Genomic DNA, 57,671 nt, shown 5'->3' with positions numbered 1-57,671 from the left:
TTACCAGCTCTCTTCCTTTGCCGGTAGAAAACTGAGCCGTGATTTTATAGGCTGCAGCTGCATTAAAATTTAAAACTTCTCTTTCTCTGTCAACAATTAAACGTACGGCTACTGATTGTACACGGCCTGCAGATAGTGATGGTTTTACTTTTTTCCATAACACCGGAGAAAGTTCGAAACCCACCAAACGATCTAATACACGGCGTGCCTGTTGGGCATTTACCAGATTATAATCGATGCCACGCGGACTTTCTATAGCTTTTAAAATGGCTGGTTTGGTGATTTCATGAAAAACGATGCGTTTTGTTTTCTCCACTTTTAGGCCTAAAGTTTCGAATAAGTGCCAGGAAATAGCTTCCCCCTCGCGGTCCTCATCGGATGCCAGCCATACCATTTCGGCTTCCTTGGCTAGTTTTTTTAATTCGGCGACCACATTTTTCTTGTCGGCAGGTACCTCGTAGGTTTGGGCAAAATTATTCTTGATATCAATCGCCATATCGCCTTTAACTAAATCCCGGATATGGCCATAGCTAGATTTCACCAGGAAATCTTTACCTAAATAGCCTTCTATAGTTTTAGCTTTTGCGGGTGACTCGACGATTAATAAATTTTTGGCCATGAAATACGTTTTTGTGCAAATAAAGCTATAATTAAAGCATAAATCCAAACCTGAGGAGAATTTAATACAATTTTTTTCTGAAAGGTTGTCGAAATATGTTGATTTCCTGGGGGATTTTAATGTGGTTTTAATATTTTTTTGTTTTTGAAAAGCAATAACAATGCTATTGGGCTAAGGTTGTTCCCGCCCCCGTTTCTGCCGATGAAAAACCGGCATCTCACTTCGGTCGGGTTTAGGTGGCTAGGCTAATGCTGCTATTTAGGTTTTAATAGCGTTGTGCCAGGCATCAAACTTGGTTCATTAAACCCGATAAAGCGCAATAGCCCACAGCGCAGTGAGGACTATGAGCGATAGCGGGACTGTAAATGCCAAGAACCACTGCCTTCAATTTCCTGATCAAAAAAAAGACGCTTGTTTGCGTGCTGAAATAACCTGCTTTCGTTTTCAACCTTAAACGCTTTAATTATCCATATCACATAATTTACAACAACATTACGTTAACGAAACCTATTTGTAACTATATTCGTATATAAAATAAAACAACGATGATCAGCACAATTTTAATTCTATTAAACTTATTGGTGTCGCCACCAAAAAATGTTTACGATTTCAGCTTTAAAACCATTGATGGTAAAGAAATTAAGCTATCGCAATTTAAAGGCAAAAAAATCTTAATTGTTAACACGGCTTCTAAATGTGGTTTCACTCCACAGTATGAGGATTTAGAAAAACTTCAAAAGCAATACGGTAAAAAAGTAGTACTAATTGGCTTCCCTGCCGGTAATTTTGGTGGACAGGAGTTTTCTACCAACGCAGAAATTAAAGAATTTTGTACCGGAAAGTATAACGTTTCCTTTTTGCTTGCAGAGAAAAGCAGTGTTAAGGGTGATGATATCAGTCCTTTATTCAAGTATTTAACTTCTCAGACCAATACCGAAGAGCAGGGTGATATTAAATGGAACTTTGAGAAATTTTTGATCAACGAAAAAGGAGAATTGGTACACCGTTTCCGTTCAAAAACAAAACCAACAGACGAAGCGATTGTAAAGAACTTATAAAGAGTAGGGTTTAGGGGTTAGTGTTTAAGCGCTAAACCCTAAACGCTAACCCTTAAACAATTCCATTTAGCCTAGCTTTTCTCCAGTACCGTTTTCCAAATTAAAGCACTAAGTGCTGCACCAATAACCGGTGCTACAATAAAGAGCCAAACCTGGCTTAATGCCTGTCCGCCAACCAATAGGGCAGGGCCGATACTTCTGGCAGGATTTACCGATACTCCTGTTACCGGGATCCCAACAATATGAATGAGTGTTAAACTTAAGCCAATTGCCAATCCCGCAAAGCCTCCGTTGATGTTTTTAGTAGATGTGGAGCCGAAAATAACCAATAAGAAAATAAAGGTGAGTACAATTTCAGCAATGAAACCAGCCTGTAGGCTATAATGTTGTGGAGATAGTGCGGCAAAACCATTTTGCCCTAATCCATTTGCTGTTAAAGAATATTCTGGTTTTCCTGAGGCAATTTGCAGCAAAATAAATGCTCCTACAATACCGCCCAGTATCTGCGCCACAATATAATAGGCTGCTTCTCCAATTTTCATGCGGCCTGCTATTACCATTCCGATTGAAATGGCCGGATTAATGTGACAGCCTGAAATGTGGCCTATGGCATAAGCCATTGCGGTAACGGATAAGCCAAAGGCAAAAGATATGCCCAATAAGCCTACGCCTGTGGTTCCGTTTGCTCCTGCTATAACTGCACTACCACAACCCATCAAAACCAACACGAGCGTGCCCAGGAACTCGGCACTGAATTTAGAAAGTTTACTTGTCTCCATATCATTTAATATTTAAAGGTTTAAATGTGGTATCAGGATGATTGTCAATCGAATATAACTAAAAAATTAGAATATCAAATGGATAAAGTATTGTTGGTTTGACCTTAGTTGTTGTGAAATTTTAGGCAAGAGAAAGGGGCTTAAATCCATAAGCCCCAATAAACCAAACAAACTATTTATGAAGTTTATATATAACTCCTGTTTAAATAAAATGTTTTTGTAAAAAGTAAATTATTTGTGCTTCATTCTGGATTTACTGGTTTAATTGCAGTTTACTGCCCAAAATGTATATGAATGTAACTGAATTGATAGAAAACAGCGATTTGTTTTAGGTTTAATACCCTAAAACAGGTTAAGTTGTTCCGGTTGGTATAAGTTAGGGTCGAAACTGTAAGCTTCAGGTATATTTTGAGTATTAGATATGTAAAAAAGCTCAGTTTCTTCATATCTCGAAGCAACTTTAACAAAGGTATTGCCGGCAACATTTTTAAAAAGATTTTCAACCAACTGTGGGTCGTTGTTATCCTTTGATAAGTGGCTCAATAATAAATGACTCATGTATGGGGCTTTATGGTTGGTGAAAAGCTCTAAAGCCTGTGCATTACTCAAGTGACCATGCCCACTCATAATTCTTCTTTTCAAAAAATAGGGGTATCTGCCATTTTCCAGCATCTGCGTATCGTAGTTTGCTTCTAAGAAAGCAGCATGGCAGTTTTTGAAATGTGAGATTAAACGGTCGCATACAGAGCCTATATCAGTAAAAACACCAACTCTTACGTTATTGCATTCAACGGTAAAGCTGTAAGGATCTGCTGCATCGTGGAATTTAGAAAAGGCAGAAATCTTTAAACCGCCAATCTGAATGTGCTGTAAATGATTTAATGAAAAGGTATTGTTTGCATCCAATAATAACCGGCTGCTTTTTAAGGTCGCAGTACTAATGTAAACCGGGAGTTTATGTTTTTTAGCAAAAACGGAAAGTCCCTTAATGTGGTCACTATGTTCGTGTGAGATAAAAATGGCTTTTACTTTACTGATCGGTAAACCCAAACGGTTCATCCGGGTTTCAACTTCTTTGCAGGTTAGGCCAACATCAACCAAAACAGCTTCATTATCATTACCTACATAGTAACAATTGCCATTACTGCCCGAATTAATTGATGTAAAATATAGTGCCATTTTCAGCCTGCAAGATAAGGCTTATTTGGCGAAGGAAAAAGGAAAACTATACTCTTGTTCCATTGTATTCTACCAGGCGTGAAAGAAGGGGCAGGAAGGCCTGAATCAGGTTGATTTCTTCCGAAGAAAAGATTTTTTCCATGGTTTGTACCAGCCATTCTTCTTTTATTTTTCTGCTGGCAATAATGTGTTTTTCGCCCAGTTTGGTTAAGCCGATAAAAACCTTTCGTTTATCCGCTTCGCTTGGAAAGCGCTCTACACATTTGGCATCGAACAGGCGGTTAATGATTTGCGAAATAGCTTGTTTTGATACCCTTTCCATATCTGCCAGCTCGGTAGATAACATTTTGCCGTGTTGTTCGAGCAGCGACATGGTTAATAGTTCAGCGTTGCTAAAGTCTGAACTTACATTCTGCTTGCGTAACTGTCGGGTTAAGCGAGTAACGGTGCTTCTGAGCTTTGCGGCAATCTCTTGTGTTTGAGTAGGCATCTTAATGGTAAATAAACTTTACAAATATAAGCTTTTAATTTTGTGGATGAACTAATATTGTTTTTTGTTTTGTGTGAATTATGATTATATCGTGATAAAACTGCTTATTTTTTGTTTTATAGTTCGATTATAATTTTTTACTTTTGTAAAGTTACTTTACTATTTTAAACATGAGTATTTTTCGTTCATTAAGGCATTACAATTACAGGTTATTTTTTACAGGTCAGGCTATTTCATTAATTGGTACATGGATGCAGCGTGTAGCCATTAGCTGGCTGGTTTACCGTTTAACCGGATCAGCTTTTTTGTTGGGATTGATTACTTTTTTAAGTTTAATTCCTTCGCTGGTGCTGGCGCCATATGCCGGGAGTTATGTAGACAGGCATAATAAATATAAAATATTGGTGATCACTCAGGTAATCCTGATGTTGCAGGCCGGTGCCCTGGCTTTGATGATCTGGTTTAAGGTGTACGATATGGTCTGGATTGCAGCCCTTTCGCTGGTTCAGGGTTTGGTAAATGCTTTTGATGTTACTGCCCGCCAATCGTTAATGGTAAATTTAATTGATGATAAAGAAGATTTACCAAATGCCATTGCACTCAACTCTTCCATGTTTAATGCGGCCAGGCTAATCGGGCCGGCCTTGGCAGGGGTAATTTTGAGTACCCTGGGTGAAGATATCTGTTTCCTGATCAATTTTGTAAGCTTTATTGCGGTATTGGGTTGTATGGTCATGATGAAACTTAAACTCACTGCACATCAAAAATCGAAGGAAAATATCTGGATCGACCTGAAAAAAGGTTATGATTATCTTAAATCATCTCCAGATTTGGCATCGATGGTACTAATGATGGCTGCATCGAGTTTATTGGTAATTCCTTTTACTACTTTATTACCTGTATTTGCCAAAGATATTTTTAATGGAAATGCCACCACATTTGGCTGGTTTGAAAGTGCCGCAGGATTTGGGGCCTTCTTTGGTGCCATTTATATGGCTACTTTAAAGGTGAACCAGAATCTGCAAAAGATTGTGATGATGTCGGGTATTTTGCTGGCCATTTCGGTTGTCGCGCTGGCTATATCACCATCACTTATCCTGGCTTTAATTTGTACTGGTTTAGCTGCTCTGGGTTTAATGGCGCAAACCTCGTCAATCAATACTTATTTGCAAACGCATGCCGATGATGTAATGAGGGGCAGAACCTTAAGTTACTATATCATGGCCTACCAGGGTGTATTGCCAATAGGGAGTTTATTAATGGGTTATTTGGCACATCTTTTTGGGACGCAGGTAGTCGTTGCTTTTGAAGGTATAGCTGGTTTGTTGATTGTTGCGGCCTTCGTATACAACGAAAATCATCGTAATCAATTGAAGAATAAGTTTTCTCTTTTTGGAAGTTAGCTCATCATATTCTCTTAACTACCTTAACTTCTTAATGGTGTGCGCTATAGAGAAGGTTTTTTACCATTAAGGAATTAAGAACATTAAGGTTTGGAGCAAAGGTTTCCCGCAGATTAAACAGATAAGGGCCGCAGATTTTAGAATGGGTTAAAACGCCAAACGCCTCTCGCCAAACGCTTACCCCTGTACAATTTGTATATCACGAAAACCATCGTAACCAGTTAAAGAATAAGTTTTCTCTTTTTGGAAGTTAGCTCATCATATTCTCTTAATTACCTTAACTTCTTAATGGTGCGCTATAGTGAAGGTTTTACCATTAAGGAATTAAAAACATTAAGGTTTGGAGCAAAGGGTTTCCCGCAGATTAAACATATAAGGGTTGTAGAATTTAGAATAGGTTAAAACGCCAAACGCCTTTCGCCAAATGCTTACCCCTGTCCAATTTGTATATAACAAAAACCATCGTAACCAGTTAAGAATAAGTTTTCTCTTTTTGGAAGGTAGATCATCATATTCCCTTAGCTACCTTAACTTCTTAATGGTGTGCGCTATAGTGAAGGTTTTTAACATTTAGGAATTAAGAACATTAAGGTTTGTAGCAAAGGGTTTCCTGCAGATTAAACAGATAAGGCCGCAGATTTTAGAATTGGTTAAAACGCCAAACGCCTCTCGCCAAACGCTTACCCGTGTAAAATTTGTATATCACGAAATTCATCGTAACCGATTAAAGAATAAGTTTTCTCTTTTTGGAAGGTAGCTCATCATATTCTCTTACTACCTTAACTTCTTAATGGTGTGCACTATAGTGAAGGTTTTACCATTAAGGAATTAAGAACATTAAGGTTTGGAGCAAAGGTTTCCCGCAGATTAAACAGATAAGGGCCGCAGATTTTAGAATAGGTTAAAACGCCAAACGCCTCTCGCCAAACGCTTACGCCTGTACAATTTGTATATAACATTGGTTAAAACCCCAAACGCCTACTCGTGTACAATCAACTTACAATCGACCATTATTTTTTGGTAATGTTGGATATCGATTTCTTTGTTGATTAATTGTATCAATAGTTTAATTGCATTTTCTCCTACCGATTCAGGATTTTCTTCAATAGAGGCAATAGGTGGTGAATCGAGATAACCGATGAAAGAAGTGTTCCCAAATCCTATACACTCAATTTCGTCAAATTTGGGGTGGTTTATCGACCTCAGGTATTTTATCGCATCGAATAGGATCGGTTCTTTAAAAGCCACCAGTGCAGTAGGCATATTATCTGGATTGGCAAATAAGTTCTTAATTGCTGAAATTGTATTTTCTTTATCAAAATCGGTATAAGCAACCAAATCTGATGAAAAAGGTACTTGATTGTCTTTTAAAGCATTGATGTAACCATTAAAACGATCGTGCGTAAAATTAATCATTTTTGGGCCGCCTAAATAAGCAATCTTTTGATGCCCCCTGTCTATTAAAAACTTTGTAGCCTGATAACAGCCCTGAAAGGTATTGCCCAGTACTTTATGGCAGTTTAAGTTAAAACTCGGGTTTCGGGTATAATATACCACCGGAATGCCCATGTTTTCGAACTGGTCTAAATGCCCAAAATCTTGTGTATGTTTTGAAATAGCTACAATTAAACCATCAACCCGGCTCCGCAACAACATATTAGCAGATTGGATCTCTTTCTCCAGTTCATCGTGAGATTGACTAATGATCACATTGTATCCGTTTTGCGTAGCAAACTGTTCCACACCATAAATACTTCTGGTGAAAAAGTGATCTAAAAGATTGGGTAAGATAATACCAATAATGTGCGATTTCTTTTCCTTTAAATTAATGGCTGATTTATTGGGCGTAAAATGCAAATCGCGAGCCATTTCCTGAACACGCTGTTTGGTGTATTCGTTTATGGTTGGGTAGTTGTTAAGGGCTTTTGATACTGTTGATACTGACATCTTTAACTTTTCAGCCAAGAATTTTAGTGTAACAGGGGTATTGTTCATCATCTTTTCCAATCTCAATGCATAGTTAAGAAAAAAAACGCAATTATTTCAAACGTTTGAAATGTAGTTTCAGTGGATTTTATTGCGTTTTGGCCTATTTTAAAACGTTTTAATCTTTTAAGCTTTTCTAAATTCGTTATCACTAAACACAAACTAACCAAATAAACATGATGAAATCATCCCGTACTTACTTCAGTTTTAAAAGGGCATTTACTGAAGGATCAAGTTTAGTTGTTAAAACTAACTACATTTTGTCGCAAAGATATTACGAATTAAAGACAAAATCATACAATTCCCAAGACGCTTAACCGCAAAATTCAAACATTTTCCTGATCGCTTCTCTTGCAGCTGCTGAGCGACATTTTAAATTAAATTAATTGGATCTGTACAGTTACAAATCTACTTAATATGGGCTAGCTACGCATTAAATTTCAACAAAATAAATTTAGTATTTATTATAATTATGGATAGACTTTACAATTTTAGAAGCATTTTACCATCTGTTGGGTTTGAGAAAATCCACTGGCTTAAGGTGCTCCATACTTTGGCTTTTATTTTACTCACTTCCTTTACTGCATTTGCGCAGGGAACGGTAACCGGTACGGTAAAAGATAACAAAGGAGTTACCTTGCCAGGTGTTAGTGTTAGGGTAAAGGGTACCACCGTAGGGGCGGTAACTGATAACGATGGTAAATTTTCGATTAAAGCGGCTGACAATGCGACTTTGACCTTTACTTATATTGGCTATATCAACAAAGAGGTTACTGTAAACAGCAAAAGCAGTATAACCATTGTATTGGAAGACAATTCTCAGGGTTTGGATGAAGTGGTTGTGATTGGTTACGGTGCGCAGAAAAAATCTACCTTAACCGGAGCCATTGCCCAAATCAGTTCTGAAGAGATCATGAAATCCCCAACGCCAAACCCCACCAATAGTTTAATTGGTCGTTTGCCAGGCTTATTGGCCGTACAAACGAGTGGCCAGCCAGGTGCAGACGGTGCTCAACTAAAGGTGAGAGGTGTGGCGACATATGGCGCCAATAATGCCGCTATTGTGGTGGTTGATGGGGTAGAACGTCCGAGTTTCTCAGATGTTGATGCAAATGAAATCGAAACCATTACCGTGTTAAAGGATGCTGCTTCAACCGCTATTTATGGTATCCGCGGGGCGAACGGTATCATTGTAATTACAACAAAACAGGGTAAAATTGGCGCGCCAAAGGTTACTTATACCGGAAATTATGCCTTACAAACTTATACAGGATTAGCGGTGGGGCTTCCTGCATTCGAGAATGCTTCTTTGTTGAATCAGGCTTATAAAAATGATAGTTATGGCTTATCAGTGCCGTTAACGCCGCCATTTTCTGATGCTGCGCTGCAAAAATTCAAAGATGGGTCTGATCCAATTGGTTATCCTGACGTACAATGGTTCGACTATTTAACCAAAAAGTATTATTCTCAAACGCAGCATAATATTAATATTAATGGCGGAACAAAAGTTGCCAAATACTTTGTATCAGCTGGTTATGCTTTTCAGGATGGTATTTTCAAAAAGTTCGATTCACCATATGGAATCAACACGGTGCCAAATTATAACCGTTACAATTTCCGGTCAAATGTAGATTTAACTTTAAATAAGGATTTTACTGTAGGTATTAAATTAGGCGGCCGTTTTGCCGACCGGTACCAGCCTGCCGGTTTAAGGTCTTCATCTGCTTTTTCATATGATACGATTGAGGGGATGATCTCCCGTATTTTACAGGTACCTGCTTATGCTTATCCGGTTACCTTACCCGACGGAAGAATAACCGCCAACCCGAATGTGGGTACAAACATCTGGAATCCTTATGCCGTTTTAACCCGTTTTGGAACACGTAATGATGATAACAACACGATCGAAAGCACATTCAATCTAAATTACAAACTCGGTTTCATCACCAAAGGCCTGGGTTTTAAAACAGTATTTGGCTACGACTCGTACTACAACAATATCGAAAGAAGAAACGCAAACTGGGCAGCCTATGTGTATAATCCCATTACTAAGGAGGTTACCTTATCAACCGATACCCGTAACCGCGATGAGCCTTTAGGTGCTGTACAAGACGGTGGTGTTACTGAAGGAAGTACAAACATGAACATACAGTCGGGTTTTGATTATAACCGCGATTTTGGTAAACACAGTATTGGCGCTTTATTGCTGGGAACAAGGCAGTTAATTAAATCAACAGGTAGTACCGCATTTACTGCGCCTCCAAGAGCATCACAGGGTATTGCCAGCCGCGTTACCTATAACTATGATGAGCGTTATTTTGCTGAATTTAATGCTTCATACAACGGATCAGAGAATTTTGCTCAAGGCTTACGTTATGGTTTCTTCCCGGCAGTATCAGCAGGATGGACATTAACGAACGAGTCATTCTGGAAAAAGAACGATATTTTAACTTATTTAAAAATTAGAGGTAGTTATGGTTTAGTGGGTAACGACCGCATTTCGGATAGCCGCTTCCTGTTTTTAACCAGCTATTCTACTTATACTACAACTACAGCTGGTGGCCAGGTAGCGCCATTTGGAAACCCGAACTCGATTACCAATTATCCAACTATTCTGATCAGGGATCCTCAGTTTTTCGGTGCTACGGGAAATGATTTAGGGAATGAGCTGGTTACCTGGGAAACGGGTACAAAACGTAATATTGGTTTTGAAGCCCGTATGTTAAAAGATAATTTAAAAGTCACTGTTGATTTATTTGATGAAACCAGAAGAGACATCCTTACACCATCCTTGAGTGGATCAGCGCTTTTTGGGCACACTTATCCAAACTTCAACCGGGGGATTGTGTACAATAAAGGTTACGAAGTTGAACTCGATTATCAGAAGCAGATCGGAGCAATAACGCTTGGATTAAATGCGCAGATCAGCTACGCTAAAAATAGAATCATAGAAAACGACGAACCAGATGGCTTGCCTTTTTCAGTAGCCAGAAAGGGAACAAGTGTTGGACAATTTTTTGGCTATAGAACGGATGGTTTCTTTCAGTCAGCAGCAGATATTGCCGCCTCACCAAAATTACAGGGTTATTCGCCAATTCCAGGAGATTTAAAATTTAAAGATTTAGATAGAGATGGTATCATCACCAGTTTAGATCAGGACAAAATCGGGTATACCAATACACCTGAATATGTGTATAGTTTTAGTCCCCGCATTTTATACAAAGGATTTTCACTTTCCGCCTTATTCCAGGGGGTTGCGCATGTAAGCTCAAATGTTATTTTGAACGAGCAGAATAATGGCCAGCAGATGTATCCGTTCATGCTCGATGCCTGGACACCCGAAAATGCAGCTAGCGCAACATGGCCGGCTTTACATGCCAGGGGAACAGCATCGCTCAATTACGCTTTAAACGATTTTACTTTGCAGAATTCGGCTTATTTAAAAATCAGGAATATAGAATTTGCGTGGAATTTACCAAAGGAATGGGCTACCGCTTTAAAACTAAGCAATGTAAGGCTTTTCTTACAAGGGCAGAATCTATATACCTGGACGAAGTACAGGTTTTACGTAGATCCTGAAAATGTGAACACCATCAATACGGCTTTTCCTTTACAAGCGCTTTATCCAACATCTAAGGTTTACAATTTTGGTTTAAACGTTCAATTCTAAAGAAAATGAAAAATTATAAAATATTTACGGCAGTTCTTTTATTTACACTCTTCTCCATTTCTTGTAAAAAAGACTATTTAGAGCGTACACCGGGTGTTGCCATCAGTGAGGATGATATTTTTGCCGATCCGGCATTGGCTGCAAGATTTGCTGATAACGCCTATAATTATCTGATTACCAAATATGTTCGTTTTAACGATCACCGTGGTTGTACAGCACAAGCTTCCGATGAGGCCGTTTCTGGTAACTCAGAGGGCTCGGTAACCTCTTTAAACAGAGGTTTATATCACGATCATTCAAACGGACCATCTTTAAATGATATTTACGGCGTTTGGAAATTGATGTACGCGGGTATTGCTGTCCAGAATAAAATGCTGGCGAGGATAGGTGAGGTGCCACTTCCACCAAATGCTTCAGTTCCGGTTTTTGATGCTAAACGTGTAGAAGGTGAAATGCGTTTCTTACGCGCCTTATCTTATTTCGAACTAACTAAAAGATTTGGTGGTGTACCCATTGTAGATAAAGTTTATGGGGTTTATGATGATATCAATTTGCCGCGTAGCACCTTCGCTCAGGTAACCGCTTTTATTCTTAAAGATTTAGAGGTAGCCATTACTAAATTAGGTACCGACACCGAATATGGACCTTCCAATTATGGTCGCCCAACGATTGGCGCCGCATTGGCTTTAAAGGCAAGGGTTTTATTATATGCCGCTAGTCCGCTAAACAATCCCGGTAACGACAAAAGCAAATGGCAGGCTGCTGCCGATGCGGCTGCTGAAGTAATGAAAGGCGCAAACGGATTGGCCAGGCAAACTTATGCATTGCAGGCTACTTATGGAGATCTGTTAAATCTTCCCAATTCAACAGAATACATCATGATCAGGATAAAAGGCCCAACGCCTCTGGCTGGTGAAATGATGCAGGATTTTTCGATGTCGCCAGCTTCTGGCGGTGCACAAGGCCAAATGAATCCTACACAAAACCACGTAGATATGTATGAAATGGCCAATGGTAAATCCATTACCGATCCAACATCTGGTTACGATCCGCAAAAGCCTTATTTAAACCGTGAGCCACGCTTTTACAATAACATTATCTATAACGACTTGGCCTGGCAAGGTCGAAAAATCGAAATGTGGACCACCAAGGATGCCGACAACAATACCATATTCGGTAGGGATTACAGTACCACCATTACCTATACGGCCACACGTTACTATTGCAAAAAATACTGGCCTGAGGTTTATAGGACTGTGGGTGGAAGTACCACCTTATTAAACTACATCTATTTCCGTTATGCAGAAATGATGTTAAACTATGCTGAGGCACAGAATGAAGCAAACTATACGGTTAATGATGCTTCGGTTTACAATGTACTGGTTGATATCCGCAAACGCGCCGGTATTGCTAAGGGGACAGGTACTTATGGCTATGGCCTTAAGGATAACATGACGCAAGATGAAATGCGCACCGTAATCAGGCACGAACGCGCCATCGAACTGGCCTTTGAAGATCACCGCTGGTACGATATTATGCGTTGGAAAATTGGTGCACAAACCATTGCCGTTCCAATGAAGGGTATGGATGTAGTTAAAAACAGCAATGGAACTTTTACCTATACGCCAATTGTGTTAGGCCCAACCTTCCAAAAAACCTGGACAGAGGCACAAAATCTTTATCCAATTCCCAGAGCAGAAGTTTATAAAAGTAAAGGGGTATTGACCCAAAATCCGGGTTGGGAATAGTAGGTTAATTAATATAACGCTAAAAAGATTTTTCAATATGAAATTTATACAATCAAAATATATCATTTGTCTCTTATTCATGATGGCGGGAATGCTGAATGTTTACGGGCAAAAACCTGATGAGAAATTAACCGTAACCGGAAAGGTTGTAGATCAGGATAAAAAACCGCTGCCTGGCGTAACCATTTCCATTCAGGAAGATAAAAGCAATAAAGCGGTTTCTACCGGAACAGACGGTAGCTTTTCTATGGAGGTAAGCAGCAGCGATGTGCTGGTATTTAAATATCTTGGATTTGGTACCATTTTAAAACCGGCAGGCGAAGTGAACAAGGGAGATGTAATCTTAACCAGGTCTTTAATTGATGCCGGTGATGATGACAATGTATATATCCCTTTTGGGGTAAGAAAGAGAAGAGCGGTTACGGCAACCATTAGTACCATTCGTGCGGAAGACCTTCCTCAGATCCCTTCATCTTCATTAACCAATGTTTTTACGGGCAGATTAGCGGGGCTGGCCGTGTATCCGAGTGGCTCGCAGCAGCCGGGCTACGATGCCTCCAGTTTTCTGGTAAGGGGACGCTCATCTTACAATAGTAACCAGGAACCTTTGGTTTTGGTTGATGGTATTGAAAGAGATTTTACTTCAATGGACTTAAGTGAAATTGAAAGTGTAAGTGTATTAAAAGATGCAGCAACTTTGGCCTGGTATGGTATGTATGGCGGTAATGGCGTAATTTATGTAAAAACCCGTCGCGGTAGTGCCACTTCAACAAAAGTAAGTTTCGACGCACAGGCCGGGCTTCAGGCTCCGCTGCAGATCACCGCTCCTTTAGATGCCTACTCATATGCTACACTCTATAACGAGGCATCCATCAACAGTGGAGGTGCCAGTGTTTATGGTCCCGCGGCGTTACAGGCCTATCAGGATGGCTCAGATCCTATAAAATACCCGAATAATAATTTTGTAAGGGATTTTACCAAAAGAGTAGCGCCAACACAACGTTATGTAGCTTCGGTAACAGGTGGTAATGCTTTTATCAAATACTACACAGTTTTAAGTGCTTACCAGCAAGGTGGTTTTTACAAAGGTGGCAATAACGAAACTTATGACGCCAATACCGATTTTAACCGTTATAACCTGCGCACCAATTTAGATCTGCATGTGAACAAAAACTTAGATGTTGCATTGGATATTGGTGGCAGGATCACCAATCTTACTTTCCCGAATGCAGGGACCGGTGCTTTTTTAACTACAGTATATTCCACACCGGCAAATGCCTTTCCGATTTTAAATCCTAACGGATCTTATGGCGGTACATCAGTTTATCAGCAAAGTAACCCATTGGCGATGATGCAGGCCAGGGGAGCCAGTACCGATTTAATGCGGAATATGATTGCAACCATTAGTGCCCGTCAGAAAATGGATGGTATTTTAAAAGGATTATCGGCCGAAGTGTTTTATGCTTATGATATTGCGGGTTTATACCGCTCTGGCTTTGCCGAAACCTATGCAACAGCCGTACTTAATGCCGATGGCTCTTATTCGCCATTTGGCACGGCCAGTAAAGTGAATTATCAGGGCAATGTGTTCTCTGGCAACGTGAAAAAGAGTGAGTTTTGGGCTGGTTTAGATTACAATAGAACATTTGGTAAACATGATATTAAATTTTCTACCAGGGTTTCGAGAGCAAATTTATCTTCTTTCGGGAATTTAGATGTACGCAGAGAAGGCTGGTCTAACCGTTTATCATACAATTTTATCCAGCGTTATTTTGTAGACGTAACAGCCAATTATTCTGGCTCTGAAAATTTTGCGCCTGGTAAAAGATATGGTTTTTTCCCGGCAGCATCTGCCGGATGGATCATTTCTGATGAGAATTTTATGAAAGGATCTGCTGGTTTTCTTGATCTGCTAAAAATCAGGGGATCTTATGGCCTGGTAGGTAATGATGCCATTGGTTCGGCCAGAAGGTTTGCCTTCAACGATTTCTTTAGCAGAAGTACCACGGGTTATAACTTCGGGACCGCTTTTGCAGGTGTTGGCGGTACCGGTCAACTGGCATTGGCCAATCCTGATTTAACCTGGGAAAAAGCATATAAAACCAGTGTTGGTTTTGATGCCAAAATGTTTAAACAATCATTAGCCATCAGTGCTGATTATTTTTATGAAAACAGAAAAGACTTAACTACTGCTTCTTTATTGCCAAGCTTGCTCGGGCAAGGGTTGATTTATGTGAATGAGGGCGAAGCGGAGTACAAAGGCTTTGAAACCAGTATTAATTACAATAAAAAAATAGGCGCCGTTGATTTAAACGTTTTTGGGAACTTTACCTATAACGTAAGTAAAATCCTGGCCATTAATGAGGCAGCTGGCTTACCGGCTTATCAAAAAGCATTGGGGCACCCCATTTCGAGTGTAATTTCGCCTGCAGCAACCGCAACTACTTCTGCCGGATATATCTCTACCATGCTAATATCTGACGGTATTTTCCAGTCGCAGGCGCAGATTGATGCTTCACCAAAACAAATTCTGTCAAGAGAGGTAAAACCGGGCGATATTAAATATGTTGATCAAAACGGAGATGGAATCATTAACGATCTGGACAGAATAAGGACCGATTTCAACTTTGTGCCTAAAGCTTTCTTCGGTTTTGGTGCTTCGGTTTCTGTTAAAAACTTCGATATCAATTTCCTATTTCAAGGTACCAGTGGCAGGTCAATTACCATTCAAAATCTGGTTAATTCGGGTAATGCCAACAATGGTTACCTCAGTCAGTTCAGCGTAGACCGGTGGACACCACAGAATCCGGGTGCTGCTTACCCACGACTATTATTAACCGATAGGGGGAACAATACCGCCAACTCTGATTTTTGGATCCGTTCTGGCGATTACATCAGGCTGAAAAACGTAGAACTTGGTTATTCTCTGCCATCATCATTTACCAGAAAGTTAAGAATCTCACAGCTTCGTTTTTATGTGGGCGGCTTAAACCTGTTAACCTTTGATAAACTTGGCGATTTACCCATCGATCCGGAGTTGCCAGAATCGGGATACAATGCCTCATATCCTTACATGAAAATTTATTCATTAGGGATGAACTTGAAATTTTAAAAGATAAGACAATGAAACCATCATGATTTTACAAACTTATAATAAGATACATTAAAATCATGATCGCTTCATCACCATTGAAATAAATAAAAAAAGATGAAAAAAAATATATTTTATCTAATCCTTGCCTTTGTAGCGTTAGCGCTAGCTGGATGTAAAAAATCTGACTTTCTTCAAGATGGTTCTTTTAGTGGAGGTAACGATATTACGGAAGCGCAGTTATGGGCCAACCCTGATTATGCCAGAAATTTTCTGAACAATGTATATGCTGTGCTTTCCGATCGCTATAACCTCGGTGATGGCGCCTTACTGGCCTCAGGAAGCGACGAAGCGGTAAATTCCAATCAGAATTCATCAATTTCTACACTTAACAATGGTACCTGGAGCCCGGTTAGAACCTTTGATGATGTTTATGCCGATATGTATGTAGGCATCAGAAAAGCAAACATGTTCCTTGAAAAAGTGGATGGCAGTGCAATTGTTCCAATTGATGAAGTATTGCCGGCAAACGTAGCCGAAAACCAGACTTATGCAGCGCAAATAGAGCGTTTAAAAGGACAGGCTTATTTTTTAAGGGCATTTTTTCAATTCGAACTGCTTAAACGTTATGGCAGTTTTCCAATAGTAACCAAAACACTAACCATCAACGATAATCTGGACTTACCCAGAAATACTTTCGATCAATGTGTGGCGCAGATTTCGGCAGACTGTGATGCTGCGATAGCCAGATTGCCAATTTCGCCGGCAGATTGGAACAATGTAAATCGTGGAAGAGCTGCACAAACCTCAGCGATGGCGCTAAAGGCCAGGATGTTGTTATATGCGGCCAGTCCTCAATATAACCCAACAGGCGATGCTGCCAAATGGCAAGCTGCTGCAGACGCAGCAAAACGTCTAATAGATACGGGCAAACATGGCATTTTTGCTGCATATCAAAATATATGGTTGTGGAATGCAACTAACGCAGCCTATAATAATGAAGTTATTTTTGCCACGCAAACACTCAATACGAACACCATCGAATCAAGCAATGCACCGGTTAGTTATGATGGCGCAACAGGCCGTACTAACCCGACACAGGAAATGGTTGATGCTTTTGAAATGAAAACGACTGGCAAAGCAATTACCGATGCAAACTCGGGTTATGTGGCCACCAATCCTTATGCAAACCGCGATCCCAGGCTGGCTTTTGCTATAATGTTTAATACAGCTTCAGTTCAACCGGTTGTAACGGCCAATAATTTTAAAGGTAAACCAGTTGAAACTTTTGTTGGAGGTAAAGATGGGTTAAACTTAAACGTTAATGCGACCAAAACAGGTTACTACATGCGTAAGTATCTGAGTGAAAATGCCGTTTGGACGGGTACCGCAACTAACGTTCGCCGTCCTTGGATATTTTTCAGGTATGCAGAGGTACTGTTAAATTATGCTGAAGCACTTAACGAGGCACAGGGACCAGCTGCTTTAACCGAAATCCTAAAATCGGTAAATGCCGTTCGCCAACGAAAAAATACAGCTACACCGGCACAAAGTGTTGATATGCCAGCTTTACAAACCACTAATCCATCAGCTGCGGGTTATGTAGCCCCAACCAAAGAAGAATTACGCAAGCGGATCCACAATGAGCGACGGGTAGAACTTTGCTTCGAAGAACAACGTTTTTACGATGTACGCCGATGGAAAGAAGGGGAGATCACGTTTAACAAGCCTGTTACAGGCATGAGAATCGTTCAGCTTACACCAACAACGTTTAGCTATACACCATTTACGGTAGAAAACAGGGTGTTCACAGCTAAAAACTATTTATATCCAATTGCTCAAAACGAATTAAATAAAGCCCCTGGCTTGGGGCAAAACCCTGGTTATTAACGAAAAACTGAATTTTGCTCAAATTTAGGCGGGCGGTGGAAACACCGTCCGTTAATTAATTGTTAGTTTTGAAACGATCAATTAATTAATATTAAAACTTAAGTTATGCTAAAAACAACCTATAGCGTATTTTTAATCTGCTTTTCGCTTCTTTCATCAATCAGTTACGGTCAGGTTACCGCTATACAGAACATTCAGGCCCGGAAAATCCAGAGCCTTAATGGTAAATGGAATTATATTGTCGATCCTTACGAAAACGGTTATTACGATTACCGCCATGAACCATTCGATCAGTCGAAAACCGGAACCGGAGGTTATTTTGACGATAAAGTGCAGAAAGATAAGTCGGAACTGATCGAATATGATTTCGATCATTCGCCTCAAATGAATGTTCCAGGCGACTGGAACTCTCAATCAGAAAAATTAGAACTTTACGAAGGCAATGTTTGGCTGCGCAAAAAGTTTGATGCAAAACCCGAAAAAGGAAAAAAGTACTTCGTATACTTCGGTGCAGTAAACTATGAGGCCCATGTTTACCTCAACGGTAAAAAACTGGGTGTACACAAAGGCGGTTTTACGCCTTTCCAGTTCGATGTAACCAGCAATTTAAAAGTTGGCGAAAACTCCATTGTGCTTAAAGTTGATAATATCCGTAAACAGGATGAAATTCCTACCGTAAATACCGATTGGTGGAATTATGGCGGGATTACCCGTGATGTTTTTTTAGCCGAATTTCCTGAACATTTTATCAGCGATTATAAACTTCAGCTCGTTAAAGGAAATAATAACCTGTTAAATTTTTCGGTAAAACTTGCTGATGCAACTGCCGGACAGGAAATTACACTTTCTATTCCTGAACTAAAGCTGGAAAAGAAGTATAAAACAGATGGTGAAGGTAAAATTGCAGATGAATTTACCTGGAACAATTTAAGTTTATGGTCGCCGGAAACGCCAAAATTATATGCCGTAAACATTAAAACCGATAAAGAAAATATTAACGATAAAATCGGTTTCAGGACCATCCAGGTTGAAGGTGATAGCATTCTGTTGAACGGTAAATCTGTTTTTTTAAGGGGAATATCGCTACATGATGAAAACCCGCTTTTAGCTGGTCGTTTACGCTCGGAAGGCGATATGCGCATGATGTTGCAATGGGCAAAAGATATGAACTGTAACTACGTTCGCCTGGCGCATTACCCCCATAATGAAGAAATGATTCGCCTTGCTGACGAAATGGGACTATTGGTTTGGGCTGAAGTTCCGGTTTATTGGACCATTAGCTGGACCAACCCGGCAACTTATGCCAATGCAAAAAAACAATTGACTGATTTAATCGTACGCGATAAAAACAGGGCAAGTGTGATCGTTTGGTCAATTGGTAATGAAACCCCGCTTAGTGATGCCCGTTTAAGTTTTATGAGTAATCTGGCAGAAACTGCCCGCTCTTTAGATGATACCCGTTTGGTGGCTGCGGCCCTGGAGGTACACCGTGAAGGAAATAACATCATTTTAAACGATCCCCTGGGCGAAAAAATCGACCTGGTAAGTTTTAATGAGTACGCTGGCTGGTACTGGGGAGGTAATCCATCCGAAATTACCAAATACAATTTTGATATCAAATACAAAAAACCGGTGGTGATTACGGAGTTTGGTGGCGATGCGCTGGGCGGTTTCCATGCGGATGAAAATACCCGTTGGAGCGAAGAATACCAGGAAGCATTGTACAAAAACCAGATCGCCATGTTAAGCAAAATTGGTGCTTTACGCGGAATGACACCGTGGATTTTAACTGATTTCAGATCGCCAAGAAGACAACATCCTATTTATCAGAATTTCTGGAACCGTAAAGGTCTGATCAGCGAAACAGGCAAGAAAAAGAAAGCCTTCTTTGTGCTGAAAGATTTTTACGACCAGATGCAGGTCAAATACAAATAAAACATGAACAGATTACAGAAAATTAGTTTCGCTTCGAAAATCATGCTTTCGATGTCGCTGTTAACCCTCTCTTGTGCCAAATACAAGAGCACCAGCATTGATCCAGGGACTTTAATACAGCCACATCAAACAGAAGAAATCAGCTTACAAAAAAATATGCCTTTCCCAATGGGGGCCGCTGTTAATGTAAGTCTTTTAAAAAGCAATACTAACTACCGTAATCTGGTCATTAAAGAATTTAATAGTGTTACGGCAGAAAACGCCATGAAATTTGCATCCCTACATCCCTCAAAAGATACCTACAACTGGAGCGATGCAGATTATCTGATCGATTTTGCCGTAGCCAATGGAAAAAGGGTACATGGCCATACCTTAAACTGGTACAAATCACTTCCAGATTGGGTGAATAACTTTCAGGGCACTACCGCCGAGTGGGAAAACCTGTTAAAGACACATATCCAGACTGTTGTGGGCCACTTTAAGGGAAAAGTAGTTTCATGGGATGTGGTAAACGAAGCCGTTAATGAAGACGGTACCATGCGCAACAGCATCTGGGTACAGAAATTAGGGGTCGATTATATTGGCAGGGCATTTCAATATGCACATGAAGCCGATCCAAACGCTTTACTTTTTTACAATGATTATGGTCATGAATTTGGCCCTACAAAACGTACAGCAATATTAAACCTCGTTATAGGCTTAAAAAACAAGGGAATTCCGATTGATGGAGTTGGCATCCAGATGCATACCCGCGTTACGCAGACTGATGCAAATTTAACAGCCGCCATTACCACTGCGGCAGCAACAGGTCTAAAAATCCATATTTCTGAAATAGATATAGCCCTTAATCCCGATAATGTGCAGTCGATGACATACAGCACGACTTTGGGCGAGCAACAGGCAGCAAAATATAAAACCATTGTGCAGGCGTATAATGCCATTCCGAAAAGCCAGCAATTCGGGATCACGCAGTGGAACGTTACCGATGCCGATAGTTGGATACCATCCAATTATAGCCGCCCCGACTGGCCTTTGCCTTTCGATGCACAATATCAGCGAAAAGCAGCTTATCAGGGAATTTTAGACGGAGTTAAATAGCCATATATTAATGAGAAAATATTTACCATTAGCCTTAATCTTAGGGGTATCCCTTTCCGCAGTTGCGCAGGATAAAAAGATCGAAAAGAGAATTGATTCAGTTTTAAAACTGATGACGCTGGATGAGAAAATCGGCCAGTTAAATCAATATACTGGCGATCGGGATGCAACAGGACCGATTACGAATAATCCAAATAAGTTAAAAGATATCCGCGACGGCAAATTAGGTTCCATGCTCAATGTGCGTGGTGCCAAAGAAACCCGCGAAGTACAGGAAGTGGCCATGCAATCGAGAATGAAAATTCCCTTGATTTTCGGTTTGGATGTCATTCATGGGTATCGGGTTACCTTTCCCATTCCACTGGCCGAGGCCGCAAGCTGGGATTTGGCAGAAATGGAAAATGCCGCAAGGGTGGCTGCACGGGAAACGGCAGCCTCTGGCGTACACTGGACATTCGCACCCATGGTTGATATTGCCCGCGATCCACGTTGGGGAAGGGTAATGGAAGGGGCAGGAGAAGATACTTATTTGGGGTCTAAAATTGCCTTTGCCCGTGTAAAAGGTTTTCAGGGCAAAGGTTTAGGTAACCTCGACGCGATTATGGCCTGTGCAAAACACTTTGCTGCTTATGGTGCGGCCATTGCCGGTAGAGATTACAATGCGGTTGATATGAGCGAACATACTTTATGGGAAACCTATTTGCCGCCATTTAAAGCTGCGGTTGATGCTGGTGCTGCTACTTTTATGAACTCTTTTAATACCCTGAACGGCATTCCAGCTACAGGAAACGCTTACTTGCAACGTGATATTTTAAAAGGACAATGGAAATACCAGGGTTTTGTGGTAAGCGACTGGGGATCAATTGGAGAGATGATTGCCCATGGTTATGCTAAAGATAAAGAACAAGCCGCAGAACTGGCCCTAAAAGCGGGTAGCGATATGGATATGGAAAGCAGAAGTTATCTGCCAAGTCTGGCCAAACTGCTTGCCGATAAAAAAGTGCCTGTTGCTTTGATTGATGATGCCGTAAGAAGGATTTTACGCAAGAAATTCGAATTGGGTCTGTTTGATGATCCATACCGCTTTAGCAACGAAAGCCGTCAGGAAAAAGAGCTGAATTCTGCTGAAAACAGAAAAGCTTCCTTAAAAATGGCCGAGAAAAGTATCGTGCTCTTGAAAAATGAAAACCAGGTTTTACCCTTATCTAAGCATTTAAAAAAGATTGCTGTGATTGGTCCTTTGGGTAAATCTGAAAAAGATATGCAAGGATTCTGGTCTATTGCCTGGGAGAAAGATAACCTGGTTTCCTTATACCAGGGATTAAAAAATAAGGTCGGCAATCAAACCGAATTATTATATGCCAAAGGCTGTGAGGTAGCTGATTCTTCAAAAGCTGGCTTTGCCGAAGCTGTAGCAGTGGCTAAACAAGCTGATGTGGTGATTATGGCCGTTGGCGAAACTTTAGATATGAGCGGTGAGGCAAAAAGTAAAGCCAATATCCATATGCCTGGTGTGCAGGAAGATTTAATTAAAGCGATCCAGGCTACAGGCAAACCTGTGGTGGTTTTGATCATGGCTGGTCGACCGTTAATATTCAACTGGACAGCCGATCACGTTCCGGCTATTATGAACACCTGGTGGTTAGGTAGCGAAGCAGGTAATGCCATGGCCAATGTGCTTTATGGCGATTACAACCCGGCGGGCAAATTGCCGATGACTTTCCCACGCGATGAAGGACAGATCCCTTTGTATTATAACTACCTGAGCACGGGTCGTCCGGCTAAAAATGATAAGGATACCCGTTACCGTTCTGCGTATTTAGACATGCCCAACAGCCCGAAATTTGCTTTTGGATACGGTTTGAGTTATACCACTTTCGATTATACCGATTTAACACTGAGCAAAACACAAATCAAACAGGACGAAAAAATTACGGTAAGTTTTACTTTAAAAAATACTGGTAAATATGCCGGAGAGGAGGTCGTTCAACTTTATCTGCAGGATAAATTTGCTTCCGTAGTACGTCCGGTTAAAGAATTGAAAGATTTTCAGAAAGTAATGTTAACAGCAGGAGAGCGCAAAACCATCACTTTCACTATCGATAAAGAGAAACTTTCTTTTTATAACCAACAACTAAAATGGGCTGCCGAAGCCGGCGATTTTAAATTAATGATCGGAACCGCTTCGAATAATATTAAACTGGAAAAGGATTTTACACTATTAAACTAGATTGGCCACCGAGACACAGAAACACGGAAGGTTTGTGTTAACCTGCTTTGTGAACCTAGTGCCTTAGCGGTTAAAAAAAAATATACAGTTCGTGGCGACACGAATGACAGGGGGAAGGAGTTGAAAACAAAGTTTTCCATGCCTCTGTGGCAAAAATAATTACGAAGATATAACATGAAGAAATCATCCCTACGATCGAAATCACTTTTATTATTACTTATTGCCGCAATTACCGGTCTAAGCACTTATGCCCAGGATGCAGGCCGGAAAACCATCAGTTTAAACGATCAATGGGAATTTAACAAAGAAAACGGACCGGTTGAAAAAGTGAATATTCCACATACCTGGAACGATAAAGATGTTTTGGATGATGTGCCAGGTTATTACCGCGGATTAGGAATTTACAAACGTAAACTCAAACTCGATGAAAGCGCAAAAGGTAAAGCTATTTTCCTGGTGTTTAACAGCGTAGCACAGGAAGCAGAAGTATTGGTTAATGGTAAATCTGCCGGCAAACATATTGGCAGTTATACCCGTTTTATCGTCCCGATTTCTTCATTTTTGAACTTTAAAGATGATGTGATCGAAGTTAGGGCAAACAACAGATTTAACGAAGATATTCCACCACTCACCGCCGATTTCACCTTTTTTGGTGGTTTGTATCGCAATGTAACCCTGTTGATGACCAATCCGCTGCACTTTTCGCAGAAAGAAAATGGCAGTTCAGGTGTTTTTATCACCACGCCGCAGGTTTCAGCGTCAACCGCAAGTGTACAGGTAAAAAGTTCAGTTGATAATACAGCCACCACCAGCCAAAAAGTACAGGTGATGACTACCATTTTCGATGCAAATGGAAAAATGGTAACCAGTCAAAATACTACGGCGAATGTAAACAAAGGCGGAAATACGGTGGTCATTCAGGATATCAAAGCGATTCAGAAACCTCAGTTATGGTCGCCTGAAAATCCTTATCTGTACCGGCTGGTGACTAAGATTATCGATCCTAAGACCAAATCAGTGATCGATCAGGTCTCCAATCCATTAGGTTTCCGCTGGTTTAAGTTCGATGCAGATAAGGGCTTTTTCTTAAATGATCAACCGGTAAAAATTATTGGTGCAAGCCGTCATCAGGATTACGAAAACAGGGGTAATGCTACTCCCGATGCCTTACAGATTAAAGATATCGAATTGCTTAAGGCAATGGGCGGTAACTTTTTAAGGGTAGCGCATTATCCGCAGGATCCACAAATTTTAGAAGCCTGTGATCGTTTGGGTATTCTGGCTTCGGTAGAAATCCCGGTGGTAAACACCATTACCGAATCTGAGGCTTTTACCACTAATTGTTTGAACATGCAGACGGAAATGATTAAACAAAATTTCAATCACCCAAGTATCATCATTTGGGCTTATATGAACGAAATTTTATTGCGTTTAAAGTTTTCGAACGATAAACCCCGTCAGCAAATCTATTTTGATCATGTTCGCGAACTAGCCCAAAAATTGGATAGTTTAACCCGTAAACTCGATCCCTCCAGATACACCCTTTTGGTCAACCATGGTGCCTGGGATATCTACAATAAAGTTGGTTTAACTAAAATCCCGATGATTGTTGGCTGGAATTTATATTCAGGCTGGTACTCTGGTGTACCGGAAGATTTCGCTAAATTTTTAGACCGTCACCATAAAGAATTACCCCATACACCTTTCATGGTTACCGAGTTTGGAGCCGATGCTGATCCAAGGATCCGTTCTTTTTCGCCTATCCGTTTCGATAAAAGTGTAGAGTATGGCATTAAGTTTAACCAGGTTTACCTGAGTGCCATGCGCAGCAGGCCATTTGTAGCCGGTGGCCAGGCCTGGAATTTAGCTGATTTCAATTCCGAAACCCGTGAGGAAACCATGCCCCACATCAACAACAAGGGGCTCTTAACCATTGGCCGCGAGCCAAAAGATACCTATTTCCTGTATCAGGCTTATTTGTTGGGAAAACCTTTTATAAAAATTACTTCAGCACAATGGAAAGATAGAACAGGTATTGCTGATTCTGCCACTTTAACCAGTACACAACCCATTCAGGTAGCCACTAACCTTAAATCGGCAGAACTTTTTTTGAACGGCAAAAGTTTAGGTTTAAAAGAGGCGGTTGATCATATTATCGACTGGCAGGTGCCCTTTGTTAACGGTAAAAACCAGCTGCGTGTCGTTGCTGGCGATCAAAATGATCAGGCTGATATTCATTTCCAGTTACAGCCATTCAAGTTTAATGATGCCGATATTCCTTTTAAAAATATCAATATCCTTTTGGGGTCGAAACGTTTTTATATCGACGAAAAGGAACAGCAGCTCTGGATGCCTGATCAGCCCTACAAAACAGGTGCCTGGGGTTGGATTGGCGGCGAACCTTACAAGGGAACCAATAACCGCATTACTTACGGCAGCGATAAGAATATTTTAGGTACCGATAACGATCCGGTTTACCAGACCCAGCAGGTAGGCATTAAGCAGTTTAAATTCGATGTGCCAGATGGCGAATATGAGTTGGCCCTGCATTTTGCCGAACTCGTAGGCGGCGAAACCAAAGAAGCTTTAGCTTATAACTTAGATAATAACCATAAAAAAGAAATAGAAGAGCAACGCATTTTTGATGTTTCGGTTAATGGAATACTATTGATGTCTAAAGTAAATCTGGCTTCCAATTTCGGTTATACTACAGCGGTAAAGAAAACAACCAGAATTACGGTACAGAATGGGAAGGGTATTTTAATTGAATTTAAAGCCATTGAGGGAAAGGCTGTTTTAAACGCTGTTCAACTTAGAAAAATCTACTAATCCATCAGATAAAATGAACCAACTGCCACTCCGGATTTTATCAATCGACGTTTTAAGGGCCATCACCATGTTGCTGATGATCTTTGTAAACGATGTTGCCGGTGTTTCAAATATTCCGCAATGGATTGAGCATACGCCTGCAGCGGTAGATGGAATGGGTTTTTCAGATCTCATTTTTCCGGCTTTTCTTTTTATCGTTGGCCTTTCATTGCCATTTGCCATCCAAAGCAGAAAAGATAAAGGCGCAGGGCTGTTTTCTATTTCAGCTTACATTGCCTTAAGAGCACTGGCTTTAATTGTAATGGGCTTTTTCCATGTTAACTTAGAAAATTACGATCGCCATTCCGCTTTATTGCCTTATCCGGTTTATACCATTCTCATCACCATGGCTTTCTTTTTAATCTGGCTGGATTATCCCGAAAATCTCTCGAAGGTTAAAAAGAACGGATTGATCGGTTTAGGTATTTTGCTCCTTATCGTGCTGGCATTGCTGTATAAAGGTGGTTCAGCAACACATCCTGAAGGCCTAAAACCGCATTGGTGGGGCATTTTGGGTATCATTGGCTGGGCTTATCTCGTTTCGGCATTCGTTTATCTTTTTGCTAAAGGCAATTTGTTGCTGCTCATGCTCGCTTTTGTGGCCTTTGCAGCCATTAACATCACCACCCATTTAGGCATTTTTAAACATCATTTATGGATTATTGGCGATGCTTCATCAATTGTGTTGATGTTAGGTGGTGCATTGATTACTTCGATGTATAAAAAACTGATCGGGGTTAAAAAATACCTCGATTTCTGGATCTTGATTAGTTTTTATGGCTTATTGTCCTTCACTTTTGGTATGTTCATCAGGCCGTATGCAGGCGGTATTTCTAAAATTTATGCCACACCAGCCTGGGTATTTGTATGCATGGGCATTACCATTCTGGTTTTCGAATTACTGATCTACCTGGTAGATGTTAAACAGAAAAAAGATTGGTTTAAGCTCATTAAACCTGCCGGTACCAGTACCTTAACCTGTTACCTCATTCCTTATTTGTTGTACGCGCTTTTGAGTTTGGTCCATTTTCACTTTCCGCATTTCATGAGTTCGGGTATTGGAGGGATTTTTAGGTCGTTTTTGATGGCATTTTTAGTGATCGGTATAGTGTACTTTTTAGAGAAGAAAAAATTGCGTTTAAAAGTTTAATATTCAAAATTTATGTTGAAGTTATTTAGGTATATAGTCTTATTTATTTCATTGTTTAACAGTCAGTTATTGTTTGCGCAGCAATCTGTCCGCTTAAATAATAATTGGGAATTTTTAAAGCAGGATTTAGGAGGCATATGGGAGGCAGTACGCCCGGTTGGTGTAGGTAATCCGGAAGCTGTACCCCTGTGGCAGAAAGTGAGTTTGCCGCATTGCGTTAACGCTGAAGATGCAGTAGATCCTGATGTAAATTATTATCAGGGCCCCGCCTGGTACCGTACCCAGCTTAACATCGAAAACCCTTATCAAAATGGCAGAACAATCCTGCATTTCGAAGGTGCGGGACAAAAAACAGAAGTTTATGTGTACACGACCAAGGTAGGCGCGCATGTGGGTGGTTACGATGAATGGACGGTTGATATTACCGAGGCTGTTGCCGCTTTCCAAAAAACAGCTGTTTATCAAAAACAGTTTAAGGGTAAAGTTCCGGTTTCAGTACGGACGGATAATTCAAGAGATCTCGAAATGATCCCTTCCGATTTATCAGATTTTAATGTTTACGGTGGTATTTACCGCTACCTGAATTTGGTTTATACACCTTCGTTATCCGTTGATAAAATGTTTGCTAAAGCTGAGGTAGATGCGCAGGGTAAATTGGGTAAATTGTCTGTCAAGGCACGTTTGTACAATCCTGTCGGACTTAAAGAAGCGACTATTCAGTTGAAATTGATTGATGCCGCCGGAAAAATCGTGAGCAAAACAGAGAAAAAACTTAACGATTTATCTGCTGATGTTGATTTATGGTCGTTAGAAATCAAGAAACCACAATTATGGTCGACGGAGAAACCTGTGCAATATCGTTTGCAATACGAAGTCATTTCTGCAGCAGGAAATTATAAGGGAGAAGAGAAAATTGGTTTCCGGCATATCGAATTTATAGAAAAGGGACCCTTTAACCTCAATGGGAAACGTTTATTGTTGCGTGGAACGCACCGTCATGAAGACCATGCAGGCGTAGCAGCAGCAATGACCGAAGGCATGATCCGCGAGGAAATGCAGATGATGAAAGATATGGGGGTTAACTTTATCCGCTTAGGGCATTATCAGCAATCGCGCATTGTTTTAAACCTTTGCGATAGTTTAGGGATTATGGTGTGGGAAGAAATTCCATGGTGCCGCGGAGGTTTAGGAGGCGAAGTATACAAACAGCAGGCCCGTAGAATGCTCACCAACATGGTTGAGCAACATTTTAATCATCCGGCCATTATCATCTGGGGGATGGGTAACGAAAACGACTGGCCGGGCGATTTCCCTGAATTTGATAAAGAAAAAATCAGGACTTTCATGAAAGAGCTCAACGATCTCTCGCATAAACTGGATAAATCGCGTTATACTGCCATTCGCCGCTGCGATTTCTGTAGCGATATTGTAGATGTATATTCTCCTTCTATTTGGGCAGGCTGGTACCGTGGCGCTTATACCGATTACAAAAAAGCATCAGAAGATGAATTTGCGAAGGTAAAACGCTTTTTACATGTAGAATGGGGTGGTGATAGCCACGCACTACGTCACTCAGAAAACCCGGATAAAGCTTTAAGTAAGATTAAAACTGGTGGCAGTGCCGATGAAAGGGCAGGTGATGCTTCGTTATACGGTGGTGCGGCAAGGATTTCTAAAGATGGCGACTGGAGCGAATCGTACATCACCAACTTAATCGACTGGCATTTAAAAGAGCAGGAAACCATGCCCTGGTTAAGTGGTACGGCTTACTGGCCATTCAAAGATTTTTCAACCCCTGTTCGTCCCGATAATCCGGTGCCATACATGAACCAGAAAGGGGTGGTAGAAAGAGATTTTACCAAAAAAGAAGCTTATTATGTTTTTCAGTCTTACTGGACGGAAAAACCGATGGTACACATTTACGGACATACCTGGCCAATCCGTTGGGGCGACGAAGGCGAAGAGAAAATGGTTAAAGTCTATTCTAACTGTACGGATGCTGAAATTTTCCTTAACGGCAAAAGTTTTGGCAGTAAAAAACGCAATAGTCAGGATTATCCTGCAGCGGGTTTACGCTGGAATCTTCCCTTTGTAAAGGGCGAAAACACGATTAAGGTAATAGCTAGAAAAGGGAAACAGATCATAACCGATGAAATTAAATTTACTTATCAAACCGAAAAATGGACAAAGCCAGCTAAAATGGAACTGAAAAAAATCAGTCAGCAGGATGATGTGGCCACCATGGAAGTAAAGCTTTTTGATGCGAAGGGTGTTCCATGTTTAGATGCCATTAATTGGATAACTTTTGGTTTAACTGGTGATGGTAAATTAATTGATAATCAAGGTACTTCATCAGGATCGCGTAAAGTACAGGCCTATAACGGCAGGGCCATTATTAAAGTGAAATTAAACAAGGGTCAGAGTGCTGTATCCGTTGTTTCTGAAGGTTTAAAAACAGTTTTTAGCACATTATAACATCCAGACCAAATATATAACCAATGAAAAAATTCATCCCCTATGCATTATTAGTGCTGCTCTGTTTTACCGGGACAGCATTTGCTTCCCTGAAACCCGATCCGAAAGGAACGGATTTAAAAAAACAGGCAGCGGCTTTATTAAAAAAACAGATTTTGGCCGGGGCAGCCTGGGCCATGCAACAAAATCCCATTACCGTTACGGCATCATCTTCGCCCAGAAGTGCCGGTGGGAAACATGATTTCTTCTCCGAAGCCGATTATTTCTGGCCCGATCCGCAAAACCCAGATGGCCCTTATATCAACAGAGATGGACTCACCAACCCGGATAACTTCCTCGACCACCGTAAAGCAATGGTCCGTTTTAGTAAAATCATCGGTGCACTGGCCTCTGCCTATAAAATTACCGGCGACGAAAAGTATGTTAAACAAGCTGTTAAACATTTTCAGGCCTGGTTTATCAATGCGGAAAGCTTGATGAATCCGAATCTGCTTTTTGCACAGGCCGTAAAAGGTAAATTTACTGGCCGTAATTATGGTATTATCGATACCATTCATTTAATGGAAGTGGCTCAAGGCGCATTGGTGATGGAAAAAGCCAAAGCATTTGATAAAGAAACTGCAAAGGGTGTAAAAAAATGGTTTGCCGATTATACTTTATGGTTAAACACCAGCAAACCCGGTATTCAAGAGAAAACCGTAAAAAATAACCACGCCACTTGTTGGGCCATGCAGGTGGCTTCATTCGCCAGATTATGTGACGATGAAAACATGCTCGATTCGCTGCGTACCAGTTTTAAAACCATTCTGTTGCCAAACCAGATGGCTACTGACGGCAGTTTTCCTTTAGAAATGGCCAGAACAAAATCTTACGGTTATTCGATCTTTAATCTTGACGCGATGACCATGCTTTGCCAGATCTTGTCCACACCAAAAGATAACCTCTGGACTTTTGAAACAACTGATGGCAAATCCATAAAAAAAGGGCTGAACTATTTATATCCATTTATCGCCGATAAAAACAAGTGGACCTTAAAACCCGATGTAATGTATTGGGATAACTGGCCGGTAGCGCAACCTTTTTTGCTGTTTGGTGCAGTACAATATGATCAGGCCAATTGGTACCAAACCTGGGCAAAATTAGACCATCAGCCTCAAGTAGAAGAAGTAATTAGAAATTTACCTATCCGTAACCCATTAATCTGGTTATAATATGAACTTAAAAATAACAATAACTGCGCTAAGTGTATTGTCTTTCAGTATGGTAAAGGCACAAAAAACAGATGTGAAAAAAGCTTTTGCATCAGCAGCGAAACAAACAGAAGTATTGATTAAAAATGTAGATTCGGCCAGAAAAGTGAAGCCTAATCTGGTTTCACCACGGACTGTAGAAAACGGCCAGTTTAAAATGGTGGTTTCGAAAGACTGGACCAGTGGATTTTTTCCTGCAGAACTATGGTATTTTTATCAATATACCAATGATAAAAAATGGCTCGATCTGGCTAAGAAATATACTGAGGATATTAAAAAGGAACAATTTAACAAAGGAACTCACGATTTGGGTTTTATGATTTATTGCCCATTTGGAAATGGATACCGCCTGACAAAGGATCCGGCTTATAAAGACGTAATTATTCAGGCGGCAAAATCGTTGTCTACCAGATTTAATGCCAAAGCAGGGGTGTTAAAATCGTGGGATCACAATGGCGATAAGTGGAAATATCCGGTAATTATTGATAACATGATGAACCTTGAACTGTTATTCGAAACCACCAAATTAACAGGCGATTCATCATTCTATAAAATAGCGGTAACACATGCCAATACCACCATAAAAAATCATTTCCGACCTGATTTCAGTTCTTATCATGTGATCGATTATGATACTTTAACAGGCAATGTGCGCCAGAAAGTAACCGCACAAGGTTATGCGAATGAATCGGCATGGGCACGTGGACAAGCCTGGGCACTTTACGGTTATACCATGTGTTACCGTGAAACTAAAAACAAAGCATATTTGGCTCAGGCTGATGGTGTTGCGGGTTTTATCTTGAATAATAAAATTACTCCTGCTGACGGCATTCCATATTGGGATTATAATGATCCAAAGATGCCTGAAGTATCCAGAGATGCATCTGCTGCATCAATTACAGCTTCTGCACTTTACGAGTTGGCGAAGTACAGCAGCAATGGTAAAAAATATAAAGCTGCTGCCGATAAAATTTTAAACTCACTCAGTACAAAGTACACCAGCAAAATTGGCGCAAACTATGGCTTTATTTTAGAACACAGTACAGGGCATCGTCCGGCGAAATCTGAAATTGATGTGCCGATCAATTATGCCGATTATTATTATTTGGAAGCTTTGCTAAGAAGTAAAAATTAAAATGAAGCGCACATTAAAGTTATTCGTGGGTGCAATCTTCGCCGGTGGTTTGCTGTTAAGCATGCAGCCAGACCATTCAGCCCAAAAGAAAGTGGTTATTGGTTATGTTGGCGGTTACAGGGGTTTGGTTGATGTGCAGAAAATTGCTGCAGAGAAACTTACCCATATCAATTATGCCTTTGTTGATGTAAAAAACAACCGTGCTTTTTTACATCGTGAAGCGACTGATACCGTTAATTTTCGGCAGTTAAATCAACTTAAACTTAAAAATCCTGACCTTAAAATTCTGATTTCTATTGGTGGATGGGCCTGGAGTGAAAACTTTTCGGATGCGGCACTTAGCGATACTTCACGTAAAGCTTTTGCCGAAAGTGCTGTTAAAATTATAGAAAAGTTTAAGCTCGATGGGGTAGATATTGATTGGGAATATCCTGGCATTGCGGGTGAGGAAGGTAATGTTTTCAGACCGGAGGATAAGCAGAATTTTACTTTGATGCTGAAAGAACTCCGTTTAGAACTGGATACTTTGGAAAAGAAATATCAGTCTAAAAAGCTGTTGACCATTGCTGTTGGTGGTTTTACCAATTTCAATCGCCATACAGAGATGGATAAAGTACAGCAATACCTGGATTTTGTAAACCTGATGACCTACGATTTCTATAATGGCGATTTCGCGGGACATCATACCAATCTTTATAACTCGAAAAGCCACCCGGCAGAAAATTATGCTGACAAAACCTTCCGAGAGTTTGCCGCTGCCGGTGTTCCTGCCGAAAAGCTGGTGATGGGAATTGCTTTTTACAGTCGTTCTTTCACCCTTAAAGAAAGCGCTAAAAATGGTTTAGGCGATTCTGTTTTAAAAAGCAGGTACGGAAAAGGATATACATTTTTGAAAGACAGCCTGATCAATCAGAAAGGCTTTAAGAAATATTACGATAAAGATGCTAAAGCTTCTTATATCTATAACGCAGCAAGCCGTGAATATATGACTTACGATGACGAAAGATCGGTAAAGGCAAAATGCGAATATGTATTGAAAAATAACATGGGTGGAGTGATGTTTTGGGAGTACGATTCTGATTTAAATGGCTATTTGCTCAATCAGATCAATAAAAGTTTAAAATAATTCAGGCAACCAGAGGTAGAAAATAAATAATATAATCATGAAACAGAATCTAAGCATCCTATTGATTTTGGCAACGGCATTTAATGTGGCTGCTCAGAATAAAAAAGGGGTTAAGCCAGTACAAGCTTATACTGTGACCAACAAAAAGGTAACGGTTTACACGACGGCAGAGAAATCTGAATATCGCATCAGTAAAACCGAAACATTAAGTTTTGCGGTGAATAAGCAACCTTTTGAAACAGAGCCCTGTATTTTTGTCGATCCAACGGTAAAATACCAAACCATGGTGGGCATTGGAGGTGCTTTAACCGATGCTTCGGCAGAAACATTTGCAAAGCTGTCCAAAAAAAATCAACAGGAACTTTTAACGGCCTATTATAATCAGGATAAAGGGATTGGTTATACGTTGGCACGTACCAACATTGCCAGTTGCGATTTTTCGAGTGGAAGTTATACCTATGTGCAGGACAATGATCAGGCGCTTAAAACTTTTAGTGTGGCACACGATGAGCAATTTAAAATTCCTTTGATTAAACAGGCTATTGCTGCATCAGGAGGTAAATTACCTTTGTTTGTAAGTCCCTGGTCGCCACCGGCATGGATGAAAGATAACAACAGTTTAATCCAGGGCGGACATTTATTGCCTGCTTACCGTCAAAGCTGGGCCAATCATTATGTTAAATTTATCAAAACCTACGAGGCTATGGGCATTCCGGTTTGGGGTTTGAGCGTTCAGAATGAGCCTATGGCCAAACAGAAATGGGAATCTTGTGTATTCACAGCCGAAGAAGAACGCGATTTTATTAAAAACTTTTTAGGTCCAACCTTACAGAAATCAGGTCTTGCATCAAAAAAACTCATTGCCTGGGACCATAACCGCGATCAGATTTTCCAAAGGGCCAGCACCATTTTAAATGATAAAGATGCGGCTAAATATGTTTGGGGTATCGGTTTTCACTGGTACGAAACCTGGACAGGCAGCGGAATGCAGTTTGGTAATGTGAAACAAACACACGAAGCTTACCCGGATAAAGCGCTGATTTTTACCGAAGGATGTAAAGAAAAATATGATGTAAATAAACTCGATGACTGGACTTTAGGCGAGCGTTACGGTTACTCGATGATTAACGATTTTAATGCCGGAACAGCTGCCTGGACCGATTGGAACATTCTTTTAGATGAAAAGGGTGGACCAAACCACGTTGGTAATTTCTGTTTTGCTCCCGTACATGCCGATACAAAGAATGATAAATTGATTTATACCAATGCCTATTATTACATGGGACATTTTTCTAAATTTATCCGTCCGGGAGCCAGGAGGGTTGGAACAGCATCGAGTCGCGATAAATTACAATCAACAGCATTTTTAAATACCGACGGCAAATTGGTTGTAGTGGTGATGAATCAATCAGATGACAAATTAAAATATAGTTTATGGATTAAAGGTGAGGCTGCAACAACAAGCAGTTTACCACACTCCATCACAACTTTAGTAGTAGAATAAACTTAAAAAGAACTAAACAAATGGTAAAAGAAGTAGAAAGCCTGTTTTCCCTAAAAAACAAGGTTGTAGTGGTTACCGGTGCTACAGGCGTTTTGGGTGAGGCTTTTATTAACGGTTTGTGCGCCGCGGGTGCTGCAATCGTTGTAATTGGAAGAAACGAAGAAATCGCTAAACAAAGGGCAGAAGATGTAATTAAAGCGGGTGGTAAAGCCATTTATATTATTGCCGATGTACTGAACGAGCAGAATTTAATCGATGCAAATGTAACCATCATTAAAGAATTTGGGCGCATAGATGCCCTGGTGAATGCAGCCGGAGGCAATGTGGCTGAGGCAGTAATTCAGCCAGGTAGTGATGTTTTCGATCTTAATGTGCCGGCTTTAAAGCAGGCTTTCGATTTAAACCTGTTCGGCACGATTATGCCAACGCAGATTTTTGGTAAAGAAATAGCCAAAAACGGCGGGAGCATCGTGAATATATCGTCTGTTTCGGCCACCCAAGCACTTACCCGTGTATTGGGTTATTCGCTTGCTAAAGCAGCTATTGATAGTTATACCAAATGGATGGCTGTTGAACTGGCTAACCGTTATCAGGATAAAATCAGAATGAATGCCATAGTACCTGGTTTTTTTATTACGAACCAGAACCGGGCATTGTTAACCAACGAGGATGGTTCTTTAACTGCAAGGGGACAGGCCATCATTTCTAAAACACCATTTAAAAGGTTTGGAGCCCCGGAGGAATTAATTGGCGCTTTAGTATATTTGCTCAGCGATGCCTCTAAATTTGTAAATGGCGAGAATGTTAAAGTGGATGGGGGATTTACAGCATTTTCAGGCGTTTAGCGATCAATATAATCAGTGTAATCTTAAAATCTGTGTAATCATATACAATGAAATATAAAAAATTAGAACAAACCTGGCGTTGGTATGGTCCGAACGATCCGGTTAGCTTACAAGATGTTAAACAGGCAGGCGCTACAGGCATTGTAACCGCACTGCATCATATACCACATGGGGAAGTTTGGCCATTAACTGATATTCAGGAAAGAAAAGCCATTATCGAGGCTGCCGGTTTAACCTGGTCGGTAGTAGAAAGTGTTCCCGTACACGAAGCGATAAAAACGCGCAGGGCAGATGCCGGAAAGTATATCGAAAATTATAAAACCTCTTTGCGTAACCTGTCGGCCTGCGGAATTAAGATCGTATGTTACAATTTTATGCCGGTTTTAGACTGGACGCGTACGCAACTGGACCTGGAAATGACCGACGGTTCCAAAGCCCTTTATTTTAACTGGATCGATCTGGCCATTTTTGACCTCTATATTTTGAAGCGTGAAGGTGCAGAAGCAGATTATTCAAAATCTATTTTAGATAGAGCTGAAGCTAAATATTCGACTTTAACAGAACAGGATTTAGCTGATCTTCGTGTTAATGTGTTAATGGGGATCCCGAATGAAAAAGAAATCGAACTGGAGACCTTGCGCAACAGTATTAACGAATATAAAGCCATTGGAACACAGGGCTTAAAAGAAAATTTGAAGTTTTTCCTGTCATCTATCGCGGAGGTTTGTACAACAGAAGGTATTAAGATGACCATCCATCCTGACGATCCTCCTTATGCTATTTTAGGTTTGCCAAGGATTGCGAGTACACTCGAAGATTTTAATTATATCATTAAAGAAGTAGACCAGGCTTTTAACGGCGTTTGTTTCTGTACAGGCTCATTGGGTGCCGGAATGGGGAATAATGCTTTAGAAATCTTTAATGCGGTGAAAGAGCGTGTTTATTTTGCGCATTTACGTAACGTCAAAAAAGATGAAGACGGTAGTTTTTACGAAGCAGATCATTTAGGTGGTGACGTAAACATGTATGAAATCATGAAAGCCTTATCAGAAGAAAATGCATTACGTGATAAATCAATTCCTTTCCGCCCGGATCATGGTCATCAAATGTTGGATGATTTGGCCAAAGTAACCAATCCGGGTTATTCAGCTATAGGCAGATTAAGAGGTTTGGCCGAATTAAGAGGCTTAGAAATTGGCGTTACAGGGAATTACTAATTTAGATCGTCATTGCGAGGAGGAGCGACAGCCAGTCCCGACCTTTCGGGGAAGCAATCTCATTAATTGTCATCCTGAGCTTGTCGAAGGATCTTTTTAACCACATATGCGCACAGATAAACACTGATTTATTTGTGCGCATTTTTTTATTGTGCACCTTTCGTCAACCGTTATTCTTCACAAATACACGGCAATTGCCGAAATTTTAACTCACCTTTGGTTGTGGCTTGAAATTTGAGTCTCTTAAAATTATGGAAAACAGCAATAATCCCATGAAGAAGATTTTAACGCCTTCTGTTGTACACGATGATTTACCAGAGGTTAAAAAGCCTGAGCATTTGAGGAAAGTGTCTCCTGATCACGACAGTACTTTGCCCGAAAACCCGGAAAGAAATTATCACCACGAAGAATTAAAAAGTATAACCTCCAGTCATGATGAAATTCGGCATGCCGATGATGACATTTGGAACGGAGAAGACGCTTAATTAAGCATTGATTTGATTTTTAGCGTAGCTGCTCTGTATTAATGATGCAGAATTGGGTGAGAAATAACGTTTTTTACAGGCTGAAATCGAATTTATTTAGCGTGGATTTAATTTTAATTGCTTCGTTCTTAAATACTTATTTGAAATGCGAAAAGTAGCTTTTAAATAGTTTAAAATATATTTTTACATATTAAATAGAACTTCTATATTTGCAGCTCATTAAAAAATGAGCCTCGGTAGCTCAGTTGGATAGAGCAACGGTTTTCTAAACCGTGGGTCAGGGGTTCGAATCCCTTCCGGGGTACATTTAAAAGCTTCTAGTTAAAAACTGGGAGCTTTTTTTATTTCTGGCCTAAAATTGACGAAGAACCGCTATGCCTGAGAAGCATTCTCACTTTGGAATAATCCTCGAGATATGAGCATTTATAGCTAAATTATTGAATTAGAAATGGATAATAGATTTGCTGACAGCAAACAAATTGCGGTGGTATCCACTTTTTCTCAGCTATTGGATACAGATTTTTATGGAGATCAAAACGCCGTTTGCTGGCAGCGGGAGGTGGTTGGCGATTTTCAAGAAATTGTATCCAAACTGGAGTTGAAAGATAACCTGACGGAAGTTTCCATGGAAGACCTCCATGCGCTCAGCCTGTCGGAGGCAGGTTGTCTGGCCAGAACAGTGATCTTAAGTGATTTTCAGTTGTTGGCAGATTCGGGCGCATCACCTTCGCTTAATCTAATCAAAAGTTACGATCGGGATGAAGAACTTGATTTTATTTCGACAGATGTATATTCTTTTCATGTAGACCGATCACCCATTGGCACCGATACTTTTTTATGTACCTACTATGGTGCTGCCAGTGAAATTATAGCCAATCATCAGGCCGAACAAAAAATACTGGTCCCGGAAATCCGGCAAAAGCTTAAAGAATTACACGAGGGGCCGGAAGACGAATTTCAAAATTTTTTGATGGAACATTATTTTGACCTGCATTACCAGGCTAAAGCTGGTGCAAGACCTGTAAACCTGGGATTGGGCCATCTGTGGAGACTGGCAGTAGATCATCCTGAAAAACAGTGTTTACCTTGTATCCACCGGGCACCGATTGAAAAAGAAGGGGAGTTTAGGCTGCTACTAATTTGCTAAAACGGGCTGGTTAATATGCTCAGGCAATTTTTAATCAGTCACCTCGTAATAATTCCCATGTGCTGTTTCTTAAGCAGAATTCAAATATATTTGCGATATGTTCAATAGCGGCACCTTGTTGCCAATCATCATTATTGCTGGCATAGCTTATGGCATCCTCGCCAAAAAACTGACCATTTTGGCTGCTTTTACAGGTGGAATACTGGCCTATGTTATTTTTATTGCGGCTGGTTATACCGGCGTTGCCATGATGAGCACCTTTTTTATCGTGGGTTCTGCAGCCACCTCCTGGCAGCAGCATAAAAAGCAGGCTTTTGCCATTAAAGGGGAAAGCAAAAAAGGCCGTAATACCGCTCAGGTGCTGGCTAATGCCGGCGTTTCAGCTATTGCGGGGGTCGTAATCATAGGTTACCCACAGCTGACTGATTTAATGTTGCCTGCAATGGCAGCTGCTTTTGCCTCGGCTACTGCTGATACCCTGTCTTCTGAACTGGGGATGGTTTACGGGAGACGGTTTTTTAATATAATCACCTTCAAGCCTGATCGTTGCGGAATGGATGGGGTGATCAGTCTGGAAGGAACTTCGATCGGTATTGCCGGAAGCTGTATGATTGCAGTCGTTTATGCGCTGGGTTTCGGGTGGAACATCAGCTTTTTCTATATCGTTCTGGCAGGTACGTTCGGAAATCTTACCGATTCTGTATTGGGGGCTTTGTTTGAGCGAAAGGGAATCATCGGGAATAACATGGTCAATTTTTTAAATACATTGATTGCGGCATTAATGATGTTGTTGTTCATACAATAGGGCAGCAGCCTGAAATAGCCAGATCAAAGCACCTCATTAAAACTCACGTACTGCACAAATCTGGGTAAATCAGAATGATTGGGACTTGCAGCATGCGGAAGTGACTGCAGCCAAACAATTAAATCACCTTTTTTACCTTCAACCGGAATTTCTAAACCTTTATTGCGCAATGCCGAAATGGCCGCTTCGGGGTCACTAAAATTAGTCAGGTATTCATCAATCTGGTGGTGGAAGCCTGGAATAACGGTAAAAGCACCCCGGTTAGCGGGAACATCGTTTAAATACAATAAGCCCTGAATGTAATAGCTCGGACCTGTTTGAAAATCGATATCCCAATGTAGCGGACTTCCTTTGAAGGAAAAATATTGATTCACAGGTGGATTATAACTCACTTTCTCTGCATTGGCGAAGATGTTATTGTGCTTGTACAAGCTGCTGAAAACTTGCTTAATCTGTGCATGGTTTCGAATGTGGGCAATAGCTTCATCCTGATATTTTTGCAACATTAATCCTTGCAATAATTCGTGTTGCGGGTACCAGGTTTGGGGATCAGTTAAATCAACGTTTAAGGTTTTGCAGATGAGTTCGCATACCGCATTGCAATCAGACTCGTTCACTAATCCTTCTATTTTAAGGTAACCATGCGTATTCCAAAAAGCATGTTGCTCGGAAGTTAAAACATCCGGGAAATCGGTTTTATGAGGATTGTTAGTGAGGTGCAGCTGTTCATCGAACTGGACTGAAGCGGTATTAAAAAAGTCTTGTCCTTTAAGGTCGATAATCCAATGCTTAAAATGGTCCGTATCTATGCATTTGCTATATAAAAAATCATAAATTTCAAATAAGCCCAGTTGAAATATATTTAAAAAAATCTGCTCTGCTTTAACAAAAGATTCATCCTGTTGTTTTTGTGGGTGTTTAGGGTGATGATGTAACCGGTAAATTTCAAGAAAAGTAGAAATAGAAATTAATGAGTCGTGCATAAATGAATTGAATCAAAGGAAATCAGGTAATAACTAAGATTAAAATTACAATTTTAGAAATGGCTTTAAAATAAATCCAATGAAAGATGCGGCGTAAAGACCGATAAAAAGCAGATTAAATATTTGCGCAATAAAAAACACTTAGTTAATATTACAGAAAACATTTCAGCTTTGCTAAAGTACATTCAATTTAACCAGGATTATAACATTCAGCTGCTCAAAAACGAGCTCGCACTTGCATTACAGCAAGAGTGGGTTGATCATTTCAACAGGAAGGATTACGAAGGGAACTGGCAAAGTATTGCACTCCGCTCTGGCAGTGGAAAGGAAAATGATATTTTAGCCAACTATGGGGTAGATCAGTATCGGGATACGCCTTTGTTAAATCAACTTCCTTATATTAAATCAATCATCGAGGAGTGGAAGTGCCCAAAAGAAACCATTCGTTTACTCGCATTACATCCCGGAGCGGAAATTAAGCCCCACAGAGACCGTGGCTGTAACTACGAAGCAGGGGTGTTAAGGATACATATTCCCATTCAAACCAATAATCGCTTAAAGTTTATCGTGGGCGAAGAGCAGTTGAAATTAGCAGAAGGTTCTTGTTGGTACATCGATTTCGACCAAACGCACAGTATCATCAATGAAGGCGAAAACGTTCGGGTTCATTTGGTTATAGATGCCTTAAGAAATGAATGGACTGATTCTTTGTTTGAAGCCAATGGTTATAAACTAGCAGAAGAAAATCAAGCTCAGCCCTTAGATCCGGCTACCACCTTAAAAATGATTGCAGAATTGGAACAAATGGATACTCAGGTGGCTAGAGACCTGGTTATGCAATTGAAAAAAAGCCTGGAATGAGCGCATTAATCAACTGGATTCCGTATCAACTTCTTTATAAGGAAAATGACTGGCAGCTTTTATGGCTTGATTTGCAGGAAAAGCATATTGAAGAACCTTTTTTTGATGAGACGATAAATCTTTGCCGCTTTAGGATGAAGGAGCGATCGGCTTATTTGCCAGCAAGCAACCTGGGGTTTTTGGAAGAAGCAGCGAAGCTGATCGATTCGATAACACCAGATGCATTTATTTTTCATGTTTCGCGATGTGGCTCCACCTTATTATCGCAGGCTTTGGCTACAGTCGAAACAAATATCGTTTACGCAGAAGCCCCTTTGTTGGATGAGCTCTTAAGAATGAAAGAACAAGATCTTTCGGTAAAAGAAGCACAGCAGGAATTTTGGTTTAAGTCAGCAATTACCCTGATGGGCCAAAAGCGCAAAGCGCAGTACACCAAATTATTTGTGAAACTAGACAGCTGGCATATTCATTTTTATCCCTTGTTAAGAAAATGGTATCCAGATACGCCATTTTTTTTCCTTTCCAGAGAACCCGATGCGGTTATTGCCTCACACTGCAAAAGGAGAGGCATACATGCTGTTCCAGGTATGGTTAATTCTGGTATTTTAAGGGTTAGGATACAAGAAAAGCATTACCAGGACTTTAATTTATTTACAGCAGAAGTACTGGCTAATTATTATAAAGCTTTAGCGGAGATTATTTCGGTCAATCATCCCAAAAATACTTTTTATGATTATGACTGGGGCGTAAACCTGATGTTGTCGCACTTTTTGAAAGTAATGCAGTTGGATGATGCTGCCTGTGAAAAAATGAAAACGAGGTTAAATTACCATAGCAAAAATCCTGATGAAAAGTTCATCGGAGATCGTAAACCATCACTGGCCAGTTATTCAGATGCCAGCACTGCTTACGGACGTCTTTTTAAACAATTAATAAAGCCTGATAATCAATAAAGAAAACCAATCACGCCGCCAATTTTGAATACGGTCGAATCTAATTTGATCAATTGTGTAAACCCACTTACACGCTTTACCAGTAATGTGCCAAAATAATTTTTTTGTAGTATTTTGTGTACTCACTTATGTGGCGGGGCATGGGAGAAAATGATATATTTTTTATGTTTTTACAGTTATTGACATATGTCAATAGTTAAAAAATGCCGTTTTTCGTCTACTAAAAGAGGGGTTTGGTATACTATTTTACTTGTTTGGTCTACTGAATGACGGAGGAGTGTATAAATCTAAGCTTGTAGTATTTGTACTATAAGTAAAATAGTCTCATCTTTATAGTAACAAACATCCCATTACTCAACTTTTATGAATACCAATAGACGCTCTTTTCTAAAGAGGAACGTCTTGTTAAGCAGTAGTCTTTTATTGGCCGGACCAATTGATTCGCTCGCTAAAGCAAGCCGTTCTATCTATACCAAATCTGTAAACCAAAAACAGGTTAATATCATGTATAGCAATGATATTTGTGGCGCTGTTGATTCAACTGCTCAGGGATTTGGCGGCTTAAAGTCTTTACAAACTACCATCAATAACGAACTGGTTTCTACTTTATTGTTAGATGCTGGAGGATTTTTAAATTTTAATCGGAATAACCATGCCGAAACCCTTCAGTGGATGAATAAGGTAGGTTATCATGCGGTGAACCTTAGTGCTGCAGATTTAAAACAAGGGATTGATGCTTTTGCCGCTTTGCTTCCGCACATGGCTTTCGATTTGTTAAGCTGCAATTATCATTTCGAACACCCGAAATTGCAAAAAGCGGTAAAAAGTTACCAGGTAATTACCTATGGCAAATATAGAGTAGGGGTTACGGGTGTCGGAGAATCGGTTAACATCACCGGTTTAAAAGTATCTGATCCAACCACTGCATTAAATAAGATGGCCAGATTCTTAAAAGAAAACGAAGCATGTGATTTAGTGGTTTGCTTATCTCATTTGGGTTTTGATTCAAAGACAAAACAGAGCAACAGGCAACTTGCTGCTGATACCAGTTTGGTAGATCTTATTATCGGAGGAAATGTTTCAGCAGGTAAAAATCAACTTTATGTACTTCGCAATAAAGAAAAGAATGAAGTGCTTTTGGGTACAAGTCATAAAGGATTACAGTCGGTGGCTCAATTATCCTTTGGTTTTGCTGAAGAAAAAGCCAGTAGCAGTTTAGCCTTTAAAAGACATATTCCAGGTATCTCAAACAGAGAAGAAATGCATGTTGTTTTTTCCGACCTGAAAAAAATAGAGAAATCTGTATAAAAATATTAAATCTTAATTAATCAAATCTTTACCAAAAAACAAATACCATGGATTCACCATTTTTAGGAATTATTGCCCTATTCGGGTTTAGTTTTGCCCCAAGAGGATGGGCATTTTGTTCAGGGCAGCTTATGGCTATTGCTTCAAATCAAGCTCTTTTTTCATTGTTAGGCACAACTTATGGAGGGAATGGGCAGAATACTTTTGCTTTACCAGATTTAAGAGGCAGAGTAGCTATGGGGACAGGGCAAGGACCTGGTCTTAGTCCACGTACACTTGGTGAAATGGCAGGGGTAGAAACTGTAACCCTAATCAGCACTCAAATACCGCAGCATACTCATACCGTTGCTGAACCAGCAGTTACTTCTTCAGGAACATTAGATGTACCTTCGGCAAGTGTAATTCTTTCTGCTTCTCCGAAAACAGGATCAGGCCCTAATGCAGTATCTCTTAAAACCTATTCAGATGTGGCTGCTAATGCTACACTTAAACCATTTAATACAGGGATTGCAGGAGGTAGCCAGCCACATGAAAATATGCAGCCTTATTTGGTTTTGAATTATAGTATTGCGACCGAAGGTATTTTTCCATCCCGAAACTAAATGAACAAACCACTTAAAATTGGTTTTTTGATGCCTTATTCAGGAGTCTATCCGTTTTATGCACAGCATATTACGGCCGGATTTCTGTGTGCGGCAAGTAAAATGTCTTATGGCATTGCTGATTTTGCCTTTATGCCAACCTATGTTGGCCAGGGCGGAAATAAAGCCTTTTTAGAAGCGGCACAAAAACTTGTCTTTTTTGACGGGGTAGATGTGCTGATGGGGATGATCAGCCCTAAAATATATCCTGAGCTGAAACCGATATTAGAAAATCATAATAAACTGGGTTTATTCTTTGATTTCGGAGAATCAGTGCCAGCCTCAGAAGGATATGGCACGAATATCTCCAGTCTTTCAATGGGGCTCTGGCAAAGTGAATATGTGCTCGGGCAATGGGCCACTAAAGAATTTGGACCAAGGGGCCTGATGATATCACCACTTTACGAAAGTGGTTTTAATTTAGGAGCATCTTTTTTAAGCGGAGTTGGTTCTGCCGGGGCAGATCAACTTAGAAGTACTGTGCTTCCCGAAAATCAAGCCAATAAAAATAACCTGGATTTAAGCCATTTTTTTAATGAAATAGATGTAAATACACCAGATTATGTACATGCCATTTTTGTTGGACAAATCGGAAACGAATTCCTTAAACAATGGAAATCCAGCAAGTTTAATAATGTAATTCCTTTAGTCACCGTAGAAAACATGGCCTACCCCGATATGCTGGAAGATATAGGTCACCTCGGACTAAACTTTTATAGTGCCTCTTCCTGGAGTAAGGAGCATAAAACAGGCACTAACCCTGCTTTTGTGCGGGATTTCGAAAATTTTGGCAAACAACAAGCCAACCTGTTTGGGATGCTTGGCTACGAAGCAGGCTTAATGCTTAGCCGAATGAAAGCACAGCTAACCATCGGCAATGCTTCAACAGCGGTAATCGAATTTAATCAAAGTGGAACAATAGGACCAAGAGGGTTACTTCATTTCGGCAGCCAGGAACAACAAAGTTTTCCATTGATCGATATTGTGAAAATCAATACGACCAATAAAAAAAATAACGCAACTATAATTTCTCAGGGTACCGCTTTGGGATACGATATATCAACTGTTTACAGCGAAACTGAAAGCGGTTGGGAAAATCCATATTTATCAGTCTAATTAACGCTTATGAAGAGATTTTTTACTAAAGTAGCTTTTACAGTTTCAGTAATCGTGCTTTTTCTGGCGCTTGCTCCCGCATCTGCCCAGTACACTAAAACTCAGTTGCATTCCGGAGGATTGTATGCGGCTTTGGCTAAAGATGCCAGTGGTAATGTTTATGTTACCAAGGCCTCTGGCCCTGGGGTTTATCATGTAGCCAAGTATATTGGCGGTACAGGTAGTCCCACCATTATTTATAGTGGTTTAACCTCTCAATCAGGAGAATATCCATGGGGTTTAACTGTAGCGAGCAATGGTGATGTTTATCTGAGTACCGATTTTACATCGAATAATGGTGCAATTATCAGGTTAAATGCAGCATCGAGTTATGCGGCAACTACAGTGCAAACAGGAAGATATTTTACTGGATTAACTTTTGATGCGGCAGGAAATTTATATGCTTTGGAGTATAATGTTACCAATACAGATTATGCTGTGGTTAAATATACCGATCCATCCGCGATAAACTCTACCAGTAAAACAATGATCTATCATGGTCTTATTTCGGGAAGCGGAATGAGTTATCCTATTGGAATTGCTGTTGCAACCAACGGTGATGTTTTTGTAACCAAAACTTATAATGGAACTACGCAAACCGGTGGTATTTTAAAAATAAATGCCCCTACTTACGCAACTACAACAAGCATTGCAACAGGTACCTATGCTACAACATTAACACTTGATGAATTCGGTAACTTATATGCTTCTGAAACCAGCGGAGGAAATACTTATTCGTTAAATAAATATACTGCTGCTACCGGCTCGCCAGCTGCTTTTTACTCAGGTTTGCATGGAACAGGTACGTTTTTACCTTATGGGGTAGCTTTTATTGGTACAACAGGATATATTGCTGACGGGGATGATGGCGCATTGGGTGGTGAATTAATTAAACTGGCTCCAACTGATATTACACTTCCAACTGTTCCAACCGGTTTGGCAGCAAGCGCAGGAAGCTCGCAAAACACGCTAACCTGGAACACCAATGCAGATGTCGATTTATTAGGTTATAAAATATACGGTGGTACTACAGCGGCGCCAACCACTTTATTGGCTGCCATTCCAAAAGGAACCACAACCTATACGCATACAGGGCTTACCAATGGAACGCCATATTTCTATCGCATTTCAGCAGAAGACAATTACTTTAACGAAAGCGCTAAAACTGCTGATGTATCCGCTACACCTACACCACCAGCCATCGCTTCAGCTACTTACAACGCTTCAACAGGAGCATTAACCGTAACAGGATCGGCGTTTCCGGCCTTTGCAGGTGCAACCAATGATATTGTAACGAATAAATTAACCCTAACCGGAGAAGGAGGAACAAATTATGTGCTTACTTCAGCTAATGTAGAAATCACTTCATCAACAGCTTTCACTATTACGCTAAATACGGCTGATAGGAACGCCGTAGAAATGATGTTCAATAAAAATGGAACAGCTTCTACCAGCGGAACAACTTATAATTTAGCAGCGGCCGAAGATTGGGCAGCAGGAGAAAATCCGGCTTCAGTTATTGCAGATGCTGTTAATTCGGTTACGGTAACCAATGTTGCCGTTCCTGCCATTACCAATGCAACTTATAATGCATCAACCGGGGCTTTAGTCGTAACCGGAACAGGTTTTTTATCGCTCAATGGTGCAACAAATGATATCATCGCCAGTAAGTTTACCCTGACCGGAGAAGGCGGCAGTACTTATACGCTAACGACTACACCAAATGTAGAAATCACTTCGAGAACTGCATTTACATTAACATTAGATGCTGCTGATCGGGCAGGTGTAAACCAGGTGATCAATAAAAACGGAACAAGTTCAACAGGTGCAACCGTTTATAACCTGGCAGCAGCTGAAGATTGGACCGCCGGAGCTGATGCAGCAGTTGTTGTAGCAGATTTAACCGGTAATGGAATCACAGCGAGTAACGTTGCTGTTCCTGTTATCACTTCAGCTACTTACGATGCTGCCACTGGCCTTGTTGTCGTAACTGGTTCAGGCTTTTTCTCCAAAACAGGAGCGGCAAATGATATTGTGGCCAACAAATTTACGGTTATCGGTGAAGGAGGATCAACCTATACTTTAACCGATACCCCAAATCCCGAAATCAGTGCTTCAACGGCATTTACGCTGGTATTGAGCGCTACAGATTTGCCCAGAGTTAGCCAGATTATCAACAAAAACGGAACATCCTCAACAGGAGGAACCACGTATAACCTGGCAGCTGCCGAAGATTGGGCCGCCGGAGCAGATGCAGCAGTGGTAGTGGCCGATTTAACTGGCAACGGAATTACGGCAAGCAATGTTGCTATTCCAACCATTACATCAGCCACCTATAACAGCAGTACAAATACGCTAGTCGTAACCGGAACCGGATTTACTAAATTAAATGGCGCAGCAAATGATATCGTAGCGAATAAACTAACCATTACCGGAGAGGGCGGTGCGACCCTTACGATAAATGCAGGTTCAACAGCTGAAATAACAAACGCCACTACTTTTTCTATTATCCTGGGCCCGGCAGATCAAACTTCCATTAAAGAAATACTGAATAAAAACGGAACAAGTTCAACAGGAGGAACAACGTATAACCTGGCAGCGGCAGAAGATTGGGCGGCTGGGGCAGATGCAGCAGTAGTTGTTGCAGATTTAACGGGTAATGGAATTACAGTTTCAAACGTGCCTGTTCCTACCATTAGCAGTGCTACCTATAACGCTTCATCAGGAATATTGGATGTTTCCGGATCAGGCTTTAGCAAAATAGGTGGGGCATCCAATGATATTATAGCCAATAAATTTACAATTACCGGAGAGGGTGGAGTAACTTACACCTTAACGAATACACCAAACGTGGAGATTAATTTTAGTGGATTATTTTCATTAACCCTAAGTCCGGAAGATAAAGCAGCTGTCAATCAAATCATCAATAAAGACGGAACAGCTTCAACAGGCGGAACAACGTATAACCTGGCAGCAGCTGAAGATTGGGCGGCAGGAGCAGATGCAGCCATTGTTGTAGCAGATTTAACCGGAAACGGCATTACGGTAAATAGTGTTGCTGTACCAGCCATTACAGCTGCAACGTACGATGCCACTACTGGCGTACTTAGCGTATCAGGAACAGGATTTTTAAAATTAAATGGCGCTGCAAATGATATTGTGGCCAATAAATTAACTTTTAAGGGACAAGCAGCTGCAACCTATACACTTACCGATTCGCCAAATGCGGAGGTTACGAGTGGAACCTCGTTCAGCATAACGGTTAGTACAACAGATAAAGCTGGTTTGGCTTTACTCATGAATAAAGATGGTCTTTCAGCAGCGGATGCAACCGTATATAACCTGGCAGCAGCCGAAGACTGGAATGCAGGAGCAGCGGCAGCGGTTACCATTGCAGATGCAACTAACCCTGTAACGGTTTCAGGAGCAAAATCCAGAAATGCCGATCTGGCTTCTTTAACCACCAATGCCGGAACGTTTACACCAACTTTTGCTGCAGGTACTACAGCTTACAGCATCAATGTACCGTATACCACCACTACGGCAACCGTTACCGCTACAAGGGCTGAAAGCCATGCAACATTAACATCGAGTTTAGGTGCAGGGGCATATACGGCACTTACGGATGGAGTTGCTTCTTCAGCATATACACTGAATAATGGTGCTAACTTAATTAATGTAAAAGTTACGGCAGAAGAAACGACAGTAACCAAAACCTATACCCTGACCGTAAATAAACAGGAAGCGGCTTCAATTGGCGATTTTGTTTGGTTAGATTATAACCAAAATGGTGTACAGGATGGTGGCGAGCCAGGCGTAGCGGGGGCAACGGTTACCTTAACAGGAACTGACATCTTTGCCAACGCAGTAAATTTAACAACTACAACAAATGCATCGGGCAATTATACTTTCAGTAATTTAAATCCTTCAACGGCCTATAAAGTAGTGGTGTCGGGTTATCCGGCACGTTACACCAGTACTTATGATCTGGATGGGACTGGAACAAATGGTGCAACCTTCGTACTTGCTTCTGGACAAAATAGAACAGATGTAGATTTTGGTTTATATGACCCTTATTATGCTAATGCCGATTTATCAGCATTAAGTACCACAGCAGGCTTAACGCCAGCTTTCGCAGCAGGAACCACAACCTATACTGCCAGTGTTTTAACCGCAACCAATGTAGTAAAGTTAACAGCTACTGCACTTGCGGCAGGGTCAACACTTCAAATTAATGCAAACGGAGCGGGTTATGTAATGCTAACCAGTGCGGTAGAAACAGCAGATCTGGCCTTAAACTTTGGTAACAATACTTTTGATATTAAAGTTACGGCTCAAAATGGAACCACCACTAAAACTTATACCGTAACGGTTAACAGACCAAACGCCAATCAATCCATTACCTTTGCAGGCACCGCGTCAACTACTTATGGTAATGCCGATTTTGATCCTGGGGCAACCAGCGCAACTTCTGCAATTAATACCATAACTTATAGCAGTGACAATTTAGCGGTGGCTACAATCGTAGCGGGTAAAATTCACATTGTTTCGGCCGGATCAGCAGTAATTACAGCAAAACAAGCCGCAAGTACCGGTTATAATGCCGCAACCGACGTAACACAAACTTTAACGGTGAATGCAAAAAGCCTTACAGGTAACTTCACTGCCGATAATAAAGTTTATGATGGAAACAATACAGCAATTGTATTAACCAGAACACTTAATGGTGTGGTAACAGGCGATGAGTTAGCAGTAACCCTAAATGGTGGTACGGCTACTTTCGATAATGCCAATGTAGCCAATGGTAAAACCGTAACTTCAGCAGGTATGACGCTTGGCGGAGTAAAAGCGGCTAACTATACTTTATCGTCAGTAAATACAACAACAGCTAACATTACCGCTAAAGATATCAGCGGTAACTTTACAGCAAGCAATAAGGTTTATGATGGTAATAATACGGCCAATATTTTAACCAGAACTTTATCTGGGGTAGTGGCCGGAGAAGAAGCAGACGTAACCTTAACAGGTGGAACCGCAACTTTTGCCAATGCATTGGCCGCTACAGGTAAAACGGTTACCGCAACAGGCTTAAGCCTCACCGGAACCAAAGCCGCCAACTATAACTTAACAGGCGTAGCTACTACCACAGCCGATATTACAGGTTTAGCTTTAACCGGCGCATTTACTGCAGATAATAAAGTTTACGATGGAAATACTACGGCAAGCTTATTAACCAGAACCTTAACAGGCGTATTAGCTGCTGATGCTGCTGACGTAACTTTAACAGGTGGCACAGCTTCATTTGCCAATGCCAGTGTAGGTGCAGGCAAAACGGTTACTGCTGCGGGTATGACATTAACTGGAGCTAAAGCAAGTAACTATAGCTTAAGTAGTGTAGCTACTACCACCGCCAATATCACAGGTTTGGCCTTAACAGGTAGCTTTACCGTCGATAATAAAGTGTACGATGGCAATAATAGTTCAACCATATTAACCAGAACTTTAACAGGTGTACTGGCTGCTGATATTGCCGATGTAACCTTAACAGGCGGAACCGCTACTTTTGGTGGGATCAATACCGGAAATGGTAAAGAGGTTACTTCAACCGGAATGGTATTAACAGGTACTAAAGCAGGTAACTATACCTTATTTGCTGTAAATACCACAACAGCCAATATTACACCAAAAGATATCAGCGGAAACTTTACCGCCAGTAACAAAGCTTACGATGGCAATAATACAGCAACGATATTAGTCAGAAGCTTAACGGGAGTAGTTCCAGCCGATTTAGCTGATGTAAACTTAACAGGTGGAACAGCAACTTTTGCCAACGCCAACATTGGTACGGGTAAAATAGTTACTGCTGCGGGCATGACCCTTACCGGAACCAAAGCCGACAACTATAATTTAACGGGCGTGGCCACCACCACAGCCAATATAACAGGTCTGGGCTTAACCGGTAATTTTACTGCAGCTAATAAAGTTTACGATGGCAATACAACGGCAAGCATATTAACCAGGACTTTGACAGGCGTATTGCCAGCCGATGCAGCCGACGTTACCTTAACAGGTGGTTCAGCCAATTTTGCTGATGCCGGTAAAGGTGCAGGTAAAACAGTTACCGCAACAGGTATGACCATTACTGGTGCCAAAGCGGCTAACTATACTTTGGCTTCGGTAGCTACTACAACGGCTGATATTGCCGCCAAAGATTTAAGTGCTGGCTTTACTGCCGACAGTAAAACTTATGATGGCAACACAACCGCAGTCATTTTATCAAGAACCCTAACCAGTGTACTGGTTGCTGATGTGGCCGATGTAACGGTGAGTGGAGGCACGGCAACATTCATCAATGAAAATGTAGGCACAGGTAAATCTGTAAATGCATCAGGTTTTGTTTTAGCCGGAGCCAAAGCAGCTAACTATAACATCACAACAGTCGATGCAACTACAGCAAACATTACTGCTAAAAATATCAGCGGAAACTTTACTGCCGATAATAAAGTGTACGATGGTAATACTACAGCAGGTGTTTTAACCAGAACCTTAACCGGTGTATTAGCTGCTGATGCTGCTGATGTTAACCTAACAGGTGGTACAGCAAGTTTTGCAACAGCAAGTGCAGGTACAGGTAAAACGGTTACCGCTACAGGTATGACCATAACAGGAGCAAAAGCTGCCAACTACAGTTTAAACGGAGTAGCCACGACTACCGCAAATATTACAGGTTTGGCTATTACCGGCAGTATCACAGCCAGCAATAAGGTATACAATGGCAATAACATTGCTAGCATTTCGGGTAGGAGTTTAACAGGCGTATTAACCGCTGATGTAGCCGATGTAACATTAACCGGCGGTACAGCAACTTTTGCCGAAGCCAATAAAGGCACGGGTAAAACCGTTACCGCCACAGGCTTAACCCTGGCCGGTACTAAGGCTGCCAATTATACATTAGCCTCGGTAGGTACAACAACCGCCGATATTACTGCAAAAGATATCTCAGGTAATTTTACTGCAGATAACAAGGTATACGATGGAAATACAACGGCAAACATTTTAACCAGAACCTTAGCAGGTGTACTGGCCGGAGATGTAGCTGATGTGAATTTGACAGGCGGAACGGCCAATTTCGACAATGCCAACATGGGTACCGGAAAAACCGTTACCGCAACTGGTATGAGCCTGGCAGGTACCAAAGCTGCTAACTATAACTTAACGGGCGTAGCCACTACTACCGCTAACATTACAGGTTTAACACTTACCGGTAACTTTACCGCTGGTAATAAAGTGTACGATGGTAATACAACTGCAAGTATATTAACCAGAACATTAACCGGCGTGTTAGCTGCTGATATTGCCGACGTTACTTTAACAGGCGGTTCAGCCAGTTTTGCCAATGCCAGTAAAGGCACAGGTAAAACCGTTACCGCAACAGGCATGACCATCACGGGTGCGAAAGCCGCTAATTATACTTTGGCTTCAATAACCACTGCAACAGCCGATATTAGCGCTAAGGATATCAGCGGAAACTTTACCGCCGACAATAAGGTTTACGATGGTAACGCTACTGCCAGTATTTTAACCAGAACCTTAACCGGCGTACTGGCAGGCGATGTTGCCGATGTGAATTTAACAGGTGGAACTGGAAGCTTTGCCAATGCTAACGTAGGCACAGCAAAAACGGTATCGGCGGCTGGCTTAACTTTAACAGGAAGCAAATCGGCCAATTACAATTTAACAGGTGTAGCCACTACAACAGCCAACATTACAGCAAAAAATATCACTGGAGCATTCACGGCTGATAATAAGGCTTATGATGGCAATACTACAGCAACCGTATTAACCAGAACGTTAACAGGTGTAATTACAGCTGATGCAGCGGATGTAAACTTAACTGGTGGAACAGCAAGTTTCGCCGATGCCAATATTGGTACAGGTAAAACGGTAACTTCAGCAGGTATGACTTTGGCAGGTTCAAAATCTGCTAATTATAACTTAACAGGAGTGGCTACCACCACGGCTAATATTGGAGTTAGAAATATCACCGGATCATTTACCGCAAGCAACAAGGTTTATGATGGCAATGCTAGCGCTACGGTGTTAACCAGAGCCTTAACAGGAGTTTTAACTGCAGATGCTGCAGATGTAAACTTAAGCGGCGGAACAGCCAGTTTTGCTGATGCCAGTGTGGCTACCGGTAAAACGGTTACGGCTGCAGGCATGGTACTGGCTGGTACAAAAGCTGCTAATTACAATTTAACCAGTGTAGCGACTACTACAGCTGCTATTACTGCAAAAACGGTTAACGGAAGCATTACCGCAAGTAATAAGGTTTACGATGGAAATACTACAGCTGCCATTTCGGGAAGAAGCCTAACTGGTGTACTTGTAGCTGATGCTGCCGATGTAACCTTAACAGGTGGTACAGCAACCTTTGCCGATAAAAACGTAGGTACTGCGAAAGTGGTAACTGGGACAGGTTTGTTGTTATCGGGCGCCAAAGCAGCTAATTATACTTTAGGCAGCGTGGCAACTACCAGTGCTAACATCAGCGCTAAACCAATTGCGCTTACTGCCGATGCGAAGACAAAAGTGTATGGCAGTGCCGATGTTGCATTAACTTATACACTTTCTACAGGTGCATTAGCCACGGGCGATGTTATTACAGGTAGTTTAAGCCGTGCAGCCGGAGAGAATATAGGCAACTATGCGATTGCGCAGAACACCATCTCAGCCGGAACAAATTATATCATTACCTATACGCCGGCCGATCTGGTCATTACCAGAAAAGCATTGGTCATCACGGCCGATAATAAAAATAAAAACTTTGGCGATGCCAATCCGGCGCTTACGGCAAGTTATAATGGTTTCGCAGGTACTGAAACAGCAGCTGTATTAACCAGTCCGGTAGCCTTAAGTACTACGGCTATTACAACATCGCCAGCTGGCAATTATCCCATTACGGCTAGTGGTGCTGCAGCAGCAAATTACAGCATTTCTTATGTTGCGGGTACGCTTACCGTTAACCCGGCCGCACAAACCATTACATTTGCAGCTTTAGCCAATAAATTAGATACCGATGGTACCTTTACCTTAACGGCAACAGCAAGCTCTGGTTTAACCGTAACCTATACGAGCAGCAATCCGGCTGTAGCCAGGATTATTAATGGTAATCAGGTAGAAATCCTGAAAGCAGGTGTGATCAACATTACTGCCAGTCAGGCCGGAAACGCCAATTACCAGGCAGCAACCAATGTAGTACAGCCGTTTACAGTAATCGAAAATCCGCCACCGGTAATTACCATTACCAGCAATAAAGGTAATAGCATTAGTAAGGGCGAAACGGCAATACTTACTGCAACGGGTGCATTAACTTATCAATGGACAAATGCAAACGGAATTATTAGTGGTCAAAACACTGCCGTATTAACCGTTAGGCCATCTCAAAATACGACTTATACCGTTACCGGGTTTAACCAGTACGGAAGAAGCAGTACCAAAACCTTTAATCTCGAGGTGAGGGCCGATTACCAGGTGCTGAATATCATGAACGTACTTACACCTAATGGTGATGGTAAAAATGATACATGGGTTGTCGAAAATATCGATATGTATCCAAACAACACGGTACGCGTTTTCGACCGCGCCGGTAAGTCGATATTTGAAATGAAAGGATATGACAACAGCTGGGGTGGTACCTTAAAGGGATCTTTAGTTCCTGAAGGCGCCTACTACTATATCATCGACTTTGGTCCAGGTATAGGAGTAAGAAAAGGCTATATCACAATTGTAGGTAATAACTAAGATTTAACCTGCCATAACCAGTTTAAAATACTGGTTATGGCATAAAAAGTATAAAGATGAAAACAAGGAAAATGCTTGTCACATTGGTGATGTTCAGTATCTGCATCCCAGCCTTTGCTCAGCTCAACCCTATGGGCAGTATGTATTACCAGAACCTTTATCTCAGCAATCCGGCCATGGCAGGTATTGAGAAGGGTTGGGAAGCTGCTGCAGCATATAAGGCACAGTGGACAGCAATAGAAGGCGCACCAGCTATGCAATCCGTAACGGCAGCTTATGGTGCCAACAACAATAAAGTTGGCGTAGGTGCCTCTTTTTACAATGAAAATATAGGGGTAATTCAGCGAACCAGTTTCAAAGGTACTTATGCTTACCACTTGCCGCTCAATAATGGTTCTGATTATCTTGATTTTGGGCTTTCAGCAGGTATCATGAACGAATGGATCGATCTGACAAAAATTAAGGGAAGCCAGAATGATATTTCCCTAACGAACTTTAACCAGCGCAAACTGTATTTTGATGGCGATTTCGGTATGGCTTATCGTAGTCAGCATTTTAATATTCAGGGATCAGTATTAAATCTCAAGCGGTTTTTGAAACGTGATGATGAAAGAACGGTGGTCGACCGCGCTTCTTATTTTGCATCAGTAAGCTACAAATTTATTAATCCCGATAAGGTGCTGAATGTGATTGAGCCCAAATTAAGTTATAGAGGCATTGATAATTACCGCGATATAGTTGATCTTGGATTAAATGCGCAGTTCTGGGGTAATAAACTGTTGTTTACGGGCATTTATCACACGAGTAACAGTTTCACTGCAGGGGTGGGCACAACTTATCAAAATCGCTTGTCGATATTGGCCATGTATACCACCAATACTTCTGATATACAAAATTATGCAAACGGAGAATTTGAAGTCGGCTTAAAATACAATTTTAGGTAATAACCGTGATAGCAGTCTTGCTGTTATCTTACATAATAGCTGATCAACTTACCAACTCAAACTCAAGCGATCCTTTCTTTATTAGAGAGGATCGCTTGAGTTTATAAGCATTCCGAGATCAAATTATTTTGTACGCACCTTGTCTATGCTGCGCCGACTTAAGGTATGTGAAATCGTAAAAGAAATACTAAAATCGATTAAGGAATCTATTGCTGTAGGGAATATGCTTATTTTTGATTTCACATTTTTATATGAAAGATCACCTGCGCGACCAGTTTGGAAATATCGATATCTATTTATTTGATCAGCTTTTAAAGGGAACCTACAACGATTGCCGGTCTGTTCTGGATGCCGGATGCGGGGCGGGAAGGAATGCAGATTACTTTATCCGCACAGGGTACCAGGTATATGGCGTCGACTCTTCAGCGCACCATATTGAAAAGATTAAACAATTGGCTGCGCCATTTTCTGAAACTTCTCCTGCAGAAAATTTCAGGGTTGGATTAGTCGAAGACCTTCCTTTTAACGATGAAACATTTGATCTGGTGATCAGTAATGCCGTACTTCATTTTGCAAACAATATGAAAAATTTTGAGGAGATGTTAAACTCCATGTGGCGGGTATTACGTCCCGGCGGCTACCTGTTCTGTCGTTTAGCATCCGATATCGGTATCGAAAACATGGTTCACTCAATCGGTAACGGAAAGTATATTTTGCCTGATCAATCAGAACGTTTTTTAGTTAATCAAGACATGTTACTGCAGTTTACGGCCAAACTTACGGCTACATTACATGAGCCCATCAAAACTACCAATGTGCAGAACCTTCGGTCAATGACCACCTGGTGCCTGAAGAAATAAAAAGATTTGGGGTAAGGATGCACAGATTTTATCAAGCGAGGGCGAAATAAAACAATGCTATTTGGAGAGAAATGCCCTTAGTAATAAGTCAGGGCATTTCTCTCTAATTTCCATCTTTAGGCTGCTAAAGTTGCTTTTACCCAAATATTTTTTGAACGGCCAGCTGAACCTTAGCGGCATCATTTTCGATCGTTTTTTTGATGGACTCATCAAATGAAGGAGAAAATCCTGCTGTAACAGAGATAAGTGGTGTTTGGTTAATCACCGTCAGTTCAAAGGAATGACTTCCAAATTTAAAGCTGCTTTTTATTTTATCGGTTTGTTTTTCAATTGCCTTAAAAAATTCATAGCTGTTGCTGATCTCATCGAAATGATCCTTTACCGCCTGAAAAATCAGCTGTGTTTCTACATCTAAATCATTGATGATCACTCTGGCATTCAATAATGCTTCTGCTGTTTTTCCTTCAGCTCCTTCCTGTAGGTTCTTCAAAGAGGGGAGCAGGTCTTCACTGAAGATGATATCTTTAGAATCTTTGATAAAAATCGTTGAAGGATTGCCATTTTCATCCGATCGCTGTTGGAGGTATATCGTGTCATTACCATCCTTAAGTTCTACACTGGCTGGGGCAATATATTCTGTTTTGATATCGGTGATGGTGTTTTTAATCAGCTTAACAACATAGGCTAAGACAGGGTAATCTGTAATATCGTTCATTGTGTTTTTTTTACAAATGTACAGCTTCGTTGAAGGGATGTAAAGCGCCGAAGCAAAACCAATGGATAGTTTTAGGATAAAGGGATCAACAAGAGCGAGTTAATTTTTTTCTTTGATGAGGCGCTGATGGCCATCATCCATTTTACATCACCCATTATTCCATAAATTGGTCATTCAATTGAATGGGACCGCCCGAAAGATTATTTTTATGGCGATCATAAGGGAACGACCTAAAGTGGTCTTCGTCTACAATAATACTGGGTA

At 40.9% G+C, this 57,671-nt stretch carries 37 protein-coding genes and 1 tRNA gene (2 of these 38 running past the window's edge); 30 read left to right on the top strand and 8 right to left on the bottom strand.

Annotated features, from left to right (window positions below):
- Positions 1-619, bottom strand: the 5' portion of a protein-coding gene (gene topA / locus AC07YT_RS02950; RefSeq protein ID WP_086545875.1) for a type I DNA topoisomerase. The gene continues 1,943 nt to the left of window position 1, outside the view; only the first 619 of its 2,562 coding nucleotides appear in the window; it begins with the start codon at positions 617-619; its stop codon lies beyond the left edge, outside the window.
- A gap of 545 nt (positions 620-1,164) precedes the next feature.
- Here topA and AC07YT_RS02945 point away from each other — a divergent pair.
- Positions 1,165-1,677, top strand: coding sequence for a glutathione peroxidase (locus tag AC07YT_RS02945; protein ID WP_086545876.1), 513 nt, complete (start codon positions 1,165-1,167; stop codon positions 1,675-1,677).
- 71 nt (positions 1,678-1,748) lie between these two features.
- Here AC07YT_RS02945 and aqpZ read toward each other — a convergent pair whose 3' ends face one another.
- From aqpZ to AC07YT_RS02930, 3 genes are all read right to left on the bottom strand, one after another.
- Positions 1,749-2,456 carry an aquaporin Z gene (gene aqpZ / locus AC07YT_RS02940; RefSeq protein WP_086545877.1) on the bottom strand — a complete coding sequence of 236 codons (708 nt, stop codon included), beginning with the start codon at positions 2,454-2,456 and terminating at the stop codon, positions 1,749-1,751.
- A gap of 342 nt (positions 2,457-2,798) precedes the next feature.
- Positions 2,799-3,635 (bottom strand): MBL fold metallo-hydrolase, encoded by an 837-nt coding sequence (locus AC07YT_RS02935; RefSeq protein ID WP_086545878.1) that lies wholly within the window; start codon positions 3,633-3,635, stop codon positions 2,799-2,801.
- 46 nt (positions 3,636-3,681) lie between these two features.
- Positions 3,682-4,125 (bottom strand): MarR family winged helix-turn-helix transcriptional regulator, encoded by a 444-nt coding sequence (locus AC07YT_RS02930; RefSeq protein ID WP_086545879.1) that lies wholly within the window; start codon positions 4,123-4,125, stop codon positions 3,682-3,684.
- Between the two features lie 170 nt (positions 4,126-4,295).
- On the opposite strand from AC07YT_RS02930, the gene AC07YT_RS02925 reads away from it, so the two are divergent.
- Positions 4,296-5,528: an MFS transporter gene (locus AC07YT_RS02925; protein ID WP_086545880.1), complete on the top strand. Its 1,233-nt coding sequence runs from the start codon at positions 4,296-4,298 to the stop codon at positions 5,526-5,528.
- Between the two features lie 978 nt (positions 5,529-6,506).
- Here AC07YT_RS02925 and AC07YT_RS02920 read toward each other — a convergent pair.
- On the bottom strand, positions 6,507-7,523 hold the full coding sequence (locus tag AC07YT_RS02920; protein WP_494945159.1) for a LacI family DNA-binding transcriptional regulator: 1,017 nt from the start codon (positions 7,521-7,523) through the stop codon (positions 6,507-6,509).
- Positions 7,524-7,986: 463 nt separating this feature from the next.
- Between AC07YT_RS02920 and AC07YT_RS02915 the strand changes: the two genes are divergently transcribed.
- From AC07YT_RS02915 to AC07YT_RS02820, 20 genes are all read left to right on the top strand, one after another.
- On the top strand, positions 7,987-11,184 hold the full coding sequence (locus tag AC07YT_RS02915) for a SusC/RagA family TonB-linked outer membrane protein (protein ID WP_086545882.1): 3,198 nt from the start codon (positions 7,987-7,989) through the stop codon (positions 11,182-11,184).
- 5 nt (positions 11,185-11,189) lie between these two features.
- A complete protein-coding gene (locus AC07YT_RS02910) occupies positions 11,190-12,932 on the top strand; it encodes a RagB/SusD family nutrient uptake outer membrane protein (protein ID WP_086545883.1) in 1,743 nt (580 codons plus the stop codon).
- Between the two features lie 37 nt (positions 12,933-12,969).
- Positions 12,970-16,044 (top strand): SusC/RagA family TonB-linked outer membrane protein, encoded by a 3,075-nt coding sequence (locus tag AC07YT_RS02905; protein ID WP_086545884.1) that lies wholly within the window; start codon positions 12,970-12,972, stop codon positions 16,042-16,044.
- Positions 16,045-16,140: 96 nt separating this feature from the next.
- On the top strand, positions 16,141-17,913 hold the full coding sequence (locus AC07YT_RS02900; RefSeq protein WP_086545885.1) for a RagB/SusD family nutrient uptake outer membrane protein: 1,773 nt from the start codon (positions 16,141-16,143) through the stop codon (positions 17,911-17,913).
- A gap of 105 nt (positions 17,914-18,018) precedes the next feature.
- Positions 18,019-19,848: a glycoside hydrolase family 2 protein gene (locus tag AC07YT_RS02895; RefSeq protein ID WP_086545886.1), complete on the top strand. Its 1,830-nt coding sequence runs from the start codon at positions 18,019-18,021 to the stop codon at positions 19,846-19,848.
- Between the two features lie 3 nt (positions 19,849-19,851).
- A complete protein-coding gene (locus AC07YT_RS02890; protein WP_086545887.1) occupies positions 19,852-20,946 on the top strand; it encodes an endo-1,4-beta-xylanase in 1,095 nt (364 codons plus the stop codon).
- A 10-nt stretch (positions 20,947-20,956) separates the two neighbouring features.
- Positions 20,957-23,176 carry a glycoside hydrolase family 3 N-terminal domain-containing protein gene (locus tag AC07YT_RS02885; protein WP_086545888.1) on the top strand — a complete coding sequence of 740 codons (2,220 nt, stop codon included), beginning with the start codon at positions 20,957-20,959 and terminating at the stop codon, positions 23,174-23,176.
- A 174-nt stretch (positions 23,177-23,350) separates the two neighbouring features.
- Positions 23,351-26,005 carry a glycoside hydrolase family 2 TIM barrel-domain containing protein gene (locus tag AC07YT_RS02880; RefSeq protein WP_086545889.1) on the top strand — a complete coding sequence of 885 codons (2,655 nt, stop codon included), beginning with the start codon at positions 23,351-23,353 and terminating at the stop codon, positions 26,003-26,005.
- A 13-nt stretch (positions 26,006-26,018) separates the two neighbouring features.
- Complete coding sequence (locus AC07YT_RS02875; RefSeq protein WP_086545890.1) at positions 26,019-27,194, top strand: DUF5009 domain-containing protein; 1,176 nt, start codon at positions 26,019-26,021, stop codon at positions 27,192-27,194.
- A 12-nt stretch (positions 27,195-27,206) separates the two neighbouring features.
- A complete protein-coding gene (locus tag AC07YT_RS02870) occupies positions 27,207-29,669 on the top strand; it encodes a glycoside hydrolase family 2 TIM barrel-domain containing protein (protein WP_086545891.1) in 2,463 nt (820 codons plus the stop codon).
- Between the two features lie 23 nt (positions 29,670-29,692).
- Positions 29,693-30,880: an alginate lyase family protein gene (locus AC07YT_RS02865; protein WP_086545892.1), complete on the top strand. Its 1,188-nt coding sequence runs from the start codon at positions 29,693-29,695 to the stop codon at positions 30,878-30,880.
- 1 nt (position 30,881) lies between these two features.
- Positions 30,882-32,054: a glycoside hydrolase family 88 protein gene (locus AC07YT_RS02860; RefSeq protein WP_086545893.1), complete on the top strand. Its 1,173-nt coding sequence runs from the start codon at positions 30,882-30,884 to the stop codon at positions 32,052-32,054.
- Between the two features lies 1 nt (position 32,055).
- Positions 32,056-33,180, top strand: coding sequence for a glycoside hydrolase family 18 protein (locus AC07YT_RS02855; RefSeq protein WP_494945155.1), 1,125 nt, complete (start codon positions 32,056-32,058; stop codon positions 33,178-33,180).
- Positions 33,181-33,217: 37 nt separating this feature from the next.
- Positions 33,218-34,684, top strand: a complete 1,467-nt coding sequence (locus AC07YT_RS02850) for a glycoside hydrolase family 30 protein (RefSeq protein WP_086545894.1) — start codon at positions 33,218-33,220, stop codon at positions 34,682-34,684.
- Between the two features lie 20 nt (positions 34,685-34,704).
- Positions 34,705-35,529, top strand: coding sequence for an SDR family oxidoreductase (locus AC07YT_RS02845; protein WP_086545895.1), 825 nt, complete (start codon positions 34,705-34,707; stop codon positions 35,527-35,529).
- Positions 35,530-35,576: 47 nt separating this feature from the next.
- Positions 35,577-36,746 carry a mannonate dehydratase gene (gene uxuA / locus AC07YT_RS02840; protein ID WP_086545896.1) on the top strand — a complete coding sequence of 390 codons (1,170 nt, stop codon included), beginning with the start codon at positions 35,577-35,579 and terminating at the stop codon, positions 36,744-36,746.
- A 272-nt stretch (positions 36,747-37,018) separates the two neighbouring features.
- Entirely contained in the window at positions 37,019-37,231 is a 213-nt protein-coding gene (locus AC07YT_RS02835) for a hypothetical protein (RefSeq protein WP_131531014.1), read from the top strand.
- A gap of 230 nt (positions 37,232-37,461) precedes the next feature.
- A tRNA-Arg gene (locus AC07YT_RS02830) sits at positions 37,462-37,535 on the top strand.
- Positions 37,536-37,679: 144 nt separating this feature from the next.
- Entirely contained in the window at positions 37,680-38,378 is a 699-nt protein-coding gene (locus AC07YT_RS02825) for a DUF1826 domain-containing protein (RefSeq protein WP_086545898.1), read from the top strand.
- Between the two features lie 97 nt (positions 38,379-38,475).
- Positions 38,476-39,183 carry a DUF92 domain-containing protein gene (locus AC07YT_RS02820; protein WP_086545899.1) on the top strand — a complete coding sequence of 236 codons (708 nt, stop codon included), beginning with the start codon at positions 38,476-38,478 and terminating at the stop codon, positions 39,181-39,183.
- A gap of 23 nt (positions 39,184-39,206) precedes the next feature.
- On the opposite strand, the gene AC07YT_RS02815 is transcribed toward AC07YT_RS02820, so the two are convergent.
- Positions 39,207-40,166, bottom strand: coding sequence for a phytanoyl-CoA dioxygenase family protein (locus AC07YT_RS02815; protein WP_086545900.1), 960 nt, complete (start codon positions 40,164-40,166; stop codon positions 39,207-39,209).
- A 171-nt stretch (positions 40,167-40,337) separates the two neighbouring features.
- Here AC07YT_RS02815 and AC07YT_RS02810 point away from each other — a divergent pair, with 171 nt between their 5' ends.
- The 8 genes from AC07YT_RS02810 to AC07YT_RS02775 all read left to right on the top strand — a co-directional run bounded on the left by AC07YT_RS02810 (position 40,338) and on the right by AC07YT_RS02775 (position 56,692).
- Positions 40,338-41,027 carry an aspartyl/asparaginyl beta-hydroxylase domain-containing protein gene (locus tag AC07YT_RS02810; RefSeq protein WP_086549294.1) on the top strand — a complete coding sequence of 230 codons (690 nt, stop codon included), beginning with the start codon at positions 40,338-40,340 and terminating at the stop codon, positions 41,025-41,027.
- Complete coding sequence (locus tag AC07YT_RS02805; protein ID WP_086545901.1) at positions 41,024-41,980, top strand: hypothetical protein; 957 nt, start codon at positions 41,024-41,026, stop codon at positions 41,978-41,980. Before AC07YT_RS02810 ends, AC07YT_RS02805 begins: the two co-directional genes overlap by 4 nt.
- Before the next feature lie 363 nt (positions 41,981-42,343).
- On the top strand, positions 42,344-43,288 hold the full coding sequence (locus AC07YT_RS02800) for a metallophosphoesterase family protein (RefSeq protein ID WP_145954225.1): 945 nt from the start codon (positions 42,344-42,346) through the stop codon (positions 43,286-43,288).
- A 47-nt stretch (positions 43,289-43,335) separates the two neighbouring features.
- Positions 43,336-43,890 carry a phage tail protein gene (locus AC07YT_RS02795; RefSeq protein ID WP_086545903.1) on the top strand — a complete coding sequence of 185 codons (555 nt, stop codon included), beginning with the start codon at positions 43,336-43,338 and terminating at the stop codon, positions 43,888-43,890.
- Positions 43,891-45,045 carry an ABC transporter substrate-binding protein gene (locus AC07YT_RS02790; protein ID WP_086545904.1) on the top strand — a complete coding sequence of 385 codons (1,155 nt, stop codon included), beginning with the start codon at positions 43,891-43,893 and terminating at the stop codon, positions 45,043-45,045.
- A 9-nt stretch (positions 45,046-45,054) separates the two neighbouring features.
- Positions 45,055-54,888: a YDG domain-containing protein gene (locus AC07YT_RS02785; protein ID WP_086545905.1), complete on the top strand. Its 9,834-nt coding sequence runs from the start codon at positions 45,055-45,057 to the stop codon at positions 54,886-54,888.
- A 56-nt stretch (positions 54,889-54,944) separates the two neighbouring features.
- On the top strand, positions 54,945-55,832 hold the full coding sequence (locus AC07YT_RS02780; RefSeq protein WP_086545906.1) for a PorP/SprF family type IX secretion system membrane protein: 888 nt from the start codon (positions 54,945-54,947) through the stop codon (positions 55,830-55,832).
- Positions 55,833-56,083: 251 nt separating this feature from the next.
- On the top strand, positions 56,084-56,692 hold the full coding sequence (locus AC07YT_RS02775) for a class I SAM-dependent methyltransferase (protein ID WP_086545907.1): 609 nt from the start codon (positions 56,084-56,086) through the stop codon (positions 56,690-56,692).
- A 136-nt stretch (positions 56,693-56,828) separates the two neighbouring features.
- Here AC07YT_RS02775 and AC07YT_RS02770 read toward each other — a convergent pair whose 3' ends face one another.
- Both AC07YT_RS02770 and AC07YT_RS02765 read right to left on the bottom strand, forming a co-directional pair.
- Positions 56,829-57,407, bottom strand: a complete 579-nt coding sequence (locus AC07YT_RS02770) for a hypothetical protein (protein WP_086545908.1) — start codon at positions 57,405-57,407, stop codon at positions 56,829-56,831.
- Positions 57,408-57,561: 154 nt separating this feature from the next.
- Positions 57,562-57,671: the end of a helix-turn-helix domain-containing protein gene (locus AC07YT_RS02765; RefSeq protein ID WP_086545909.1), read on the bottom strand. Its footprint extends 754 nt past the window's final position; only the last 110 of its 864 coding nucleotides appear in the window; the start codon falls outside the window, past its right edge — the gene reads right to left on this strand; its stop codon occupies positions 57,562-57,564.

The sequence above is a fragment of the Pedobacter sp. GW460-11-11-14-TSB4 genome (assembly GCF_059423705.1).
The sequence above is the reverse complement of the archived record's forward strand: the minus strand, read 5'-3'. Positions and strand labels throughout refer to the sequence as shown.

Excerpts from the sequence above, each read along its gene's own strand:
- AC07YT_RS02945 (WP_086545876.1), top strand. The coding sequence starts at position 1,165 with ATGATCAGCACAATTTTAATTCTATTAAACTTATTGGTGTCGCCACCA.
- aqpZ (WP_086545877.1), bottom strand. The coding sequence starts at position 2,456 with ATGGAGACAAGTAAACTTTCTAAATTCAGTGCCGAGTTCCTGGGCACG.
- AC07YT_RS02935 (WP_086545878.1), bottom strand. The coding sequence starts at position 3,635 with ATGGCACTATATTTTACATCAATTAATTCGGGCAGTAATGGCAATTGT.
- AC07YT_RS02930 (WP_086545879.1), bottom strand. The coding sequence starts at position 4,125 with ATGCCTACTCAAACACAAGAGATTGCCGCAAAGCTCAGAAGCACCGTT.
- AC07YT_RS02925 (WP_086545880.1), top strand. The coding sequence starts at position 4,296 with ATGAGTATTTTTCGTTCATTAAGGCATTACAATTACAGGTTATTTTTT.
- AC07YT_RS02920 (WP_494945159.1), bottom strand. The coding sequence starts at position 7,523 with ATGAACAATACCCCTGTTACACTAAAATTCTTGGCTGAAAAGTTAAAG.
- AC07YT_RS02915 (WP_086545882.1), top strand. The coding sequence starts at position 7,987 with ATGGATAGACTTTACAATTTTAGAAGCATTTTACCATCTGTTGGGTTT.
- AC07YT_RS02910 (WP_086545883.1), top strand. The coding sequence starts at position 11,190 with ATGAAAAATTATAAAATATTTACGGCAGTTCTTTTATTTACACTCTTC.
- AC07YT_RS02905 (WP_086545884.1), top strand. The coding sequence starts at position 12,970 with ATGAAATTTATACAATCAAAATATATCATTTGTCTCTTATTCATGATG.
- AC07YT_RS02900 (WP_086545885.1), top strand. The coding sequence starts at position 16,141 with ATGAAAAAAAATATATTTTATCTAATCCTTGCCTTTGTAGCGTTAGCG.
- AC07YT_RS02895 (WP_086545886.1), top strand. The coding sequence starts at position 18,019 with ATGCTAAAAACAACCTATAGCGTATTTTTAATCTGCTTTTCGCTTCTT.
- AC07YT_RS02890 (WP_086545887.1), top strand. The coding sequence starts at position 19,852 with ATGAACAGATTACAGAAAATTAGTTTCGCTTCGAAAATCATGCTTTCG.
- AC07YT_RS02885 (WP_086545888.1), top strand. The coding sequence starts at position 20,957 with ATGAGAAAATATTTACCATTAGCCTTAATCTTAGGGGTATCCCTTTCC.
- AC07YT_RS02880 (WP_086545889.1), top strand. The coding sequence starts at position 23,351 with ATGAAGAAATCATCCCTACGATCGAAATCACTTTTATTATTACTTATT.
- AC07YT_RS02875 (WP_086545890.1), top strand. The coding sequence starts at position 26,019 with ATGAACCAACTGCCACTCCGGATTTTATCAATCGACGTTTTAAGGGCC.
- AC07YT_RS02870 (WP_086545891.1), top strand. The coding sequence starts at position 27,207 with ATGTTGAAGTTATTTAGGTATATAGTCTTATTTATTTCATTGTTTAAC.
- AC07YT_RS02865 (WP_086545892.1), top strand. The coding sequence starts at position 29,693 with ATGAAAAAATTCATCCCCTATGCATTATTAGTGCTGCTCTGTTTTACC.
- AC07YT_RS02860 (WP_086545893.1), top strand. The coding sequence starts at position 30,882 with ATGAACTTAAAAATAACAATAACTGCGCTAAGTGTATTGTCTTTCAGT.
- AC07YT_RS02855 (WP_494945155.1), top strand. The coding sequence starts at position 32,056 with ATGAAGCGCACATTAAAGTTATTCGTGGGTGCAATCTTCGCCGGTGGT.
- AC07YT_RS02850 (WP_086545894.1), top strand. The coding sequence starts at position 33,218 with ATGAAACAGAATCTAAGCATCCTATTGATTTTGGCAACGGCATTTAAT.
- AC07YT_RS02845 (WP_086545895.1), top strand. The coding sequence starts at position 34,705 with ATGGTAAAAGAAGTAGAAAGCCTGTTTTCCCTAAAAAACAAGGTTGTA.
- uxuA (WP_086545896.1), top strand. The coding sequence starts at position 35,577 with ATGAAATATAAAAAATTAGAACAAACCTGGCGTTGGTATGGTCCGAAC.
- AC07YT_RS02835 (WP_131531014.1), top strand. The coding sequence starts at position 37,019 with ATGAAGAAGATTTTAACGCCTTCTGTTGTACACGATGATTTACCAGAG.
- AC07YT_RS02825 (WP_086545898.1), top strand. The coding sequence starts at position 37,680 with ATGGATAATAGATTTGCTGACAGCAAACAAATTGCGGTGGTATCCACT.
- AC07YT_RS02820 (WP_086545899.1), top strand. The coding sequence starts at position 38,476 with ATGTTCAATAGCGGCACCTTGTTGCCAATCATCATTATTGCTGGCATA.
- AC07YT_RS02815 (WP_086545900.1), bottom strand. The coding sequence starts at position 40,166 with ATGCACGACTCATTAATTTCTATTTCTACTTTTCTTGAAATTTACCGG.
- AC07YT_RS02805 (WP_086545901.1), top strand. The coding sequence starts at position 41,024 with ATGAGCGCATTAATCAACTGGATTCCGTATCAACTTCTTTATAAGGAA.
- AC07YT_RS02800 (WP_145954225.1), top strand. The coding sequence starts at position 42,344 with ATGAATACCAATAGACGCTCTTTTCTAAAGAGGAACGTCTTGTTAAGC.
- AC07YT_RS02795 (WP_086545903.1), top strand. The coding sequence starts at position 43,336 with ATGGATTCACCATTTTTAGGAATTATTGCCCTATTCGGGTTTAGTTTT.
- AC07YT_RS02790 (WP_086545904.1), top strand. The coding sequence starts at position 43,891 with ATGAACAAACCACTTAAAATTGGTTTTTTGATGCCTTATTCAGGAGTC.
- AC07YT_RS02785 (WP_086545905.1), top strand. The coding sequence starts at position 45,055 with ATGAAGAGATTTTTTACTAAAGTAGCTTTTACAGTTTCAGTAATCGTG.
- AC07YT_RS02780 (WP_086545906.1), top strand. The coding sequence starts at position 54,945 with ATGAAAACAAGGAAAATGCTTGTCACATTGGTGATGTTCAGTATCTGC.
- AC07YT_RS02775 (WP_086545907.1), top strand. The coding sequence starts at position 56,084 with ATGAAAGATCACCTGCGCGACCAGTTTGGAAATATCGATATCTATTTA.
- AC07YT_RS02770 (WP_086545908.1), bottom strand. The coding sequence starts at position 57,407 with ATGAACGATATTACAGATTACCCTGTCTTAGCCTATGTTGTTAAGCTG.